The following is a 57,461-nucleotide window of genomic DNA, read 5'->3' on the forward strand; positions in this document are numbered from 1 at the left end:
GGTCGTGGCCGGAGACTTCCACCACGACGCCGGCTACCGCCTGGGCCTGCAGCTGCTGCGCCGCCCCGACCGGCCGACGGCCGTCTTCGCGGGCAACGACCTGCAGGCGCTCGGCCTGTACGAGGCCGCCCGTGAGCTGGGCCTGCGCATCCCGGAGGACCTCAGCGTGGTCGGCTTCGACGATCTGCCGGTGGCCCGCTGGGTCGGCCCGCCGCTGACGACCGTACGGCAGCCGCTGACCGAGATGGCCGAGGCCGCCGCCCGGCTGGTGCTGGAGCTGGGGCGCGAGCAGGAGGACCGGGCGGCGACCCGGGTGGAGCTCGCGACCAGCCTCGTCGTCCGCAGCAGTACGGCGGCGCCCGCGGCCGTGTGACGACCATGGCCGGAAGCTGACGTATTGACGGGTGGGGTGGGCGCCCCCACACTCCTCCGAAGCCAATCGGTTGTTCGACCGAAACTTTCGGAGGCTTCCGCGATGAGAACTCTGAGACTCGGCTTACCCCTCGTATCCCTGCTGACCGGCGTCGCGCTGCTCTTCACCGCACCCGCCGCGCACGCCGCCGACACCCCCTTGCGTGACCTCGCCGCCGCCAAGGGCAGGCTCATCGGCACCGCCGTCACCGGCTCCAGGCTCACCGGCACCTACGGCGACATCGCCGGGGCCCAGTTCAGCTCGCTGACCCCCGGCAACGCCATGAAGTGGGGGACCGTCGAGCCGGTCCGGGGCAGCTTCGACTGGGCCGAGGCCGACCAGATCGTGGCCTTCGCCCAGGCCCACCACCAGCAGGTGCGCGGCCACACCCTGGTCTGGTACAGCCAGAACCCCAGCTGGCTGACGAACGGCAGCTGGACCTCCGCCCAGCTCGGCAGCCTGCTGCAGAACCACACACCCAGCAGAAGGCCGACTTCAAGTCGGTCGTGGCCGCCTGCGCGGCCGTGACCCGCTGTGTGAACGTCACCGTGTGGGGCTTCACCGACGACGACTCCTGGGTGCCGGGCACCTTCCCCGGCTACGGGGCGGCGACCCCGTACGACGAGAACTACCAGCCGAAGCCGGCGTACTACGGCATCGCGGAGGCGCTGGGCGGCACCCGGTCCACCCAAGGGTGCTCGGCGTCCTACGGCGTGAGCAGCCAGTGGAACACCGGCTTCACCGGCCAGGTGACCATCTCCTGCTCCGGGGCCTCGCTGTCCTCGTGGAAGGTGAACTGGACGTACGGCGCCGGCCAGCAGATCACGCAGGCCTGGAACGCGACCTGCACCCAGTCGGGCGCGGCGGTGTCCTGCACCAACGCCTCCTACAACGGCTCGGTCCCGGACGGCGGTTCGGTGACGTTCGGTTTCAACGCGTCCTGGAACGGAAGCAATCCGGTACCCACGGTGGCGTTGGGCTGAGTCGGCGCACGAGTCGGCGGACGAGAAATTCCGAAGAAAACCGAATCACACCGCTTGCGCTAACAGTCCCCTAATAATTCGGACTTACGTTCCTGGCGTGACGCGACACATGGAGCACGACGAGGAGCAAGGCGAAGCAGGCAGACGGGTGGGCCGGCGGTCGGGAGCGCTGAGGATCGTCGGCCTCACCCTCGCGGGCGCCCTGGTGCTGGGCACGGGCGCGGTGGGCTGGGCGTACTGGCATCTCAACCACAACATCAAGAGCGTCGACATCAACAGCGCGCTCGGCGACGACCGGCCGGCCCCGGCGATGACCACCCCGTCCCCGGTCGGCTCGGCCTCCGCCTCCCCGCTGCCGACCGGCTCCCTGAACATCCTGGTCCTCGGCTCGGACTCGCGCAGCGGCAAGGCCAACAAGGAGCTCGGCGGCGGCGACAGCTCCGGCGCCCGTTCGGACACGGCGATGGTCGTGCACATCGACGCGGGCCGTACGAAGGCCACCGTCGTCAGCATCCCCCGCGACACCCTCGTCACCCGCCCGTCCTGCCCGCTCGCCTCCGGCGGCGCGACGGCGGTGGCCTACGGCGCGATGTTCAACACCGCGTACGAGGTGGGCGGGCCGGTGTGCGCGGTGAAGACCGTCGAGTCGATCACGAACGTCCGCATGGACCACTACATCGAGATCGACTTCTCCGGCTTCGCCAAGCTGGTCGACGTGCTCGGCGGGGTCGACGTCACCACCACGCAGGACATCGACGACGACCAGAGCCATCTGCACCTGAAGGCCGGCCCCCACCACCTCGACGGCACGCAGGCCCTCGCGCTCGCCCGCACCCGGCACGGCATAGGAGACGGCAGCGACCTCGGCCGCATAGGGCTGCAACAGATGCTGGTCAAGGACCTGCTGGAGCAGATGGCCGGCACGAACCTGCTCACCGACCCCGACCCCGCCAGGCTGTACCGGGTCGCCGACGCGGTCACCGCGAGCCTCACCACCGACACCGGCCTGGACTCCCTGAGCGAGCTGATGCGGCTCGGCCAGAGCCTGAAGGGCCTCACGGCCGACCATGTGACGACGGTGATGATGCCGGTCGTCACCGCCCCCTCCGACCCCAACCGCGTGATCGCGAAGGAGCCGGCGGCGACCGAGCTGTGGACGTCCCTGCGCTGAGCCGGCACGGCCCTGACGAAGAGCGGAGAAACCCGCCGGAGAAATCCGCCGGAAAAATCTTCGGTGAGCGTGTCGATCCGGGTGTCTCCCGTTCGACGCATGGGTGAGCGGCGGGGGACGGACCCCGCCGCCCGACCGAAGGAGTCACAATGCCCCGCTACCTGTCGCTCGTGCGCATCGACGAGTCCTCCGCCCCTGCCGAGGGCCCCAGCCCCGAGCTGATGCAGCGGATGGGCGAGCTGATCGAGGAGGTCACCAAGGCCGGCGTCATGCTCGACACCGCCGGGCTCACCCCGTCCGCCGAGGGCACCCGGGTGCGCTGGGAGGGCGGCAGGATCTCCGTCACCGACGGGCCGTTCACCGAGACCAAGGAGGCCATCGGCGGCTACGCCCTCATGCAGTGCAAGGACAAGGCCGAGGCCCTGGAGTGGGCCAAGCGGTTCCTGCAGGTCCACGAGGACTTCTGGACCGTGACGTGTGAGGTGCGGGAGATCGCCGAGGGCTGAGTGCCTGGCGCCGTGCCGTACGGCGGTGTTGCATGGTGGGCTGTGGAACCACAGCCCACCGCGGCGCCCACCGCCGCGCACACGATCGAGACCGTCTTCCGTCTGGAGTCACCCCGGGTCATCGCCGGCGTCGCGCGGATCGTCCGGGACGTCGGCATCGCCGAGGAGCTGGCGCAGGACGCGCTGGTCGCCGCCCTGGAGCAATGGCCCCGCGACGGCGTGCCCGGCAACCCCGGCGCCTGGCTCATGGCGACCGCCCGGCACCGCGCCGTCGACCTGATCCGGCGCCGCGAGGCCTACGCCCGCAAGCTGCAGGAGATCGGCAGGGACCTCTCGCGGTCGGCCCCGCCGTCGTACGACGGGCCCGCCGACCCGGACGACATCGACGACGACCTGCTCCGGCTCGTCTTCACCGCCTGCCACCCGGTGTTGTCGCCCGAGGCCCGCACCGCGCTCACCCTGCGCCTGCTCGGCGGCCTGAGCACGGCCGAGATCGCCCGCGCCTACCTCGTCCCGGAGCCGACGATCGCCCAGCGCATCGTCCGCGCCAAACGCACCCTGGCGAAGCAGAACGTCGCCTTCGAGGTGCCCTACGGCCCCGACCGCGAGGCCCGCCTCGGCTCCGTCCTGGACGTCATCTACCTGATCTTCAACGAGGGGTACGCGGCCACCGCCGGCGACGACCTGCTCCGCCCCGGCCTGTGCGAGGACGCGCTGCGCCTGGCCCGCGTCCTGTCCGCGCTGATGCCCAAGGAGCCGGAGGTGCACGGCCTGACCGCGCTGCTGGAGTTCCAGGCGTCCCGCACGGCCGCCCGTACCGGTCCAGGCGGCGAGCCGGTGCTGCTGAAGGACCAGAACCGCCGCCGCTGGAACCGCATGCTCATCGCCCGCGGCATCCGCGCCCTGGACCGGGCCGGCGCCACGGCGACCGGCGCCCCGGGCCCGTACGCCCTCCAGGCGGCCATCGCCGCGTGCCACGCGCACGCCCACCGCTACGAGGAGACCGACTGGCGTGCCATCGCCACCCTGTACGGCCTGCTGGCCGCCTGTGCCCCGTCCCCGGTGGTCGAGCTGAACCGCGCGGTCGCCGTGTCGATGGCCGACGGCCCGGCCGAGGGCCTGAAGCTGGTGGACGCCCTGACCGCCGAACCCGCCCTGCGCGACTACCACCTGCTGCCCAGCGTCCGCGGCGACCTGCTCGCCCGCCTCGGCCGTACCGCGGAGGCCCGCACGGAGCTGGCACGAGCGGCCGGCCTGGCCCGCAACGAACGCGAGCGGCAGCTGTTGCTGACGAGAATCCGTTCTCTCGCTGATCACTGAGGGTTCAGGTGGCGCGGTGTCACGGGGGCCCCGATCAGCATGGCCGGTGCGCCCGCGACCCGCGTGAGGAACACCGTCGCCGCGTTCGGCCCCTGCGGCTTGACCTTCCTGCGCAGTTCCTCCGGCTCGACGGCCGACCCGCGCTTCTTCACGGTCAGCGTGCCGACCTCGCGCTCTCGCAGCAGGGCCTTCAACTTCTTGACGTTGAAGGGGAGTCGGTCGGTGATCTCGTAGGCGGAGGCGTACGGGGTGGGGCGCGCTTCGTCGGCGGTGACGTAGGCGATGGTGGGGTCGATCAGGCCGCCGTCCAGCTGCTGCGCCACCTCGGCGACCAGATGGGCGCGGATCACGGCGCCGTCGGGCTCGTACAGGTAGTGTCCCACCGGCCGGACCTCCGGGTCGGGCAGCCCCTCGCCGAGGAGGGTGCGCGGCCCGGGCAGCAGGGTGGCACGCACCGCTCCCGGCTCGGTGCCGAACCACACCACGGCCTCCTTCACGTCGCCGCCGTCCGAGATCCACTCGGCCTCGGCGTCGGCGGGCACGGCCTCGTGCGGAATGCCGGGCGCCACCTTCAGCGCCGCGCGGGGTGCCGTACGGGCGGCCTCGACAGCCCAGGACAGGGGCGGCGAGTACGCCTCCGGGTCGAAGATGCGGCCACGCCCGCCGCGCCGGGCAGGGTCCACGAACACGGCGTCGTAGCCGCCCGTGTCCACCTCGGTGACGTCCGCCTCGCGCACCTCGATCAGCTCGCCCAGCCCCAGCGCCTCGGTGTTCGCCCGCGCCACGGAGGCGGTCACCGGATCGCGGTCCACGGCCAGGACCCGGATCCCCGCCCGGGCGAACGCGATCGCGTCGCCGCCGATCCCGCAGCACAGGTCGGCCACGGAGGTCACGCCGAGACCCCTGAGCCGCTCCGCGCGGTACGTCGCCACACTCGTCCGGGTCGACTGCTCGACCCCGTTCGGCGTGAAGAACATCCGCCCCGCGTCCGCCGCCCCGAACTTCGCCGCCGCCCGCTGCCGCAGCCGGGCCTGGCCGAGCGCGGCCGACACCAGCTCGGCGGGGTGGTCGCGGCGCAACCGGGTGGCGACGGCGAGTTCGTCGGCCGGGGCGGTGTCGCGGACCTCGTCGAGGAGGGCACGGCCTTCGGGGGTGAGGAGGAGAGCGAGGTCGTTCACCGGGTCATTGTGGGCCAGTCGGTGGATCGTGCGCCTTCCGGCGGCGGTGTCGGCCCGGGCTCCGGGTCCTGCCCTGGGAGGATCCGGCACTATGCGAGTAGTCGTACAAAACGATAAAAATCGGTCTCGTCGTGGGCGTCTCACCCTCGGCTGCGGAGCCGCCGCGCTGGCCTGGTCCACACTTTTGTCCAGCTGCGCAGGCTCCACCGACACGACTCGCCCCGTCCCCGCCCAGGGCGGCCCCGCGCATGTCCTGAGCCCCCAGGACCGCCAGGCCGCCGAACATGCCCGCCGGGCCGCCGAACACGCCCGCCTGGTCGCCGCCGCCAGGCGCTGGGGCCTGGCCCGGGTGCCGCTGACGCCGCCCCCGCCGCCCAGGACCAAACCGGAGATCACCGCCCGGGCCGGTTTCGAGGTCGACCACCAGGAGGACTGGGACCTGCCCCCGGTCTTCACCACGATCCCCACCAAGAAGAAGATCGTCTTCCTCACCATCGACGACGGCTCGGAGAAGGACCCGAAGTTCCTGCGGATGATGCAGGACCTGAAGATCCCCTACACCGCCTTCCTCAGCAACTACCTGGTCAAGGACGACTACGGCTACTTCCGCGCGATGCAGTCCTACGGCCACACCCTCAACAACCACACCCTGCACCACCCCTACCTGCCGGGTTTGTCCTACGAGGACCAGAAGGACGAGATCTGCGGCATGCAGGACATCATGAACAAGCAGTTCGGCAGGCGCCCGACGGTCTTCCGGCCCCCTTACGGCAACTACGACCAGGACACCCTGCGCGCCGCCAAGGCCTGCGGCATCAAGTACGCGCCGATCTGGAACGAGGAGGTCTACGTCGACCACTGGGAGTACCGCGAGGACGACCAGAAGATGCGCCGCGGCGACATCGTCCTCACCCACTTCCGCGGCCGCTCCGACTGGAACGGCACGATGATCGACGACATGCGCCGCTTCCTGAACAAGGTCACGCGCGGGGGATACGCCGTGGCCCGCCTGGAGGACTACCTGTGAGGCCGGGGGCGGGGCACGGGAGAGCGGGCCGCGGGCGGCGTCCGGGCCGGTACTCGGGCGCGCTCCTCGCCTCGGCCCTCCTCCTCACCGGCTGCGCCCAGTCCGTCGACCCCATCGAACGCCTCGGCAAGAAGGCGGCCGAGGGGGTACGCCCGCACGGGGCCGCCCCCGACCAGACCTACCGCCGCTGGGGCCTGACCGAGCCTCTCGCCCGCCCGCCGCAGCCCGCCGCCCGCGCCCTCCCGCTCGGCCCGCAGACCGGTGACCGTGCCCTGCCCCGCGTCCTGGACCACGTCCCCACCCGCGACCGGGTCGTCTTCCTCACCTACGACGACGGCGCCGAGAAGGACCCCCGCTTCGTCGCCATGGTCCGCGAACTCCGGCTGCCGGTCAGCATGTTCCTCACCGACAGCGTCGCCGGCCCCGGCTACGGCCACTTCGCCCGCCTGCACGGGCTCGGCGCCGGCATCGAGAACCACACCCTCGACCACCGCGCGCTCGCCGGACTGCCGTACGCCGGGCAGCGCGCCGAGATCTGCGGCCAGCAGGACAGGCTCAGGGCGCGCCTCGGCCTGCACCCCCGCCTCTTCCGCCCGCCGTACGGCGCGTACGACACCAACACCCTGCGCGCGGCGGCCCGCTGCGGCATCTCCACGGTCGTCCTCTGGCGCGCCGCGATGACCCCGACCGAGCTCGTCTACACCCACGGCGAGCACCACCTCCGCCCCGGCGACATCGTCCTGGTCGGCCCGGACGAGACGGCGGGCCCGAGCCGGCGGGAACGCACGGCGAGGCTGCTGCGGAGGGTGCAGCAGAGGGGGCTGACGGTGGGGAGGCTGGAGGACTATCTGTAGAGCACTTTTCCGGTGCCGGCCGGCACATGTCAGCCCGTCCGGGGATGCCCCCTCCGGGGGAGTTCGAGGACGAGGGCCGAAGGCCCGACAGCGGGGGTCTGGGGGCGGCAGCCCGCCAGGACGGCGGGGCGACACAGGCCCACCGGAAAGCAGCCGGGAGACAGATCTTCGGCCGACGCGCCGCACGGCATTGGCACTCCGCTTGACCGAGTGCTAATCGCGGTCATAGTCTCGGCTCTGGCACTCCCCCCTGGAGAGTGCCAACAAAGCGACGGGCAGGTCCGGCACCCGCGACGACGGATCGACCTGGTCGCCACCTCAGACAGTTAACCCCGTGAGATCTCCGAAGGGGGAGGTCGGATCGTGACGACCGCCAGCTCCAAGGTTGCCATCAAGCCGCTCGAGGACCGCATCGTGGTCCAGCCGCTGGACGCCGAGCAGACCACGGCCTCTGGCCTGGTCATCCCGGACACCGCGAAGGAGAAGCCCCAGGAGGGCGCCGTCCTCGCCGTGGGCCCGGGCCGGTTCGAGAACGGCGAGCGCCTTCCGCTCGACGTCAAGGTCGGCGACGTCGTCCTCTACAGCAAGTACGGCGGCACCGAGGTGAAGTACAACGGCGAGGAGTACCTCGTCCTCTCGGCTCGCGACGTGCTCGCGATCATCGAGAAGTAGTCACCTCGAGCATTCTTTTGCTCCTGAGCTGCGCCCCTGGCCCCCGCGACCGATAAAGAAGCCGGGCGCCCGGGGCGCAGTTGTCTTACCACCCATAGATTCCGAGAGGGCTCCCGCTGTCATGGCGAAGATCCTGAAGTTCGACGAGGACGCCCGTCGCGCCCTCGAGCGCGGCGTCAACAAGCTGGCCGACACGGTGAAGGTGACGATCGGCCCCAGGGGCCGCAACGTCGTCATCGACAAGAAGTTCGGCGCCCCCACCATCACCAACGACGGTGTCACGATCGCCCGCGAGGTCGAGATCGAGGACCCGTACGAGAACCTCGGTGCGCAGCTGGTGAAGGAGGTGGCGACCAAGACCAACGACATCGCGGGTGACGGCACCACCACCGCCACCGTGCTCGCCCAGGCGCTGGTGCGCGAGGGCCTGAAGAACGTCGCCGCCGGCGCCTCCCCGGCCGCCCTGAAGAAGGGCATCGACGCCGCCGTCAAGGCCGTCTCCGACGAGCTGCTCGCCTCGGCCCGCCCGATCGACGAGAAGTCCGACATCGCCGCCGTCGCCGCGCTGTCCGCCCAGGACCAGCAGGTCGGCGAGCTCATCGCCGAGGCGATGGACAAGGTCGGCAAGGACGGTGTCATCACCGTCGAGGAGTCCAACACCTTCGGTCTGGAGCTGGACTTCACCGAGGGCATGGCCTTCGACAAGGGCTACCTGTCGCCGTACTTCGTGACGGACCAGGAGCGCATGGAGGCCGTCCTCGACGACCCGTACATCCTCATCAACCAGGGCAAGATCAGCTCCATCCAGGACCTGCTGCCGCTGCTGGAGAAGGTCATCCAGGCCGGCGCCTCCAAGCCGCTGCTGATCATCGCCGAGGACGTCGAGGGCGAGGCCCTGTCGACCCTGGTCGTCAACAAGATCCGCGGCACCTTCAACGCCGTCGCGGTGAAGGCCCCCGGCTTCGGCGACCGCCGCAAGGCGATGCTGCAGGACATGGCGATCCTCACCGGCGCCACCGTCATCTCCGAGGAGGTCGGCCTCAAGCTCGACCAGGTCGGCATCGACGTGCTCGGCTCCGCCCGCCGCATCACCGTCACCAAGGACGACACCACGATCGTCGAGGGTGCCGGCAAGCAGGAGGACCTCACCGGCCGCGTCGCCCAGATCAAGGCCGAGATCGAGAACACCGACTCCGACTGGGACCGCGAGAAGCTCCAGGAGCGCCTCGCGAAGCTGGCCGGCGGCGTGTGCGTGATCAAGGTCGGCGCCGCCACCGAGGTGGAGCTGAAGGAGAAGAAGCACCGTCTGGAGGACGCCATCTCCGCGACCCGCGCCGCGGTCGAGGAGGGCATCGTCTCCGGTGGTGGCTCCGCCCTGGTGCATGCCTCCAAGGTCCTCGAGGGCAACCTCGACAAGACCGGCGACGAGGCCACCGGTGTCGCGGTCGTCCGCAACGCCGTGGTCGAGCCGCTGCGCTGGATCGGCGAGAACGCCGGCCAGGAGGGCTACGTCATCGTCTCCAAGGTCAAGGACCTGGAGAAGGGGCAGGGCTACAACGCCGCCACCGGCGAGTACGGCGACCTGGTCAAGGCCGGCGTCATCGACCCGGTGAAGGTCACCCGCTCCGCCCTGGAGAACGCCGCCTCCATCGCCTCCCTGCTGCTCACGACCGAGACCCTGGTCGTCGAGAAGAAGGAAGAGGAAGAGCCGGCCGCCGCGGGCCACGGCCACGGCCACGCCCACTGAGCCCGAACGCTCACCACGAAGGCCCGGTTTCCCGCGGGGGAGCCGGGCCTTCGCCCTGTGCGGGACATGCTCCCTCTACTGCTCCAACTCGTCGAGCGCGCCCAGCTGTTGCATCAGGCCCAGCTGGTCGTGCTGCCACCACATCTCGGCGATCTTGCCGTCGTCCGTGAGGCGGAACAGCGTCAACCCGGTCATGGTGACCTGCCTGCCGGTGGGTGGGATGCCGAGGAAGTCGCCGTGGTGCGTGGCGTTCCAGGTCCACCGTGCGCAGGCCCGGTCGCCCTGGGTGAGCACGTCCTCGAGCGTGAACGTGAAGCCGAAGCCCCCGCGCCACATCCGGAATTCGCTGCGGGCGTTGTCCAGCCCGATGGTGTCCTGGGGGTTCACCGGATCGTGGCTGTGGATGTCCTCGTCCAGCAGGTCGTTGAGCGGCGGCAGTTCACCGGAGGTCTGCAGCGCCGCGAAGAACCGCCGCACCGTACCCTCGGCCAGCCGCTCGTCCCGCACGACGTCCAGATCGGTGAACGTCGGGCTCTCGTCGCACAGGGCGACCATCTCCTGGAAGATCCGGTCGGTCTCCGGGAGCTTCGAGTTCCGCATCGCCTCCTCGTACGACGGGAACTCCACCACTTCGACGATGTGCGACGCGTCGGAGCGGTCCTTGCCGACCAGCGCGTGCGTCGCGGTCCGCTTCCCCTTGGTCTGCGCGACCCAGTCGTCCATCAGCCGGTTCATCTCGTCCAGCCGGCTCGTCCTGCACTCGATGAGCTGTACGAAGGTCATGACGCCGCCTCCCGGCCCCCCTGGCCCGGTCTGTGTCACGCTCATTTTCGCACCGGGACGGCAGCGCCACCCGTCCGCTACTGCGGCCCGTACTTGCGCCCCGTCTTCGACGTGATCCCGCCCAGCAGTCCCCGCGGGGTGACCTTCACCAGGCCCATCAGCGCCTTGTAGCGGGGGTCGGGGATCGACAGGGACTTGCCGCGGGCCAGGTCGGACAGGGCCGCCGCGACGAGTTTGTCGGCGTCGAGCCACATCCAGCCGGGGATGTTGTCCGTGCCCATCCCGGCCCGCTGGTGGAACTCGGTGCGCACGAAACCGGGGCACAGGGCCATCAGGCGGACACCGCTGCCGGCCAGGTCCTTCGCCGCGCCCTGCGTGAACTGCACGACCCAGGCCTTGGAGGCGCCGTAGGTGCCCCGCGGGACGAATGCGGCCACGGAGGCGACGTTGACGACACCGCCCCGGCCCCGCTCGCGCATCGCCTCGGTCGCCGCCGAGGTCAGCCGGAGCACCGCCTCGCAGTGCACCTTGAGCATCTTGAGCTCGTCGGCCAGCGCCACGTCCAGATAGCGGCCCTTGTTGCCGAAGCCGGCGTTGTTGACCAGCAGGTCGACCGGGTTCTTCCGGTCGCCGAGGCGGTCGGCCACCGCCTCGATGCCCTTGTCCTCGGCCAGGTCGGCGCTCAGCACCTCCACCTCGATGCCGTGCCGGTCGTGCAGTTCGGTCGCCTGTTCGCGCAGCCTCTTGGCGTCCCGGGCCACCAGGACGAGGTCGTGCCCGTCAGCCGCCAGCCGCCGCGCGAACGCGGCACCGATTCCCGCGGTCGATCCCGTAATCAGAGCCGTTGTCATGACCCAAGGTTAGTGACCCGGAGCGAGCGCGTCCGCTGCCCTCCGACACGGGAGTTGGCCCGCGCGGGGCGGGGCGACGGCCCGTGCGACGAGGCGCACGGGGCTGCGCGGGGCCCTCAAGGGGGCGGATTTGCGCGGCGTACGCCCCCTCCCGCACCGGGCGTCCCGGACCTCCCGTTGGGCCCGTTCGGCCCGGCCAGCTCGCCGCGCTCGTGGGTGACGACCGCTCAGCCCGCCTGCTCCGCCATGTACTTGCGGGCCTTCGCCAGTGTCTCCGGGTGCAGCGCCTCGCCCGCCGCGAGCAGCCGCGGCAGCAGCTCCCGCTCGGTGGTGACCGCGCGGAACTGCAGCGCCGCCGTCACCCCGTGGTCCGGCCGGTGAACGATCTCGATCGGATCGCCCGCCCGTATCTCACCCGGTTCGATCACCCGGAGGTAGGCACCCGTTGCGCCCTTCTGTGTGAACCTCTTGACCCAGCCGCGTTCGCCCAGATGGCCCTGGAAGGTGCGGCACGGGATCCGGCCCGAGGTCACTTCCAGGACCACCCCGGAACCGATCCGCCAGCGCTCGCCGATCAGCGCGCCGGAGACGTCCAGGCCGTCCGTGGTCAGGTTCTCCCCGAAGCAACCGTTGGCCAACGATCGGCCGAGTTCGCGCTCCCAGTCGTCCAGGTCCTCGCGCGCGAAGGCGTACACCGCCTGGTCGTCCCCGCCGTGATGCCGCAGCTCGCACACCGCGTCCCCGGCCAGCCCGCTCCCGCCGATCCCCTTGGGGCCTGGCGCCGCCACCCGCACCGGCCCGTCGGCCGGCTTCTTGTCGATGCCCGTCACGCCCTCCGCCTGGTCCGTGTACGGCACTGGCTGCGGGCGACCCAGATTGACCGAGAGAAGCTTCATGACCGCACGGTACGGGACCGCACCTCAAAGCGTCGAGCGAATATCGCGCACCATCCCCAAGCTGCGCTTATGCTTTAGGGGTGATCGAGGCCCGTCATCTCCGCGTCCTGCGCGCCGTCGCCGCCACCGGTTCCTTCTCGGCGGCGGGGCGCGAACTGGGCTGCACCCAGCCCGCCGTCAGCCAGCAGATGAAGGCCCTGGAGGCCTCGGTCGGCACGCCGCTGCTGGTGCGCAGCGGCCGCGAGATGCGGCTGACCCAGGCCGGCGAAGCCCTGGTCAGGCACGCCTCCGGCATCCTCGCCGGGCTCACCGCGGCCGAGGAGGAGGTCGCCGCCATCGCGGGCCTGCGCGCCGGCCGGGTGCGGCTGGTCTCCTTCCCCAGCGGCAGCTCCACCCTGGTCCCCACCGCCCTGGCCGCCCTGCGCGCCGCCCATCCCGGCACCCGCGTCTCCCTGGAGGAGGCCGAACCCCCGACATCCGTCGAGCTGCTGCGCGAGGGCGACTGCGACCTGGCCCTGGCCTTCCGCTACGAGGGCGCGGCGGTCACGGAGGACTGGGACGACCTCGTAGTACGGCCCCTGCTGATGGACCGGCTGGTGGCGCTGGTGCCCGAGCGGCACCGGCTCGCGCGCGCGGAGAACGTCGCCATCGGCGAGCTGGCCCAGGAGCCCTGGATCGCGGGCTGTCCGCGCTGCCGCGGCCAGCTGGTCGAAGTGTGCGAGGGGGCCGGTTTCACCCCGCGCATCGACTTCGCCACGGACGACTATCCCGCGGTGGCCGGCCTGGTCGGCGCGGGCCTGGGTGTCGCCGTACTGCCCCAGCTGGCGGTGGAGTCGGTACGGCCGAGGGGGGTGCGCACGGTGCGGCTGGAGCCGGTGGTCCGGCGCGAGATCGTCGCCCTCACCCTGCCCGACCTGGCGCAGGTGCCGGCCGTGGCGGCGACGCTGGAACAGCTGGCCCGGGCGGCGGGGCGCGGCTAGCGGATCGAGTCCGGCCGACGGCTGGAGGTTCGGGTCCGTCCGGGTGGTCGGGCGCGGCCGGGAGTACGCGGGGTGCGACGGGCATCCGGCCCGGTGCCGTACGACCGGAGACAGGTCACGCCCCAGGTGCGGGCGGCGCCAGAGTCAAGGGCACGCACGTGGAGAGGCGGCGTGCCCTGGTGGAGGGGATGGGTGCACCCGGTGGTCTGTGGGTGCAAAAACGTTCCTTCAGTGGTTAGGGGCGGTGTCCGCGCCGGCGGCCGAAGCCGTCACCAGGCGGTTGCGCGCGCGCCCCATCAACTCCTCACGCTCGTCCTCGGTCAGGCCGCCCCACACGCCGTACGGCTCACGTACCGCCAGCGCGTGCGCCGCGCACTCCGCGCGGACAGGGCACCTCATACAGACCTCCTTGGCCGAGTTCTCGCGAGCGCTCCGAGCCGCCCCGCGCTCGCCCTCGGGGTGGAAGAAGAGCGAGCTGTCCACGCCCCTGCAGGCAGCCAGCAGCTGCCAGTCCCACAGGTCCGCGTTCGGTCCGGGAAGGCGGGAGAAATCTGCCATTACGTGACCCCTTGTAGCCGTTCTGAGCGGATACGGTGCCAACGACCGTACATCTCCGGTCTAAGGAGATGAAAATATGACTCATTGCGAATCTAGCCTCGGACACCGCGAAACGGGAAGAAAAAGGGCCAAACGGGGCACGGTTGTGATGAAAAGTTGAGGGTCTGTTGGTCGTGTCTGCACCGTGTCGAGGCCCTCACGTAGAGTGCCGAAGACGGCACGTAGCCCCGTAACTCTTTCGAGTGACCGTCGTTGAGAGTGCGGAGGCGGTTGAAAACACAAGAGCTCGGGCAGGCGTCCGAGACGGTCGACCGCACAGGTGACGATTCCGTACCAGCCTGGAGGCTCAAGGTGACGCGCATCAGCTGCGGAGGGCGGTCATGACATCCGTCCTCGTCTGCGACGACTCCCCGCTTGCCCGAGAAGCGCTCCGCCGCGCGGTCGCGACCGTGCCCGGTGTCGAGCGCGTGACGACGGCGGCCAACGGCGAGGAAGTCCTCCGCCGCTGGGGCGCCGACCGCTCCGACCTCATCCTGATGGATGTGCGCATGCCCGGCCTGGGCGGCGTGGAAACCGTGCGCCGTCTGCTGTCCGCCGACCCCGGCGCGCGCATCATCATGCTCACCGTCGCCGAGGACCTGGACGGCGTGGCCCTCGCGGTCGCCGCCGGTGCCCGGGGCTACCTGCACAAGGACGCCTCGCGCGCCGAGCTGCGCGCCACGGTGACGCAGGCCCTCGCCGACCCGACCTGGCGGCTGGCCCCGCGGCGGCTCCGCTCGGCCGAGATGGGCGCCGCGCCCACGCTCACCGCGCGCGAGATCCAGGTCCTGGAGGGCATGAGCCACGGCCGCTCCAACGCCGAGATCGGCCGCGAGCTGTTCCTCTCCGAGGACACCGTCAAGACGCACGCGCGGCGCCTGTTCAAGAAGCTCGGGGCTTCGGACCGGGCCCACGCCGTGGCGCTCGGCTTCCGCTGGGGACTGGTCCGGTAGACAGTGCCCGGCCCTGCGGGGCGGGCGGGGCCGGTCCGGCGCCGGGTGCCACTCCCGGAGCCGGACGCATATCCGCCTCCCCGGGCAGCAGCGCGATGTCCCACCGGCCCCTTCGGGGAGCCCCCGGGCCGACTGCCGACCCGAACGCGACGCACGTACGGCACCGCGCCGGGCTCAGGCGCCGAAGCGCCGCGCCTCGGCACCGCGCGGGGCCGGACGACCGCGCGCCCTCCGGCGGCGCCGTCGGTCCCGAGGCGGCACTGGCACGCGCGCGTACGCGGAACTGCACTGCGGCTCCGTTGCGGCACGGGCACGTCCTGCCCGGCACTGCCACGGGCGGTGTGGACGATCGCCCTGCGGCGCGTGGCGTCCGTGTGCTGTGCGTGGCACGGTCGCCGGTGCGGGGGTGGCTGCCATGGGCGGGGCATGCCCTGTCCAGCGTTGCGGTGCGTGGCGGCCGTGGGCGGACGCGTCCTGCGCAGCATTGCCGCGCGCGGCGGACGACCGCGCGCGGTGTGGACGATCGCCCTGCGGGGCGCGGTGTCCGTGTGCTGTGCGTGGCACGGTCGCCGGCGCGGGGGTGGCTGCCATGGGCGGGGCATGCCCTGTCCAGCGTTGCGCGGCGTGGTCGCCCGCCCTGGGGCGTCTGGCGCCCATGCGCTGTGTAGGGAACGGTCGCCGGTGCGAAGCGTGGCGGCCATGGCCGGGCGCGTCCTGTCCAGCTTGCCGTGTGGGCGACGGTCACCCCATGGACCACGCGCCTCCCAGGCGTGGGGCACGGGTGCGTGCCTCGGCTCCGGTGTCGTATCGACGCGTCCCGGTCATGGTCCCGGTCCGCTCGAAGAGGTGGTCCCGTGACTCTGGGAGGTGGGTGCCGGTGAAAGGCCCGGACGGGGGTTCCCGTTGCCCGTGGAAGCGGCCGTGACGCGCCGTCGAGAGGTGGACCCGGTCACACCCGAGGAGCCGGGCGGCAGGCGGTCGGCCGGGCGCGTGAACGGAGATCCACTCCCGCAACACCCGTGGTCGGCGCCGCCCGGTGAGGCCCGGGACGTACACGGTCGGGCTGTCCGCGCCCCCGGCGTACGGCTCCGCAGGGCGCTTCGGAGGGCGGCGTACGGGTCGGTCCGGCGGACGCGCGCTGCTCGTTTCGTCGCGGATGCCGCATCCTTGAGGTGTGGAGTCTCTCGGGGACGAGTCGGTCGAGCGGAAGGGGAGGGCGCAGGAGATGAGTGCCGGCGCACCTGCTCATAACGCTTCAGTGCACAACCACGAGCACAATGCGACGGACCGGACGGCCACAAGGCACCATGGACCGATGCGCGACGACGAGGCGGGCACGGCCCACGGGGCGATCGGTGCGCTCGTCCATCGCGCCGTCGACGGGGACCAGCAGGCCACGCACGACCTGCTCGCCCATGTCCACCCGCTGGCGCTGCGCTATTGCCGTACCCGGCTGTCCCGGCTGCCCGGCGACGCGCGTCACTTCGTCGAGGACCTCGCACAGGAGGTCTGCGTCGCCGTCCTGCTCGCGCTGCCCCGCTACCGCGACACCGGCCGCCCTTTCGAGGCGTTCGTCTTCGCCATCGCCTCCCACAAGGTCGCCGACCTGCAGCGTGCCGCGATGCGCCACCCGGGTTCGACGGCGGTGCCCTCCGACGAGATGCCGGAACGGCCCGACGACTCCCTCGGCCCCGAGGAGCGCGCCCTGCTCAGCAGCGACGCCGAGTGGGCCAAGAAGCTGCTCGCCAACCTCCCCGAGAACCAGCGCGAACTGCTCCTGCTGCGCATCGCCGTGGGCTTGACCGCAGAGGAGACGGGGCAGATGTTGGGAATGTCACCCGGCGCGGTCCGGGTCGCCCAGCACCGGGCACTGAGCCGCCTGCGCGCGCTCGCCGAGCAGTAACGCCCTTGTGAGAAGCGTCTGCAGCTCCCTTCGGTGAGCAGGCATGCTCCGCTTCCGTACGAACATACGAAGCCTGAAGTCACCCCATACCGTGGAATTTGCTAGCCGTGCTCCCCGTTAGCATGGACATCCGCACCGATCAAGGCCATTTGGGGAAGTGTCATGACTGCCAACGTCGACGGAGTGCCCGGAAAATTCGCGACACTCGGGCTGACCTACGACGACGTGCTGCTGCTGCCGGGCCCGTCGGACATGGCACCCGACGAGATCGACACCGCCTCGTACGTCTCCAAGAACGTGCGGGTCAACATCCCGCTGCTGTCGGCGGCCATGGACAAGGTGACCGAGTCCCGCATGGCCATCGCGATGGCCCGCCAGGGCGGCGTCGGCGTGCTGCACCGCAACCTCTCCATCGAGGACCAGGCCAACCAGGTCGACCTGGTGAAGCGCTCCGAGTCCGGCATGGTCACCGACCCCATCACCATCCACCCGGACGCCACGCTCGCCGAGGCCGACGCGCTGTGCGCCAGGTTCCGCATCAGCGGCGTCCCGGTGACCGACGGCGACAAGAGGCTCCTCGGCATCGTCACCAACCGTGACATGGCCTTCGAGAGCGACCGCGCCCGCCGTGTGCACGAGGTCATGACGCCGATGCCGCTGGTCACCGGCAAGGTCGGCATCTCCGGCCCGGAGGCCATGGAGCTGCTGCGCAAGCACAAGATCGAGAAACTGCCGCTGGTCGACGGCGCGGGCATCCTCAAGGGCCTGATCACCGTCAAGGACTTCGTCAAGGCCGAGCAGTACCCGAACGCCGCCAAGGACGCCGAGGGCCGTCTCCTGGTCGGTGCGGCGGTCGGCGTGGCCGGTGACGCCTTCGAGCGCGCCCAGGCCCTGATCGAGGCGGGCGTCGACTTCATCGTGGTCGACACCGCGCACGGCCACTCCCGGCTGGTCGGCGACATGATCGCCAAGATCAAGTCGAACTCCTCCGGCGTCGACGTCATCGGCGGCAACATCGCCACCCGCGACGGCGCCCAGGCCCTGGTCGACGCGGGCGCCGACGGCATCAAGGTGGGTGTCGGGCCGGGCTCCATCTGCACCACGCGCGTGGTCGCCGGCGTCGGTGTCCCGCAGGTCACCGCGATCTACGAGGCCGCGCTCGTCGCCAAGGAGGCCGGGGTCCCGGTCATCGGCGACGGCGGTCTGCAGTACTCCGGCGACATCGCCAAGGCCCTGGTCGCGGGCGCCGACACGGTCATGCTCGGCTCGCTGCTCGCGGGCTGCGAGGAGTCCCCGGGCGAGCTGCTGTTCATCAACGGCAAGCAGTTCAAGTCGTACCGCGGCATGGGCTCGCTGGGCGCCATGCAGACCCGTGGCGACCGCAGGTCCTTCTCCAAGGACCGCTACTTCCAGGAGGGCGTCGCCTCCGACGAGCAGCTGATCCCCGAGGGCATCGAGGGCCAGGTGCCCTACCGCGGCCCGCTGTCCTCCGTCGTGCACCAGCTGGTCGGCGGTCTGCGCCAGTCGATGTTCTACGTCGGCGGCAGGACCGTGCCGGAGCTGCAGGCGGGCGGCCGGTTCGTGCGGATCACCTCGGCGGGTCTGAAGGAGAGCCACCCGCACGACATCCAGATGACGGTCGAGGCGCCGAACTACAGCAGCAAGAAGTAGCTCTCAGGCAGTACGACCGCGCATCCACGCGCGCGTGAAGACCGAGCAGCGGCGGTCCCGGAGCACCGGGGCCGCCGTTGTCGTCCCCGCGGAGGGCTTCTGTCGTACCCGTCAGCGATACTGGAAGGCGCTGCAACGCATAGGGAAAGGCCTAGAGACGTGACTGAGATCGAGATCGGGCGCGGCAAGCGCGGCCGCCGGGCGTACGCCTTCGACGACATCGCCGTCGTCCCCAGCCGCCGTACGCGGGACCCGAAGGAGGTCTCGATCGCCTGGCAGATCGACGCCTACCGCTTCGAGCTGCCCTTCCTGGCCGCTCCCATGGACTCCGTCGTCTCCCCGGCCACCGCGATCCGCATCGGTGAGCTCGGCGGCCTCGGCGTGCTCAACCTCGAGGGCCTGTGGACGCGGTACGAGGACCCGCAGCCGCTGCTGGACGAGATCGCCGAGCTGCCCGTCGAGCGGGCGACCCGTCGACTGCAGGAGATCTACGCGGCGCCCATCAAGGAGGAGCTGATCGGCGCGCGCATCAAGGAGGTGCGCGACTCCGGCGTGGTCACGGCGGCCGCGCTCTCCCCGCAGCGCACCGCCCAGTTCTCCAAGGCGGTCGTGGACGCGGGCGTGGACATCTTCGTCATCCGCGGTACGACTGTCTCGGCGGAGCACGTGTCGTCCTCGCACGAGCCGCTGAACCTGAAGCAGTTCATCTACGAGCTGGATGTCCCGGTGATCGTCGGCGGCTGCGCCACCTACACCGCGGCCCTGCACCTGATGCGCACCGGCGCGGCCGGCGTCCTGGTCGGCTTCGGCGGCGGCGCCGCCCACACCACGCGCAACGTGCTGGGCATCCAGGTCCCGATGGCCACGGCCGTCGCCGACGTGGCCGCGGCCCGCCGCGACTACATGGACGAGTCCGGCGGCCGGTACGTGCACGTGATCGCGGACGGCGGCGTCGGCTGGTCCGGCGACCTGCCCAAGGCGGTCGCCTGCGGCGCCGACGCGGTGATGATGGGCTCCCCGCTGGCCCGCGCCACGGACGGGCCCGGCAAGGGCCACCACTGGGGCATGGAGGCGGTCAACGAGGAGCTGCCGCGCGGCCAGAAGGTCGACCTGGGCACGGTCGGCACCATCGAGGAGATCCTCACCGGCCCGTCCCACACCCCGGACGGCTCGATGAACTTCTTCGGCGCCCTGCGCCGCGCGATGGCCACGACCGGCTACAGCGAGCTGAAGGAGTTCCAGCGGGTCGAGGTGACCGTCGCCGACAGCCAGCACCGCCGCTGACGCGTACGACGCACAGGGCCCGGCCACCGAGAGGTGGCCGGGCCCTGCCGCTTGCGGGAAGGCGTTACGCGGCGGCCTTCTTGGTGCCGGAGAACGCGGCGAACCCGGCGATGGCGAAGAAGAGGAAGGTCAGCGGGTCGGCTTCTTCCTTCCAGGCCTTCTGCACGATGTCGAAGTGGTCGAAGAAGACCTGGGAGAAGCTGAGGCCGGTCGCCTTGGCGCCGATCATGGCCTCGCCCACCAGCTGGCCGAAGTAGACCGAGGCCAGGGACAGGACGACGGCGGCGATCGGGAGGACGGGGTTGCGGCCGCCGGCCTTGCCCGCGGCGACGCCGACGACGAAGCCGACGCCGACGGCCGCGTAGCCGATCTCGTGCTTGGTGGCGCCGATGATGAGGCCGTAGAGCGCGGCGGCGGCCACGGCGGCGACGACCGCGGCGACCAGGCCCAGGACGAGGTTGTTCCGGGCCGGCGCGGGCGGCACCGGTGCGGCGAAGGCGCCGGGCTGGGGCGCGTGGGCGCCCGGCTGCGGCGGGTACGGCGCACCGGCCGGGGCCTGCTGGGCGTACGGGTTGGCGTCGGCCGGGCCGGACGTGGGCGGCTGCGGCGGTGGTGCTGACTGGCTCATGACAGAAATCCCCCCGAGATGGAGCACGGCTGTAAGAACGGATGCGGAAGGCCCGCGCACGCGCGTGTGCGCTCGCCGTGCACGTGTGTGCGGCGAGTCCGGGGGAGACTAACAGCCGGGGACGACAACACCCCCGGCCGTTTTCCGTTCGTGACCGGGCTCAGAGCCGGTGCGCCGCCCCGGTGGGCGTGGCCCCGCGCGTGTCCAGCAGCAGCTGCGCCTTCACCGACAGCCCCTGCAGGTCGTACGTGCGGTGCTGCTGGAGCAGGATCGTCAGGTCGGCCTCGGCGGCGGTGTCGTAGAGCGAGTCCGCGCGGGGTACCGGGCGCTCCAGGACGTTCCAGGAGGCCACGAGCGGGTCGTGGTAGCTGACGGAGGCGCCCAGCTCCATCAGCCGGATCGCGATCTCCTGGGCCGGGGTGCCCTGCAGATCGGCGAGATCGGGCTTGTAGGTGACGCCGAGCAGCAGCACGCGCGCGCCGCGGGCGGACTTGCCGTGCTCGTTGAGGAGGGTGGCCGCGCGCTGGACGACGTACCGGGGCATCCGGCTGTTGACCTGCTGGGCCAGCTCCACCATCCGCAGGGTGCGGGTGGCGTGCCCGGTCAGGTCCTGCGGGACGCCGTGCCCGCCGACGCCGGGCCCGGGCCGGAACGCCTGGAAGCCGAAGGGCTTGGTCTCGGCGCACCGGATCACGTCCCACAGATCGACGCCCAGCTCATGACAGAGCACTGCCATCTCGTTGACGAGCGCGATGTTGACGTGCCGGAAGTTGGTCTCCAGCAGCTGCACGGTCTCCGCCTCGCGCAGCCCACGCGCGCGTACCACCTTGTCGGTGATCCGGCCGTAGAAGGCGGCGGCCGACTCGGTGCAGGCCGGGGTGAGGCCGCCGATGACCTTGGGGATGTTGGCGGGGGTGTGGTCGCGGCTGCCGGGGTCGACCCGGCTGGGCGAGTAGGCGAGGTGGAAGTCGCGGCCGGCGCGCAGCCCCGAGCCCTCCTCCAGCAGGGGGCGCAGGAACTCCTCGGTCGTGCCGGGGAGCACCGGCGACTCCAGGATGACGGTGGTGTGCGGGCGCAGCCGCTGGGCGAGGGCGCGGGCGGCCGCCTCCACCTGGCCGAGGTCGAGTCCGCCGTCGGCGCCGCGCGGGGTCGGCGCGCAGATCACCGCGGTGCGCACCCGGCCGAGCTGGGCCGGGTCGGTGCCGGGCCGGAAGCCCGCGGAGAGCATCCGGCGCAGCTCGGCGGGGCTGAGTGAGCCCGCCTCGGGGCCGGTGGCATAACCGACGGTGGGGATGCCCGCGGCGACAGCGGCCTGGGCGAGCGGCAAACCGTAGGGGCCGAGTCCGATGACGGCGAGGTCTGCGGGCATGGCTGGGCCGTCCTTCCCAATAGCCGAAGCGGGACAGTTGCGCAATCGCTGTGGACAGCGTGAGCGAGCGCTATGCCAGGCTAGGTACATATATGACCGTTATGTGTGATTGTGTTCGTGTGTCTTCCGAGGGTTGTGCGCGAGTTGTCCACAGGTTGGGAGCCCGTGGTGGCTGAAGTCGGGCAAGCCGGTCAGAATTTGGGCAGGAGGAGGGATGAACCGGGCTTCGCCCACCGGGTGCGGCCCACGCGAGCGAGTCTGCGACAGCGGGAGGCAGCGTGAGGACAGCGACTCTGGGGCCGACGCAGCGCGCCGAGGCACTGGCGGCGATGGCGGAGCGGGAGCTGGACGTGCTGGTGGTCGGCGGCGGAGTCGTCGGCGCGGGCACCGCTCTGGACGCCGTCACACGCGGCCTGTCCACCGCTCTGGTCGAGGCCCGCGACTGGGCCTCCGGCACCTCCAGCCGGTCCAGCAAGCTGATCCACGGCGGTCTGCGCTATCTGGAGATGCTCGACTTCGCGCTCGTCCGCGAGGCCCTGAAGGAGCGTGGACTGCTCCTGGAGCGGCTCGCCCCGCACCTGGTCAAGCCGGTGCCGTTCCTCTACCCCCTGCAGCACAAGGGCTGGGAGCGGCTCTACGCCGGCTCGGGCGTCGCGCTCTACGACGGGATGTCCATGGCCCGCGGCCACGGCCGGGGCCTGCCCCTGCACCGCCATCTGACCCACCGTCAAGCCCTGCGCGTCGCCCCCTGCCTGAAGAGGGACGCCCTGGTCGGCGCCCTGCAGTACTACGACGCCCAGATGGACGACGCCCGCTTCGTGGCCACGCTGGTGCGCACGGCGGCGTCCTACGGCGCGAAGGCGGCCAACCGTGCACGCGTGACCGGGTTCCTGCGCGAGGGCGAGCGGGTGGTCGGTGCGCGGGTGCACGACCTGGAGGGCGGCGGGGAGTACGAGATCCGCGCCAAGCAGATCGTCAACGCGACCGGGGTGTGGACCGACGACACCCAGGCCATGGTGGGGGAGCGGGGACAGTTCCACGTCCGCGCCTCCAAGGGCATCCACCTGGTCGTGCCCAAGGACCGCATCCACTCCAGCACCGGCCTGATCCTGCGCACCGAGAAGTCCGTCCTGTTCGTCATCCCCTGGGGCCGGCACTGGATCGTCGGCACCACCGACACCGACTGGAACCTCGACAAGGCTCATCCGGCCGCGTCCAGCGCCGACATCGACTACCTGCTGGAGCACGTCAACTCGGTGCTCGCGGTGCCGCTCGGCCGCGACGACGTGCAGGGGGTGTACGCCGGTCTGCGCCCGCTCCTCGCCGGCGAGTCCGACGCCACCAGCATGCTGTCCCGCGAGCACACGGTCGCCCATCCGGTGCCGGGACTCGTGGTCGTGGCGGGCGGCAAGTACACCACCTACCGCGTGATGGCCAAGGACGCGGTCGACGCGGCGGTGCACGGCCTGGACACGCGGGTCGCCGACTGCGTGACGGAGGAGACCCCGCTGCTGGGCGCGGAGGGGTACCAGGCGCTGTGGAACGCGCGCGCCCGGATCGCCGCCCGAGCCGGACTGCACGTGGCCCGCGTGGAACACCTGCTGAACCGGTACGGCTCCCTGGCCGAGGAACTGCTGGACCTCATCACCGCCGATCCCGCCCTGGGCCGGCCCCTGCAGGGCGCCGACGACTATCTGCGCGCCGAGGTGGCGTACGCCGCCTCGCACGAGGGCGCCCGGCACCTGGACGACGTCCTCACCCGCCGCACCCGCATCTCCATCGAGACCTTCGACCGGGGCACCCGCAGCGCCCGTGAGGCGGCCGAGCTGATGGCACCGGTCCTCGGCTGGGACAAGGACCAGATGGAGCGCGAGGTGGAGCACTACGAGAAGCGGGTGGAGGCCGAGCGCGAGTCCCAGCTCCAGCCCGACGACCAGACGGCGGACGCGGCGAGGCTGGGAGCGCCGGACATAGTGCCGTTCACATGAGGGAGTGTGGCCGAAGCCGGCCCATGAGCCGGCTGCCCGGCACCGGCCGAACGCCCGTCACCCCTGCCGAAACCAGGCGCATTTCCCCGAAACCGGTGCACCGGATCCCGCCTGGGTCGAAGGGCCCCCTGGGCGTCGGCCACTTGTCGAGTGAGAGACAATGGAGGCTCTGTCAGGGCGGGTTGTATGAGGGGACGCATGTCGGAGGCGGAGCGGGCGGGAACATCTCGTCAGGGGACTCGTCAGGACAAGAGCGAGCGTCGTCTCCTCGCCGGGCGGTACCGGCTGGGAGACGTGCTGGGCCGGGGCGGCATGGGCACGGTCTGGCGCGCCGAGGACGAGACCCTGGGCCGGACGGTAGCGGTCAAGGAGCTGCGGTTCCCGTCGAACATCGACGAGGAGGAGAAGCGGCGCCTGATCACGCGCACCCTGCGCGAGGCCAAGGCGATCGCCCGGATCCGCAACAACAGCGCGGTGACGGTCTACGACGTGGTCGACGAGGACGACCGGCCGTGGATCGTCATGGAGTTGGTGGAGGGCAAGTCCCTCGCCGAGGCCATCCGCGAGGACGGCCTGCTGGAGCCGAAGCGCGCCGCCGAGGTGGGGCTCGCCATCCTCGACGTGCTGCGCTCCGCGCACCGCGAGGGCATCCTGCACCGTGACGTGAAGCCGTCGAACGTGCTCATCGCCGAGGACGGCCGGGTCGTGCTCACCGACTTCGGTATCGCGCAGGTCGAGGGCGACCCGTCCATCACCTCCACCGGCATGCTCGTCGGTGCCCCCTCGTACATCTCGCCCGAGCGCGCCCGCGGCCACAAGCCGGGTCCGGCGGCCGACCTGTGGTCGCTCGGCGGCCTGCTGTACGCGGCGGTCGAGGGCGTGCCGCCGTACGACAAGGGCTCGGCGATCGCCACCCTCACCGCGGTGATGACGGAGTCCCTGGAGGAGCCCAAGAACGCGGGCCCGCTCAGGGACGTCATCTACGGCCTGCTCACCAAGGACCCGGCCAAGCGGCTCGACGACGCGGGCGCCCGGGCCATGCTCAACGCCGTGATCCACGCACCCGAGCCGGAGCCGATGGACGCCACGCGCGTGGTGCCGCTGCCGCCGCAGCCGGGCCTGTCCGAGGGCAAGCGGGGCGAGGAGGCCGGGGAGAAACTGCGCGGCGCGCTGCGTTCGGTCCGCAAGGCGGCCGGGGCGGCCGCGTCCGCGCGGACGAAGAACGGCGGCGACACGACGGCGCCGGGTGCCGGTGAAGCCGCAGGCGCGGGCGATGCCCCCGCGGGAGGGGCACGTCCTGCCGCCCAGGGCGGAACGCGGCCCATGCCTTCCTCCGGTGGAGCGCGGCCGACGCCTTCCTCCGGTGGAGCGCGGCCGACGCCTTCCTCCGGTGGAGCGCGCCCGGCGCCTTCCTCCGGTGGAACGCGGCCCACTCCGTCCTCCGGCGGAGCGCGCCCCGCGCCCTCCGGTGGGGCCGGCGCCGGATCCGCCGGGAGACAGGCGGGTCCTGCGGCCGGCGCCTCCGGTGCCGCCGGTGCGCCGAACTCAAGCGCGAACAAGCCAAGTTCGGGCTGGCCCGTGATGCCGCCGCCGGACCTGGACCTGCCGTCGCGGCCGGTGCCGAGGGCGCCGCTGACCGACGTGGTGCCCAAGCGCACTCTGGTGATCATCGCCGTGCTGGTGGTCCTCGCGGTGCTCGGCACCGTCCTGGCCATCGCCCTGAGCGGCGGCGGCAAGGACGGCAAGAGCAGCGGGGCCAAGGCGGCGGCGAGCGCGAGCGCGTCCACCAAGCAGGACAAGGGCGACAAGAGCGCCGGCAGCGGGGCCCGGGCGGACGGGACGAGCCCGTCGTCGGGCGGCACCGGTGCCACGTCGGGCGCCGCCGTCGACGCGAGCGCGTCCACCGACGACTCCGGCAAGTCCGGTGCCAAGGACGCCGGGAGCGCGCCGGCGGTGACGACCCGCAAGGGCGGCCAGGGGTACTCGATCGGGCTGCCCAAGGGCTGGTCGTACAGCTCGACCGACAGCGGGGGCGACCGGTACACCGGTCCTGACGGGCAGAAGCTGCTCATCGGCTGGACCGGCAGCCCCAAGAGCGACCCGGTGGCGGACTGGAGGAACCAGGAGCAGGGGATGATGCGTTCCCAGTACCAGCGGATCCGCATCGAGAAGGTCGACTACCGCGGCTGGAACACGGCCGACTGGGAGTTCACGTACGTCGACGGCGGCACCGAGTACCGCACCATCGACCGGGGATTCGTGGTCAACGGCCATCTCGGTTACGGACTGATGTACACGGCGAAGGCCGCGAACTGGGACAGCCGGCTTCGCAAGGACACCTGGAAGACGCTCACCACGTCCTTCGAGCCCAAGTCGTAGGCGCTCGGCCCCGGTTTGGGGCGTGAGAATCCGTCATCCACTCAATGCGGGTTGCCTCCGGCACGTATCGTGAATGGTTGCGGACCGTACGCAGCCGGAAGTGTGTGCGAAACGGGTCGTGAGGCGAACGGAAGTGACCGACCGACCGGGCGGCCGGGGGAGGCAACGTGGACGACTACGCGGGTCGGGTGCTCGCCGACCGCTACCGCCTGCCGTTGCCGCCCACCGACGAGTACGAACTCACCGAGACCCGCGCCTTCGACACCTACAGCGGCCAGGAAGTGCTGGTCCGGCAGGTGCCGTTGCCCGAGGTCGTCGAGGCCGAGGTGCTCGACGCGGAGGGACTGCCCGAGGGCTTCACCGCGCGTGAACGCGGGAACCGGCGGGCGCCGGACGCCCGGACCGCGACCCGGCGGCCCACCGACCCGGCGGTGCGGCGCGCCGTCGAGGCCGCGCAGGCCGCGGCCTCGATCCCCGACCATCCGCGCCTCGACCAGGTCTTCGACGTGTTCGCCGAGGGCGGGTCGCTGTGGATCGTCAGCGAGTTGGTGGGCGCGCGCCCGCTGGCCGCGCTGCTCGCCGAGCAGCCGCTGTCGCCGTACCGGGCGGCCGAGGTCGCCGCCGACGTGCTCATGGCGCTCCGGGTGCTGCACGCGCACGGCTGGGTGCACCGCAACATCACCGCCCGCACGGTACTCGTCTGCGACGACGGCCGCGTGATGCTGACCGGCCTCGCCGTCGGCGCCGCGGAGGAGGCGTTGTGCGGGTACGACCCCGTGCCGGCCCAGGAGGGGGTCGAAGACGGCGGAGCGGGCGCGGACAGGACCGGTCAAGGCGCCGGTTACGGGTCCGGCGGCCGTGCCGGTGGTGAGCTCCAGGGCTCGTCCGGGTCCGGCGGTGTGCCGTCCGCGGTGGCGTCCGCGGACGTCGACCCCGAGGCCGCGCGCCGCGCCGCGATCCAGGCAAGGGCGGCCGGAGGGCTGCCGGCGCCGGGGGCGAACGGGGCGTCCGGTGGGACCGGTGCGCCCGGCCCGGCGGGGCAACGGCCCCTGGAGAACGGCGCGGACATCCGTGCCGCCCGCGCCGGCGCCATCGCCGCGTACCGCGCGGGTGCCCGGGCTGCCGCCCGGGTGCAGGGGGCCCGGCAGAACGGGCCCGCCGCCCTCCCCGGGGCCCGGCCGCCGGCCGAGGGCGACGCCGACGGCACGCCCCGGCCGCCGTACCCCGGCGGCCCGGGCACCCCGGCCGGACGGATCGCCGACCCCTACGGAATACAGGGCGCCCCCTGGCACGGTGCCCACCCCCGCCCCGGTGCCGGTGACACCTCCCGAGCCCTGAGCGGCGGCGGCCCGCAGCGCCCCGGGCTCCCCTCGGCGGACCCCCGCCCGTCCCTCCCCGGCCAGGCCCCCGGCCAGGCCCCCGGCCACCCCGAGGGTCTGCCCCTCTACGGCCCCGGAACGGCCCACCAAGGCGCGCTTCTCCCCCCGCACGCCGCCGGACCGGCTCACCGCGGCTCGGACTCGTCGTCGTACGCCGACCCCGCCCACCCCGGCCCATCCCTCCCCCCGCACGTCACCGGCACCGCCGCCGCCCACCCTCACTGGAACGACCCCGGTGCGGTCGGTGCCCGGCGTGGGCCGGGGAGTGCGTTGGCGGCCGAGCGGGCGCGGCAGGTGCGGATGACCGTGGTGGGGCCGGTGACCGAGCGGTGGGCGCCGGAGCAGGCCGGCCCCGTGCACGAGAACTGGCAGCTGGCGGCGCCGATCGGGCCGGCGACCGACCTGTGGGCGCTGGGCGCGTTGTTGTTCCGGGCCGTGCAGGGACACGCGCCGTACCCGGAGGAGTCGACGGCCGAGCTGGTGCAGCTGGTGTGCGCCGAGCCGCCCGCCTTCGCCGAGGAGTGCGGCCCGCTCCGGCCGGTCGTGGAGTCGCTGCTGCGCCAGGACCCCACCGAGCGCCTGGACTTCGAGGAGCTGAACGGCTGGCTGCGCTCGCTGGTGCGGTCCGCGCCCGAGCCGGACGCCGGCACCCATGTCGTACCCGTGCCGCCCGCAGACCCGAGCCGGCTGCCGATCGTCCGACGCCGCGGCGAGCTGGTGCGGCTGCGGCGACGGCGCGCCGGACTGCCCGAGGCCCATCCGCACGGCCGGCACAAGCGCGCCCGGGCCTTGGAGGAGGCCCGTTCGCCGCGCAGCCTCGGCCGCACTCTGCTTCTGCTGGTCCTGCTCCTGCTGGCCGGCGCGATCGCGTACGCGATGCTGTTCATGCCCAAACAGGGCGACAGCGGCGCCGCGGGCAGCCCGGACCGCACGGGCAGCGCCGGTCGGGCCGCTCCCGCGCCCTCGTCCACCCAGCGGCCCCCCTCGAAGCAGGGCGGCAGCCCCTCCGCGTCCGCGCCCGCCACCGAGACCCAGCCCCAGACCGGCGGCGATCCGACCGTCGCCGACGGCTTCGCCCTGCGTAAGGACCCCGAGGGCTTCGAGATCGCCGTGTCCAAGGGCTGGGACCGCACCCCCAAGAACGGCAGCGGCCAGGTGGTGTACGCGCACGGTGACTTCGAGCTGATCGTCGTACCCGGACGGGACAGCGCCTCGGGCTACGGCAGTGACCCGATGACCTACCAGCGCGACAAGGAGAGCGAGCTCCAGCCGTACCGCGCCTCCAGCTGGGCCACGGCCACCGGCCTGAGAACCATCGAGGTGGGCGGGCGGACCATGGCCGAGGGGCAGTTCACCTGGACCGACGGCCAGGGCCGCGACCTGTTCGTGCGCAACATGGCGATCCTGCTGAACGGCCGCTACCACATCATCCAGGTCCGCGGCCCGGAGTCCCAGCGCGACGCGGTGACACAGTTCTACGAGCAGGCCACGGCGACGTACCGCTACACCGGTTGAGCGCCCCGTATACGGTTGACCGATCCCGGCCGATTCGGGCCGCGACAACCGTCACAGTGCTGTCACCTTGGTACCCCGCCGGTTCCCTGATGGTTGACCGGTCCTTAGTCTGACCCTGTCAAGAGCATTGCGGGGCAACGTGAATCAGATGCAGGGCCTGCTCATAGCGGGCCGCTACCGGCTCGCCGATTCCATCGGCAGCGGCGGCATGGGCCGGGTATGGCGCGCCCACGACGAGGTGCTGCACCGGACGGTCGCCGTCAAGGAGTTGACCGCCGCGCTCTACGTCTCCGACGGTGACCGGGCCGTGCTGCTCGCCCGCACCCGGGCCGAGGCCCGCGCCGCGGCGCGTATCAACCACTCCGCCGTCGTCACCGTGCACGACGTCCTGGAACACGACGGCCGCCCGTGGATCGTCATGGAGCTGGTCGAGGGCAACTCGCTGGCCGACGCGGTCAAGGAGCGGGGGCGGATGGAGCCCGGCGAGGCCGCCCGTATCGGGTTGTGGGTGCTGCGGGCGCTGCGTGCCGCGCACTCCGCCGGGGTGCTGCACCGGGACGTCAAGCCCGGCAACGTCCTCCTCGGCGCGGACGGCCGGGTCCTGCTCACCGACTTCGGCATCGCCCAGATCGAGGGCGACTCCACCATCACCCGCACCGGAGAGGTCGTCGGCTCGGTCGACTATCTCGCGCCCGAGCGGGTGCGCGGCCACGACCCGGGCCCGGCCTCGGACCTGTGGGCGCTCGGCGCCACGCTGTACACGGCGGTCGAGGGCCGTTCGCCGTTCCGCCGCACCTCACCGCTGAGCACCATGCAGGCGGTCGTGGAGGAGGAGGCCGACGAGCCGCGCCACTCCGGTGCGCTCGGCCCTGTCATAGCCGCCCTGCTGCGCAAGGAACCGGAGCGCCGGCCGAGCGCGGAGGAGGCGGAGCAGATGCTCGCCGAGGCGGCGGAGGGCCGCCGCCCGCACGCGGCACAGGCATTCATCCCCACCCAGAGCTCGGGCGTGCACACCGGCGGCACGGGCACCCCGTCCCGATCGGGTTACGGCCCCACCGGGACCACCTCGGGTTACGGCCCCGCCGGCCACGCCTCCGGTTACGAGCCCGGCGGGACCGTCCCGGGTTACGCGCCCGCAGGAACCGCCTCCGGCCACGGCCCCGCCGCGCCGGGCGGCCCGGGCCGTTCCATGACCGGGCCGACGGCCGTGGCGCCCACGCCCACGCCCCCGGGCCCGGCCCCCGTACGGCCCCGGCCCCGGCGCCGGCTGCGCACCCTCGTCCTGGTCGTCGCCGTCGCGGCGGTGCTCGGCGGTGGCGCGGCGGTGGCCGTCCAGGAGTGGGGCGGCGGCTCGGCGCAGAACACCGGGTCGAGCGGCGGCGCGGGCCCGGCCACGACCTCGCCCTCGGCCAGCGGCAGCACCACGCCGGGCCCCGACGGCACGGTGCCCGCCAACTGGAAGTCCTACCACGACCCGCTCGGTTTCAGCCTCTCCCTGCCCAAAGGCTGGAAGCGGACGGTGTACGAGCTCAGCGGCGGCCTCAAACAGATCGACTACAGCCCCGACGGCGGCTACCACTTCGTCCGCATCGCCATCAACGGCTCGCCCGACTTCGCCGACGCCCACCAGCACCAGGTGGATCTGGAACAGCAGTTGCAGCGACTGGTCGACTACAAGCGCGTGGCCTTGAAAGCGAACATCTACCGCGACCGCAGCGGTTCGCTGTGGGAGTACACCTGGACCGCGCTGAAGAAGGACCCGCCGCACGTCGCCGGTCCGCGCCACGCGATCGAGGAGACGTACTACTCGCGTTCCGGTACCGAGTACGCCATCTACATGTCCACGCCGGAACAGGACTGGGCGAAGACCAGCAAGCAGTTCAAGTGGGTGCTACAGGGCTGGCAGGAGCCGGCCGCCGGCTGACGGCTGACGGCGGCCGGAGCGGCCGTACGACCGCTGATACGGCCGAAAATGGCTGGTCGGTCGGCCCTGCTTGGCCGATCGGCGCCCCGGAGCGGGCGGGTCCGGTGAGGCATGATGGGGCTCATGGGGACCGAGGGCGCCGACTTCCGGGTGATCGCGGGCCGTTACCGTCTGGAGGCACGCATCGGGCGCGGCGGCATGGGCGTCGTGTGGCGGGCCGTGGACCAGGTGCTGGGCCGGCGTGTCGCGGTCAAGGAACTCCTCCCGGACGACTCCCTCTCCGAGGGCGACGCGCGGCGCCGCCGGGACCGTACGTTCCGTGAGGCACGGGCGGTCGCCCAGCTGCGGCATCCGCACATCATCGTCGTGCACGACGTGGTGGAGCAGGACGAACGTCCCTACCTGGTCATGGAGTTGGTCGACGGCGGCTCGCTCGCCGACCGCATCTCCCGGCAGGGCCCGGCCGACGCCGCCGAGGCCGCGCGGATCGGTATCGCCCTGCTCGGCGCGGTCCGCACCGCGCACGAGGCAGGCGTGCTGCACCGGGACATCAAGCCCGCGAACGTGCTGATCGAGTCCGGCACCGGCCGGGTCGTGCTGACCGACTTCGGTATCGCGCAGGTCGAGGGCGCCACCACGCTCACCGAGACCGGCTCCTTCGTCGGCTCGCCCGAATACACCGCGCCGGAACGGATGTCGGGGCTGCGTACCGGCCCGGAGTCCGACCTGTGGTCGCTGGGCGCGCTGCTGTGCACGCTGCTCAGCGGCGAGTCGCCGTTCCGGCGCGACTCGCTCGGCGGCATCCTGCACGCCGTGGTCGCCGCCGAGATCCGGCCGCCCGCCGAGGCCGAGCCGCTGCTGCCGGTCGTGCGGGGGCTGCTGGAGCGCGACCCCGACCGGCGGCTCGGCGCGGCCGAGGCCGAGCAGATGCTGCGGACGTTCCTGGAGACGGGCCGGACCCCGGAGGCACCGGACCCGTCCTCCGGCCCCACCGCCACCGGCCGCGCGCACCGGATCACCGGCGGCTGGACAGCGAGGCCCGGTACGACGGGGAGTCGTACGGCGAAGTCGGGTGCGCTGGGGGGTCGTACCGCCAAGCCCGGTACGGCGGGGAGTCGTGCGCCGGAGGCCGCCGCGCCGTACTCGCCGACCCAGCCGGACCTTCCGCACAGCGGCCCGCAGCCGCCCGCCGCGGCCGGGTCGGCGGCGGAGCCCCGGGCCCGCTCGTCCGCCACGCGCGGGGTGCTGGTCGCATCCCTGCTGGTCGCCGCGCTGGCCGGGGCAGGCGTGTCGGCGGCACTGCTGCTGCACCGGGACGGGGGCGGGGGCGATGGCAGCCCGGGCGGCACGGCGACCTCCCCGGCGACCGGGACCGGTACGGGCGCGACCTCGTCGCGGACCGCACCCCCGGCACCCACCGCCTCCGGCCCTGCGGCCACCGCGACAGGCCCCTCGGCCACCGACTCGGGCTCGGCGGGCCCGCGCACCGCGCCCTCCGGTTACCGCACGGCCCGGGACCCGGCCGGCTTCTCCCTTGCCGTACCGGAGGACTTCACCCGCAGCCCGCAGGGGGAGCGCGTCTTCTACCTCTCGCCCGGCGACACCTTCCGGCTCGGCGTCAAGGCCGCCGATCCCCAACCGGGGGGCCCGCAGGCCGTGATGGCCCGGTCGGCCGCCAAGGGCCCCTCCACCAACCCCGGTTACCACGACGGCCGCGTCACCCCCACCGAGCACGACGGACACCCGGCGGCGCTCTGGGAGTTCACCTGGAACGGCTTCAGCGCGGCCGAGGGCCCGCGCCACACCTACGACCTGTGCTGGGAGGAGGCCGGGCGGATGTACGACGTGTGGGTGTCGGCGCCGGTCGGCAAGGTGCGGGAGGCCCGGGAGTACTTCGACGTCGCGGTCGACACCTTCCGGGCGGGGTCCTGAACGGCCGCTCGGTCACGGGTCTGTGACCGGTTCGGATTCCCGGTGGCTGTGGGGGCCGGTGGCGCGATATGGATGACGCATGAGCAGTGACGGGGGAGTCGGTCACGGCACCGACGACACGACGAGTTTTGTTCTGCAACCGCCGCAGCCGCATCCGCATCCACGGCCGGACGCCCAGCCGCACCCCATCCCGGCTCAGCAGCTGGATCCCGGCGCCGGGCGGCTGATCGCCGGCCGGTACCGGCTGCTCGGCAAGCTGGGACATGGCGGAATGGGCACCGTGTGGCAGGCCAAGGACGAGACCGTGGACCGGGAGGTCGCCGTCAAGGAGCCGCGCGTATCGGACCACCTTCCCGAACGGGAACGCGCCAACGCCTTCGAGCGCATGCGCCGCGAGGCCCGCGCGGCGGCCCGTCTCGACCACCCGGCGGTGGTGAACGTCCACGACGTCGCGGTCGTCGAGGGCCGGCCCTGGATCGTGATGGAGCTGGTGCGCGGCCGCACCCTCGGCGACGTCCTGCGCGAGGGCACGCTGGACGCGCGCGAGGCCGCCCGGATCGGCCTGGAGGTGCTCGGCGCGCTCCAGGCGGCGCACGCGGCGGGCGTCCTGCACCGGGACGTCAAGCCCGACAACGTCCTGCTCGGCCGGCACGACCGGGTGGTCCTCACAGACTTCGGGATCGCGCAGATCGAGGGCGACACGCGGCTCACGGACACCGGCGGCTTCGTCGGCTCGCCCGAGTACATCGCGCCGGAGCGGGTGCTGGGGCAGCGGCCCGGCCCGGCGAGCGACCTGTGGTCCCTGGGCGTGCTGCTCTACACGGCCACCGAGGGCGTCTCGCCGTTCCGCCGCAGCAACACCCCGGCCACCCTCCAGTCGGTCCTCAACTCCACCCCGGCCCCTCCCGCGTCCGCCTCCGGCCCGCTGGCCGAGGTCATCAACGGGCTGCTCCACAAGGACCCCGCGCACCGGCCCCAGGCGGGCCGGGTACGGGCGCTGCTTCAGGAGGCGGTAAGGCCCCCGGCGCCGCCGGTACCCACCCAGCCCGTCCAGGTGGTCGCCCCCGCCCCGGCCAGGCGCCTCGGCCGCAAGGCGTGGCTCGGCGCGGGCGCGGGGCTGGTCGTGGCGGCGGTGGCGGCGTACCTGGTCCTGGCCGATCCCTTCGCGGGCCCGCTGCCCGACGGCTGGGCCGAGCGCCCGGTGCCGAAGCTCGGCGTCACGCTCGCCGCCCCGGCGAACTACCAGGTGGTCATGCCCGGCAAGGACGACCAGGACCAGAACCGGGTGACGTACGAGGACTGGAGCGGCGGCGTCTGGATCACGCTGGAGCTGGCGAAGAAGTCGCAGGACTCCCTGGGCGAGATCAAGAACACCGCGCGGTCCCAGATGTACGCCGACGACGAGAAGTTCCGCGGCGAGGGCGACTACACCCTCGACATGCCCGGCGGTGCGAAGACCCACCCGGACGACACCGCGACGTACCACGGCAAGGAGGCCGCGAAGAACACCGTCGTCTTCAAGACCAACGACGGCGCGCACCCCAGCCCGCGCGAACTCCAGGTCTTCTACTACCGCACGAGCGGCGGCGACCTGTACAAGCTCACCGTCGGCTACCCGAACAAGGGCGACTTCACGGCCCGCGGCCGGGACGTGGCCAAGGCGGCGATCGCGAACCTGGACATCAAGAAGCTCTGACTCCCGGGCGCCGCGACGCGGACTGGCCGCTTCGCTGTGCCCCGCTTCGACAAGGGCATGGTGCGCACGGTACTCATGTGACATGAGTGGAGACGGCGAACTCCCGCCCGACGCACGTCTGATCGGCGGCCGGTACCGGCTGACCGGGCGCCTCGGAACCGGGCCCACCGGAACCGTCTGGCGGGCCCTGGACGAGCAGCGGCCGGGCCGCCGGGTCGCCGTGAAGGAGCCGCTGCTGCCCGGCGATCCGGCCGACGACGAGGACAGCCGCCGTATCGCCCACCGGCTCTACCGGGAGGCCCGCGCCGCGGCCCGGGTGCGCCATCCCTCCGCCGTCACGGTGTACGACGTCGTCACCGAGGGCCATGTCCCCTGGATCGTCATGGAGTTGGTGGCGGGCGAGTCGCTGCAGGACGCCCTGCGGCGCGGCCCCCTCCCGCCCGCCGAGGCCGCCCGGATCGGGCTCGCCGCCCTCGGGGCCCTTCGTGCCGCGCACGCCGTCGGCATCGTGCACCGGGACGTCAAACCGGCCAACGTCCTGCTGGAGTCAGGCACCGGGCGGGTGGTCGTCACCGACTTCGGGACCGGTGACGGGCATCCCGCGCACGCGCCCGCCGGTTTCGTCGCCCCCGAGCGCGCCGCGGGCCCCGGCGCCGGCCCGGCCTCCGACCTGTGGTCCCTGGGCGCCCTGCTCCGCGCCGCCCTCGCGGACACGGACCCCGGCCCGCTGGGCCCCCTGCTGGAGCGGCTGCACGCCGACGAGCCGGAGGCCCGCCCGGGCGCGGAGGAGGTCACGGCGGCCCTGCGGGACCTCCTCGGGCTCACGCCCGTACCGGACACGGCACCCGAAGTACGTGATGCACGCAAAGTCGCCGAAGCGACCGGAGCCCCCGAAGCCGCACCCGAGTCCCCTTCGCCCCCACCCTCCGGCCGCCCTCGCCGCACCCCGAGGACCGCGCTGGGGCTGCTTCTCGCGAAAAAAGCCGGACTCGGTTGATCCTTCCGTCCGCCACCGCGTCAACGCCCTGATCAGCACATTCGCTGCCAGTGATCACTGGCAGTGTGTGAGCACTCGGTGAATCCCCGTTACCGACGGGTACACAAAGCCTGCGCCGCGGCATACCCTGCGCGTCATGACGGACACGCAGGCCCCGGACAGCACCGGCACCAACCCGCTCGCGCCCGCCCCCGAGGGCGCCCGCACCGCCGCCGACGTGGTCACCCCGGAACTGGTGGCCCAGCTCACCAAGGGCGTCGTCGGCTCCGGCCGCACCGCCAACCACACCCCGTTCACCGGCGAGAAGCTGGCCGACCTGCCCGAGTCCACCCCCGAGGACGTACGCACGGCCTTCGAGGCCGCCCGGGCCGCACAGGCGGTGTGGGCGAAGACCCCCGTACGGCAGCGGGCCGCCGTCCTCCTGCGCTTCCACGACCTGGTGCTCGAGCGGCAGGCCGAGGTGCTCGACCTGATCCAGCTGGAGACCGGCAAGGCCCGGCTGCACGCGCACGAGGAGGTGCAGGCCGTCGCCGTCGCGGCCCGCCACTACGGCCGCAAGGCCCCCGCCTACCTGCGGCCCAAGCGGCACACCGGCGCCGTCCCCACGCTCACGAAGGTCACCGAACTGCGCCACCCGCGCGGCGTCGTCGGCCAGATCGCCCCCTGGAACTACCCCCTGGAGCTGTCCGTCGGCGACGCGCTGCCCGCGTTCGTCGCCGGCAACGCGGTCGTGATGAAGCCGGACACCGAGACCTGCCTCACCGCGCTGTGGGCGCGTGACCTGCTCATCGAGGCCGGGCTGCCCGAGGGCGTCTTCCAGGTCGTGCTCGGCGAGGGCCCGGTCGTCGGCCCGGAGGTCGTCCGGCACGCCGACTACGTCTCCTTCACCGGCTCCACCCGCACCGGCCGCGAGGTCGCCCAGGGCGCCGCCGCCCGCCTCGTCGGCGTGTCCCTCGAACTCGGCGGCAAGAACGCCATGCTGGTGCTGGACGACGCCGACATCGAGAAGGCCGCCGCCGGCGCCGTACGCGCCTGCTTCTCCTCCGCCGGACAGCTCTGCATCTCCATCGAGCGGCTGTACGTCCACGAGTCGGTCGCCGACGCCTTCCTGGAGCGCTTCGCCGCCCGCACGAAGGCGATGAGGCTCGGCAACTCCCTCGCCTACGGCGCCGACATGGGCTCACTGGTCGGCGAGCGCCAGCTGAAGACCGTCGAGCGGCACGTGGAGGAGGCCGTCGCCAAGGGCGCCAAGGTGATCGCGGGCGGCAGGGCCCGCCCCGACATCGGCCCCTACTTCTTCGAGCCGACCATCCTCGACGGCGTCGAGGACTCCATGGCCGTGTGCGAGGAGGAGACCTTCGGCCCGGTCGTCTCGACCTACCGGTTCAAGAGCGACGACGAGGTGATCGAGCACGCCAACGCCACGCCGTACGGCCTGAACTCCTCCGTCTGGACGAAGAGCGCCGCGCGCGGCCGGGACGTCGCCGCCCGCCTGCGCACCGGCACGGTCAACGTCAACGAGGGCTACGCGCCCGCCTACGGCAGCGTGCAGTCCCCGATGGGCGGCATGAAGGACTCCGGCCTCGGCCGCCGCCACGGCTCCGAGGGCATCCTCAAGTACACCGAGGCCCAGACGGTGGCCCAGCAGCGGTTGCTGCCGATGGCTCCCTCGCTGGGCATGACGGACGAGGGGTACGCCCGGTTCATGAGCACGAGTCTCCGGCTCATGAAGGCATTCAGGTTCCGCTAGAAACACCCGTTCTCGACGAGGAGAGCACGTGTCGCAGGAGAAGTCTGTCCAGACCCGGGACGAGGACGGGTACGACTACGACGTCATCGTGGTCGGATCGGGGTTCGGCGGGTCGGTGTCCGCCCTCCGCCTGACGGAGAAGGGATACCGGGTCGGTGTGCTCGAAGCCGGCCGCCGCTTCACCCGGGACTCCCTGCCGAAGAACTCCTGGGACCTCAAGAACTACCTCTGGGCCCCCAAGCTCGGCATGTTCGGCATCCAGCGCATCCACCTGCTGGGCAACGTCATGGTGCTGGCCGGCGCGGGCGTCGGCGGCGGCTCGCTCAACTACGCCAACACCCTCTACGTACCGCCGAAGGCCTTCTTCGACGACCCCCAGTGGCGGCACATCACCGACTGGCAGGAGGAGTTGAAGCCGTACTACGACCAGGCCCAGCGCATGCTCGGCGTACGGCTCAACCCGACCATGACCCCCTCCGACGTGCACCTGAAGGCGGCGGCGCAGCGGATGGGCGTCGGCGACACCTTCCATCTCGCCCCGGTCGGCGTGTTCTTCGGCGACGGCAAGGACGCCGACGGCAAGGCGAAGGCGGGGGCCGGCGAGCAGGTGGACGACCCGTACTTCGGCGGCGCCGGTCCCTCCCGCAACGCCTGCACCGAGTGCGGCGAGTGCATGACCGGCTGCCGGCACGGTGCGAAGAACACCCTGAACGAGAACTACCTCCACCTCGCCGAGAAGGCGGGCGCGGTGGTCCACCCCATGACGACGGTCGTGTCCGTCACGGACGACTCACGGGGCGGGTACGCGGTGGCGACCCTGCCGACGGACCGGAAGAAGAAGGGCGAGGGCCGGCTCTTCACCGCGCGCCGGGTCGTCCTCGCGGCCGGCACCTACGGCACGCAGACCCTCCTGCACCGGATGAAGGCGGGCGGCCGGCTGCCGTATCTCTCCGCCCGGCTCGGCGACCTGACCCGCACCAACTCCGAGGCGCTGGTGGGCGCGCAGACCGACAACCGCCGCTACCGCAGGGCGACCGGCGAGGCCAGGGCCGACTTCACGCGGGGCGTCGCGATCACGTCCTCGATCCACCCCGACGAGAACACCCACATCGAGCCGGTCCGCTACGGCAAGGGCTCCAACTCGATGGGCGGCCTGTCCATCCTCCAGGTCCCCTACGCCGAGGGCTCCTCGCGCGCGCTGGCCTGGCTGGCGAACGCGGCCCGGCATCCGCTGCTGGTCCTGCGCTCGCTCTCCAACCGGCGCTGGTCCGAGCGGACCATCATCGGCCTGGTCATGCAGTCGCTGGACAACTCCCTGACGACGTACCTGAAGCCGGGCGGCGTAGGAAAGGGCCTGCTCACCGCCCGCCAGGGCCACGGTGCCCCCAACCCCAAGCAGATCAAGGCGGCCACGGAGGCCGCCTCCGCGCTCGCCGCCGAGATCAACGGCTTCGCGGGCAGCAACGTCGGCGAGTTGATGGGCACCCCGCTCACCGCGCACTTCCTCGGCGGCTGCCCCATCGGCGACTCCCCGGAGACCGGCGTGATCGACCCCTACCACCGCCTCTACGGCCACCCGGGCATCTCGGTCGTGGACGGCGCCGCGGTCTCGGCGAACCTGGGCGTGAACCCGTCGCTGACGATCACCGCGCAGGCCGAGCGCGCGATGTCCTTCTGGCCGAACCAGGGTGAGGAGGATGCGCGTCCGGCGCAGGGCACCGCGTACGAGCGGCTGAAGCCGGTGGAGCCGCAGGCCCCGGCGGTACCGGCGGAGGCGTTCGGCGCGCTGCGCCTGCCGTTCCTGGGGATGCCGGCGGTACCGCCGAAGAAGTAGTGCGGGCACGCCGAAGGGGCCTGCGCCCCCCTCCTGGCGCAGGCCCCTTCGGTTGTACGACCGCGCCATCGCGGCGGTGTCACCGGTGTGGCGGCGTCGCCTACGCGGCGGTGTTCGAACCGGCGCCCTTGCGGCGGCGGACGGCGAACACCGCTCCGGCGCCGACGACGACGGCCACACCGCCGACGAGACCGATGGTCGGCAGCATGGAGCTGGAACCCGTCTCGGCGAGCGAGCCGGTGACGTCCTGGGTGTTGGTCTTGCTCGGCTTCTGGGTGGGAACCGGGACCTGGCCGCCCTCCTGGGGCTTCGTCCCGCCGGTGTCGGTGCCGGCCTTGACGATCTTGATCAGGTAGCTGGCCTGGTCCGCGCCGATGCAGTTCTCCTCGTCGTCGAAGTACATGCCGCCACCGATGGTGAGGCCCTCACCGACCGGCGCGTTGGCCTTGACGTTCAGCCGGAGCTGGTAGTCGACCGTCTGTCCGGCCTTGATGTCGGCGAGGTCGAGGTAGCCGTTGGAGTGGCCGGCGCCGTCCTCGACGTCGTACCAGGCTCCGTCGTACTTCACCTGGAGCTGGACCTGGCTGGTCTTGAACGCGAACTGGGCGTTGGGGTCGCTCGGGCCGACACCGGCGTAGAAGATGACGTCCTTGAGGTTGCTCGACGTCGGGTTCTTGACGCTGAGCGTGAAGGGGTGCCAGCCGCTGCCCACGGCGATCTCGCCGGGCAGGCCGCCGAGCGAGGCGTGGATCTTCGACTTGTAGGTGGCGTCGTCCTCCTCGCAGATCCCGGACGGCGTGCTCGGCTCGTCGCTGGGCTCGGCGCTCTCGCTGGGGCTGGAGGACGCGGACGCGGAGGCGGATGCCGACTCGGAGGCCGAGGCCGAGGCCGAGGCCGAGGCGGACGCGGACGCGGAGGCGCTCGCCGACTCGGAGGAGGACGGGCTGTCCGACGACGGGGCGGCGGACGAGCTCTGGTCGGCGGCCGGGCTGGTGCTCGGGTCGGCCGCGGGAGTCGTCTCGGTCGCGGCCGGGCTGCTGACGGAGCTGCTGCTCGGGGAGTCGTCGGCGAACGCGGCAGGGGCGGAGACCAGTGCGAGCGGCGCGAGGGCAGCGGTCGCGGCCGCGGTCATCATGGCGCGGCGAAGCTTCATTGAGGACCTCTTGTGGGGCTCGCGTGCTGCCGCGCGGCAGCACGTGGTCGGAGGCCTCCGTGTGTGGGGCACGGTCATGGCCGTTGGTTGCGAAGGTGAGACACGTGACCTGTGAGGAGGGTTGCGCGTCCCCCGACGCGCGGGTGCTGTGAAGTGAGTCACATTCTCCGGGCATGGCGAAGGGCCCCGCGGGACGGAGAGGCCGCGGGGCCCTTCTTCTGGTCAGCACCGACGTCAGGGCAGCGCCGGTGCCTGGGGCGGCGCCGGGGGCTGCGCCGCTGGTTCATGGTCCCGGCCTCGGGTCGTGCTTCGGCGAGCCGAGGCGTACGGAGTGCAGCAATGCCATTGTCCGCGCGGGGACTTGGGGCAGTTCGTGTGCAGTTTTCCGCCGGTCGGCCCCGGGCGTCCCCGGAGCCGACCGTTCTCTTGGGTGACCGGGCTGCTGTCCCCTGCCGTCCGGTCACTTCCTGGAGCGAGGTCCCACGGCGCACGGCACGACCCGTACGCCTCATCGCTCCAGCGAGCCACGCGTGGTTCTGTCGGGCCCGCCCCTGGCTGGCACGGACACCCCGCTCAACGAAGCGCCGCGCGAGCCGGTCACGCGCCGTACGGGTGAGACGACGTTCGCACTCAGATACGACCCCGGCACAGTTCGAGCAGGGTCATGGCGAGGCCGGTGCCCGGCTTGCCGAGCGCCTCGCGGTAGCGGCCGAGGATCTCCATCTCCCGGGAGAGGTGCACCCGGCGTCCGCCGGAGGCGATGCGGGTCTGCTGGACGACGGCGGAGACGGCCATCCGCTCCTGGATGAGACCGATGATCCGGTCGTCGAGCACGTCGATGCGCTCACGGGCGTCGGCGATGGTCTTCTCCGGGGCGGAGGTCTCTTCCGGGGTGGTGGTGGTCATGTAGGGGCTCCTGGTGAGGTGACCGGACGCCCCGGACCGGCAGGACCCGAAAACGACAGACGCCCCGGGCCTTGTCGGCCCGGGGCGCCTGGGAAGTCGCTTGGCGTTGCGCTCAAGCAGCACGACCATGGCAGCCGGCGGGCCGGATGCCATAGGTAAAGAGGAAGGTCGAGTGCACGAGCATGGCGCCAGTATGCCACGCCCCGAACACACCCGGTGTCCAGGGGCGGAGCCTTTGGTGGCGGGAGCTGTCCCACCGGCACCCCGTTAGAATCGGTACTACGAGACCCCCGCCCCACCGCCGGAAGGCAAGGCACCCCGTGTCATCAGCGACCCCCGCTGCCGCCACCCCCGACACCGTCCTGGTCGTCGACTTCGGCGCGCAGTACGCCCAGCTCATCGCCCGTCGCGTCCGCGAGGCCCGGGTCTACAGCGAGATCGTGCCGAGCACCATGCCGGTGAAGGAGATGCTCGCCAAGAACCCCGCGGCGATCATCCTCTCCGGCGGCCCGTCCTCCGTGTACGAGGCGGGTGCCCCCCGCCTCGACCGCGAGATCTTCGAGGCCGGCGTCCCCGTCTTCGGCATGTGCTACGGCTTCCAGCTGATGGCGCAGTCCCTCGGCGGCACCGTCGACAACACCGGCGCCCGCGAGTACGGCCGTACCGACCTGCACGTCTTCAGGACGTCCTCCACCCTCTTCGAGGGCACCCCGGACGAGCAGCACGTGTGGATGTCGCACGGCGACGCCTGCTCCGCCGCCCCCGAGGGCTTCACGGTCACGGCGTCCACGGACGTCGTCCCGGTCGCCGCGTTCGAGAACGACGAGAAGAAGCTCTACGGCGTCCAGTACCACCCCGAGGTCATGCACTCCACGCACGGCCAGCAGGTGCTGGAGCACTTCCTGTACCGCGGCGCGGGCCTCAAGCCGAACTGGACGACCGGCAACGTGATCGAGGAGCAGGTCTCCGCGATCCGCCGGCAGGTCGGCGACAAGCGCGCCATCTGCGGCCTGTCCGGCGGGGTGGACTCCGCCGTCGCCGCCGCGCTCGTCGCGCGCGCCATCGGCGACCAGCTGACCTGCGTGTACGTCGACCACGGCCTGATGCGCAAGGGCGAGACCGAGCAGGTCGAGAAGGACTTCGTGGCCGCGACCGGCGTCAAGCTGGTCGTCGTGGACGCCGAGGAGCGCTTCCTGACCGCGCTCAAGGGCGTCACCGACCCCGAGGAGAAGCGCAAGATCATCGGCCGGGAGTTCATCCGCGTCTTCGAGCAGGCGCAGGCCGACATCATCGCCGACGAGGGCCCGGCCGTGGAGTTCCTGGTCCAGGGCACCCTGTACCCGGACGTGGTCGAGTCCGGCGGCGGCACCGGCACCGCGAACATCAAGTCGCACCACAACGTCGGCGGCCTCCCCGAGGACCTCGAGTTCCAGCTGGTCGAGCCGCTGCGCAAGCTGTTCAAGGACGAGGTCCGCATGGTCGGCCAGGAACTCGGCCTGCCGGACGAGATCGTCCAGCGCCAGCCGTTCCCCGGCCCGGGACTCGGCATCCGCATCGTCGGCGAAGTGACCAAGGAGCGTCTCGACCTCCTCCGCGATGCCGACGCCATCGCCCGCGAGGAGCTGACCGCGGCCGGCCTCGACCGGGACATCTGGCAGTGCCCGGTGGTGCTGCTCGCGGACGTCCGCTCCGTCGGAGTCCAGGGCGACGGCCGCACCTACGGCCACCCGATCGTGCTGCGCCCGGTGTCCTCCGAGGACGCCATGACCGCCGACTGGTCCCGGCTGCCGTACGACGTCCTGGCCCGCATCTCGACCCGGATCACCAACGAGGTCCGGGACGTCAACCGCGTCGTCCTCGACGTCACCTCGAAGCCGCCGGGCACCATCGAGTGGGAGTAGGCCCTACGTGCGCTTGAGCGTGCGCAAGGGCAGACCGGGCTGCCAGACCTGGACGACGAGGTACTTCTCGTCCTCGACGTAGGTCCGCACGACCTCCGTCAGCTCGGTACGGAAGAGGTGGAACGGCTCCGGCGGTTCCACCTCTTTCGCGTAACCGGACTTCCGCTCGCCCTCGACCTCGTACGCCCGCCCCGCGATCCGAACGTCTCCGCCGCCCGTCCCCGTGCCCTCGCCCGGGTTCGCCTGCAGCGCGAAGCGGGGATCGCGCCGCAGGTCGAGGGCCTTCAGCGAGCCCGCCATCATGCCGAGCCACAGCTCGCCGCCGCGGAAGTCGGCCTCCAGAGCGGAGGTGCGCGGCGAGCCGTCCCTGCGCAGGGTGGCGAGGACGTGATGGCGGAAGGCGCCGAAACGCTCCTCGACGAGCCGCGCCGGCCCGGGTTCGGCGGAGGCGAAGGCCGCCCAGTTCGCACATGTCATGCGCGCCAGTCTCACCGGCAAACCCGACATCCTCTGTCCTGTATCCGTCGCGTACGTCATCTTTACAAAACAGCTCTGCCCTTTTGCGCTGACCGGCGGTAACTTCCGGCGCGTACAGCAATCCCAGCGCTGGAGGACCTATGCACGGGCCCACCCCGCCCCTGCCGCTGCCCACCGATCAGCTGCGGTTCGCCATGCCGCCGATGTTCGACTCGGTGGAGGACGAGCGCCGGCACCGCAAGGAGCGGCTCGCCGGTGCGCTGCGGATCTTCGGGCGGTCCGGGCTCGAGGACGGGGTCTCGGGGCACATCACCGCCCGCGACCCGGAGTTCACCGACTGCTTCTGGGTCAACCCCTTCGGGATGCCGTTCAAGCACGTCACCGTCAGCGATCTCGTCCTCGCCAACCAGGACGGGCAGGTCGTCGAGGGCCGCTACCACGTCAACCAGGCCGCCTTCACCGTGCACGCCCAGGTCCACGCCGCCCGCCCGGACGTCGTCGCCGTCGCCCACTGCCACTCCGTCTACGGCCGTGCCCTCGCCGCGCTCGGCGAGCTGATCGACCCCATCACCCAGGAGAGCTGCGCCTTCTACGAGGACGTGGCGCTCTACGACGCCTACTCCGGCGTCACCGTCGACGTCGAGGAAGGCCGCCGGATCGCCGGGGCCCTCGGCTCCCGCAAGGCGCTCGTGCTGCGCAACCACGGACTGCTCACCGTCGGCGACTCGGTGGACGCCGCCGCCTGGTGGTTCCTGTCCATGGAGCGCTCCTGCCAGGTGCAGCTGACGGCGAAGGCGGCCGGCCGCCCGGTCCTCATCGACCACAAGCCGGCCGTCGCCACCCGCGAGCAGCTCGGCGGCGACCTGGTGGCCTGGATCAACTACCAGCCCCTGTGGCAGGACATCAGCCGCAGCGAGCCGGACCTGCTCAGCTGACGCGAATACCCGGCGGGCAGGCCGGGCCCGCTCAGCCGAAGCCTCTCAGCACTGCGGCCTTGGTCATCGCGAACTCCTCGTCCGTGAGCACCCCGTCCCGGTGCAGCTCCCCCAACTCCCGCAGACGGCGCAGCAGTACATCATGGTGGCCGGCCTGCTCCGGTACGGCCGAGCGCTGCCGGTCCCGGCCGCCGCAGGCGCCGCCCGTGCGGGTTGAGGGATGCGGCAGCCGGGCGGTGACGGCCGTCGCGACCAGCGCGGTCAGCAGATCGCGCCGCACGCTGCCCCACAGGTCCAGGGTGTACGGGTCCCGCTCGGGCGGCAGCTTGGAGAACACCGTCTCCGGGGTCACGAACCGCAGGAAGCCGTCCTCGTACCCGGAGTTGGGCAGCCACTCCACCTGCACCAGGTCGCCGAGGGCGATGATCCGCGGGCCGGTCGCGCGCTTGACCCGGTCGGAGGTGTCGGCCCAGTCGATGCGCACCTGTGTGCCGTCGAAGGACACCGTGCCGTCGGAGGACCGCACGGACACCGGCACCGGCGGGCCCGGCAGCAGATAGGCGGTCGTGGGTTCCTTGGGGATCCGGTCGAGGAGCAGGGCGTGCCGGATCTCCTCGGCGACGTACTCCGCGACGCCGCCGCGGTCCGCGTCCACCGTCAGCCGGTAGGGGTCGGCCGGGTCCGGCAGCCGTCCGCCCGTCGCCTGCAACAACGGGTCGGCGCCCTCGCGCAGCCGCATCCGCAGCCGGCCACGCTTGCGCTCGGGCTCCCAGACCACCTCCGAGACCGCCTCCAGCGGCACGGAGATCTCCCCGTACGTCTGCCGGAACAGCGGAACGCAGCGATGCAGTCCGGGGGTGATCCGGATCGTGCTGCCGTCGAAGGCCCAGGTCCCGTCCCGCTGGATGATCTCGGCCATACGGGAATTCTCGCAGCCGGGTCAACATGGCGGCGCCTACTTCACCCGCCGTGACCCGGCCCGAAGGCCCCGGACGGCCTGGCGTAGGGCACAATTCGCTTTCGACGCAGGGCAGTTGCGCGGCGGCGAGGCCTTCCACGGAGGGCCCGTCCGTCGTGCCTGAAGGTCGTGGGGAAGGCGGGCGCCGGTCGTGGCGGTGCAGGAGGCGAGGCAGGGCACGGGTGCCGAGGGGATCCACGAGGGCAGCTGCACCTGCGGGGACTGCCCGCACGGCGCCCGGGAGGGGCACCGGCGGGCCGTCGCCGCGTTCCTGCGCCGACGGGACGAGTTCGCGGCCGGGCAGGGTCTGCCGGCGGCCGTGGCGCACTCGGCCTCGGCGTCCCGCCAGTGGGTCTCCGAGGAACTGACCCAGCGGGCGGAGGCCGTCGCCGAACGCGGCCGCGCCGAGGGCGAGGCCTGGCTCGCCCGCCTGTGGCTGCGCACGGTGTGCGTCGTGTGGGGCGCGGTGGTCGCGCTGCTGCTCGGCGAGGCGCTCACCGCGGTCGGATCGGGCTGGACCGGCGCCCGCACCGCGGCTCTGGCCGCCGCGCTCGTCGTCGCCGGTGTGCTCAGCGCCGCCTCCTGGCTGCACCGGGCGCGCGGCGGGGCGCTGGCCCCGGTGATCGGCGACGACAACCGGATGTCCACCTCCCGTACGGTCGCCACCTGCTGGGTGCTGTTCGTCGGCTACGCCGTCCTGCTGCTGGCCGCCCGCCTGGCAGCCGCCTCCGACCACGCCGAACGCGACGCCCTGATCTCCGGCCTGGACCTCGCGCGCGGCGCGGGCGTGGTGACCGTCCTCGCCGTCGTGTGCGGCATCGCCGTGCTGGTCCGCCGGGTGGTGGGCCTGCGCATCCTGGCGCAGCGGCTGCAGAAGGTGCCGGCGCACCGGCCCCGCGCAGCCGACCTGCTCACCGACGACTCCGGGCGGGGCGCCTTCACCGACATCCAGTACGTCGCCATCAGCGCCGTTGCCCTGCTGTTCGCCGCCGTGCGGCTGGCCCGCCGCCCCGACCAGCTGCCCGACCTGCCCTGGGGGCTGGGCGTGGTGGTACTGATCTCGGCCCTGACCTACCTGGCCGGCAAGTACACCGAGGGCGGCCGCCCGGTCGTCCTCTCCGTGGTCCGCGCCCGTGAACCCGGCGACCTGGACGGGCCGATCCGTACCGGCGACGACATCGAGATCCGTGGCGCGGGTTTCGTGCCGCCCGGCGCCCACAGTGCCGACCGGCTCTCCCGCATGGTGGTCCGCATCGGCAGCGTAGACGTGCACGTCCCGCTGGTCCCCGTCACCGGCGGCTTCAGCAACCCCACCGACAGCGCCCTGACCGTGCCCGTACCGGCCGAGGTCGAGCCCGGCGCGGTGGAGGTGCAGGTGGTCACCGCGGCCGGGGTGGCGACCAACCGCTGTATCGTCCAGGTCACCGAGTGAGCGGCGGGGGAGCGGCCGGCCGGTGAGCGAGAGCGTCCTGGCGGTGATACCGGCCGCCCCGCACCGGCGGCCGCCACGGGACGCCGGGAAGCGCGCCGCAGCCCCGGTCCTCCTGGAACTGGCCTCCGGCTCCTCCACCCCCGAGTGGTTCCGGCACCTGCTCGACGTGTACGACGAGTAGGGCCACGGCCTGCCCACCCTCAACATCACCACCTCCTGCCGGCCCGCATCTGAACAAGATCCGACGGCCTTCTCCGGCCTCTTCCCACGAGGTGCCGAAATCCGGAAAAACATCCGGGTTGGGATTGAACTGCGCCCCCTTGTCGTACGTATGGTCAAGTGAGGGGCGGGACGGCGGGCGAGAGGGCGGTTTACGACGATGACTCACGGCATTCGTACGGACACGCACATGAACCGGCTGAACGGCCCGGGCGGCTGGCGGGACATCGCTGCCCAGTACGCCCTCCTGCCCCTGCGCGTCTTCCTCGGCGTCACCTTCATCTACGCCAGCCTGGACAAGCTCACCAGCAGCTCCTTCCTGAAGTCCGGTGGGGCCGGGTCCATCGGCGACACCATGCGCTCGGCCCGCGACTCCGCCGCCATCCCGGCCCTGGTCGACCTGGCCCTCAAGGCCCCGGTCGGCTTCGGCTACGCCATCGCCCTCGGTGAACTGGCCGTCGGCATCGGCACCCTGCTCGGTCTGCTCGGCCGGCTGGCGGCGCTCGGCGGCGCGCTGATCTCGTTCAGCCTGTGGATGACGGTGAGCTGGTCGACGACCCCCTACTACTACGGCAACGACCTCGCCTACTTCATGGCCTGGATCCCCCTGATCCTGGCCGGTGCCCCCTACCTCTCCGTGGACGCGGCCTGGCGAGCCCGCCGCCGACAGCGACTGGGCGGCTACCGCTGAGCGCTCCGCCGACAGCGCGGTGATGAACCCGCGGCCGGCGGGGGCGCCACCGCTTGGCCGACGGCCGGACCCCACCGATGGCCGGACACCCATCGGCCCGCCGGACGGCGACGGTCAGCCGCTCTCGGCGTCGCCCCGTCTGCGTATGCCCCGGGCCACGGCTGCCGTGGCACCGGCGAGGAACAGGCCGCCCACGATCAGCGGCACGACCGCGAACCACGGTGTCTCCCACAGGCCGCCCGCATCCCCCGCGAAGACCACCCCGGTGGTGGTGAGGAAGAGCCCGGCGACCAGCTTCCCGGGCTGGAACTCATGACGCAGCACGATCGACCTCCACCTGTCCCGCACCGACCCTCAGCGTGAGGTCCAGCGTGCCGGCGTCCTTGGCGCCCTTGGCCGGCGCCAGCGTCACGTTCTTGAGCCTGCGCGGCTGCACGTCCACGTCCTTCCTGCTCTCCCCGGGCAACCGGATGTCGCCGACGCCCACCTCGATGTTCATCCGGACGGTCGCGTCCGCCGGCACGATCACCTTCAGCTGTCCCGCACCCACGTGGGCGTCCGTCGCGACCGTCCGCCCCCTGCCCGGACGCACCCGGCTCAGGTCCAGCGTGCCGCGCCCGGTGCCCAGGTCGTACGCCGGCCGTACCTGCGCCGTCGCGGCGGGCATCCAGGAGGTGTCTCTCCAGTGGGTGGTGATGTCCTTGGGCATGGCCGCCGCTCCGGCGAGCAGCGCTGCTGTGACGATCGCCAGGAAGACCGTCCCGGCTCCCGTGCGGCCCAGGAACGCGCTGATCATGACGCCCAGGCCGAACACCGCCAGCGCACACGCCAGACCGGTCTGCAGACTGGTGCCCAGCGGGTGCGTGTCCCAGGTCAGCCCGGTGCCCAGGCCGCCCGCCACCAGGGCGAGCAGGAACACCCAGCCGCCGATCCAGCGCGGACCGCGCGGTCTCGGGGGCGCGCTGGGCCGCGGCTGTATGGAGCCCTGGTGGCCGGGGTGGGTCCAGGGAGTGGCGATGCCGACGTCGACCACCGAGGTGAGGTCCCGGTCGCGGGCGTCGCCGGGCCCCCACAGATAGCCGGTGCCGCCGACATGGCTGCCGTCCTTGACGATCGGGTCCCGCCACCACGACGGGTAGACGGTGACGACCGGCGGCGCCTGGGCCTCCGGCGGCGCGTCGGCGGCGGCCTGGGCGGCGAGCGGGTCGGGGTCGGTGGCGCCGCGGCGCCGCGACCAGTACCCGGCGCCCGCCAGCAGCAGGGAGAGCACCACGGCGAAGGCCAGCACCCCGCCGTTTCTCAGCATGGTCAGCAAGATGCCGCAGCCGACCAGGGCGAACAGCACGGCGGCCAGCGCCTGGCCGTCGACCCGGCCCGTCAGCAGCTTGCGGACCTCGTTCTCCTCCTTGTCCTCGTACGGCACCAGCAGCCAGGCGAAGCCGTAGAAGATGAGGCCGATGCCGCCGGTCGCGGACAGCACGGCCAGGGTGATCCGGAAGATCACAGGGTCCATGTCGGTGTGCCGGCCCAGGCCCGCGCACACGCCCGCGATCATCTTGTGCCCGCGGTCGCGCCGGAACCGCTCGGGGGCTCCGGCGCCGGGCTGCTGCTCCTGGTCCTGCTGCTGTGCGTCGGCGGGTGTGCCGGCGCCGGCCGCTCCCGTCTTCTGCGTCGCGGCGGGCGCGGCATCCGTCGGCCCGGTGCCCGGTGCCGGGCGCGGGCCGGTGCCGGGTCCCGGACCCGTCGCGGCGTGCTCGTGATCCGTCATGCGTCCATGGTGACGGCCCGGCCGCCGCCGCGGCAGTCGGGACGACCCTGGCCGAACCCTGAAATCGGCCCTGAGACGAGGCGGGGAACCGTTCGAGCCGCACACGACCACCGCTGCCCGGCGCTCCCCGACCCGCCCCCGAGGAAGATCAGGGGCGTCTCGGGGGCCGACCCTGATGCCTGGCCCCGCCGGGCATGTGACCATCGTTGGCATGCCGGAAGCCGCAAGCCTGCCAGCCGACGACCCGCGGCCGCCGCGCAAGCTCTACCGCAGCAGCGACGGACGCTGGCTCGGCGGAGTGGCGCGGGGCCTCGCCGGGCATCTCGGGCTGCCCGTCATCTGGGTCCGGCTCGCCTTCGTCGGCCTGTTCATGGCGAACGGCCTCGGCGCGCTGCTCTACGCGGCGTTCTGGTTCTTCGTCCCGCTCGGCGTCGGCGGCGTCGGCGGTCACAAGCCGCCGTTGGTCGCCACCGAGACCGCGCCGGGCGGCCGCCGCAGACTCGTGGCCCGCAAGCCGGACCGCGGGCAGATCGTCGCGCTGCTCCTCATGGTCATCGTGTCCGTCGTGTTCGTGGGCAGCGTGAACCTGACCAGTGCGGCCAAGGCCTACCTGCTGCCAGCCGTCCTCGTCGCGGCCGGTGTCGCGCTCGTCTGGCGCCAGGCGGACAACGCCCGCCGGGCCCGCTGGGTCGAGGCCGGACGCCGGCGCCGCACCCTCACCCTGCTGCGCGCGGCCGGCGGCGTCCTGCTCGTCACGGCCGGTGTGTCCGCCGTCTTCGTGCTGCAGGGCTCGGCCGCCCATCTCGGCGCGGTCCTCCAGGCGGCCCTCGCCGTCATCGTCGGCATCACGCTCCTCGCCGGCCCGTATCTGGTCCGCATGACCCAGGACCTGTCCGAGGAACGCCTGATGCGCATCCGCGCCCAGGAGCGAGCGGAGGTCGCCGCCCACGTCCATGACTCCGTGCTGCACACCCTCACCCTGATCCAGCGCAACGCCGACAACGCGGGCGAGGTGCGCCGCCTCGCCCGGGCCCAGGAGCGCGACCTGCGCACGTGGCTGTACAAGCCGGAGGGCACCGGCAAGGACGAGGCCGACGAGCCGGACACGGTCGCCGAGGCGGTGCGGCGCAACGCCGCCGAGGTGGAGGACAAGCACGGTGTGCCCATCGAGGTCGTCATAGTCGGTGACTGCCGGCTGGACGAGAGAACCGGCGCGCAGATGCAGGCCGCGCGTGAGGCGATGGTGAACGCCGCCAAGTACGGTGGCGAGGGCGGTGCCGTACAGGTCTATGCCGAAGTCGAGGGGAGGACGGTCTTCGTGTCCGTGCGCGACCGCGGCCCCGGCTTCGACCTCGACTCGATACCCGCCGACCGCATGGGCGTCAGAGAATCGATCATCGGCCGCATGGAGCGCAACGGCGGCACGGCCCGGCTGCGGTCGGTGCCGGGCGGCGGCACGGAGGTCGAGCTGGAGATGGAGAGGGCGGAGAAGACGTCATGAGCGAGGCGAACGGCACGGCGGGCACCCCCGAGGGGGCCGGTTCCGGGGCTGCCGACGGCGGCGCGGGCGGACGGCACGCACGGGTGGTGCTGGTGGACGACCACCGGATGTTCCGCACCGGTGTCCAGGCCGAGATCGGGCAGACCGCCGAGACCGGTGTCGAGGTGGTCGGGGAGGCCGCGGACGTCGACCAGGCGGTCACGGTCATCACCGCGACCCGGCCCGAGGTGGTCCTCCTCGACGTGCACCTGCCGGGCGGCGGTGGCGTCGAAGTGCTGCGCCGGTGCGCGGCGTTGATGGCGGATGCCGAGCGGCCCGTGCGTTTCCTCGCGCTGTCCGTGTCGGACGCTGCGGAGGACGTGATCGGTGTGATCCGGGGCGGCGCCCGCGGCTATGTCACCAAGACCATCACCGGCACCGACCTGGTCGACTCGATCTTCCGTGTCCAGGAGGGCGACGCCGTCTTCTCCCCGCGCCTGGCCGGGTTCGTCCTGGACGCCTTCGCCTCCACCGACGCCCCGCCCGTGGACGAGGACCTGGACCGCCTCACCCAGCGCGAGCGGGAGGTGCTCCGGCTGATCGCCCGTGGCTATGCCTACAAGGAGATCGCCAAGCAGCTGTTCATCTCGGTGAAGACGGTCGAGTCCCATGTCTCGGCGGTCCTGCGCAAGCTCCAGCTGTCCAACCGCCATGAACTGACCCGCTGGGCGGCGGCCCGCCGCCTGGTCTGACCCCTGCGGGCCCGCCCCTAGGCCACCCGGGTCGCCCCGGCGAACGGCATCAGGTCGAGCGGGGCCAGCCGGACCGGTGCCGAGGGGTTCGGGGCGTGGATGATCTGCCCGTTGCCCACGTAGATCCCGACGTGGCTGATCCCGGAGTAGAAGAACACCAGGTCACCGGGCTCGAGTTCGGATCGGGAGACGCGCCGGCCCGCGTTGATCTGGGCGTAGGTGGTGCGGGGCAGGGAGATGCCGGCGGAGCGGTAGGCGGCCTGGACCAGACCCGAGCAGTCGAAGGTGTTCGGGCCTGCCGCGCCCCACACATAGGGGCTGCCGAGCTTGGCGTAGGCGTAGTCGACGGCCGCTGCGGCGCGCGCGTTCGAAGCGGTGGCCGACCCGGTCTGCTCCAGGGCGTCCCGGGTGTCCGAGGCCGAGCGGGAGCCACGTCCCGGCGCGGTGCCGTCACCGGTGACCTCGGTCCGCTGCTGCGGAGGGAGCAGCGCCAGCAGCCGCCGGGCCTCGTCCAGCTTGCCCGTGATGGTCTTCTTCCGGCGTCGCAGCTCGGCCTGCCGGGACCGCAGCGACTTCAGCTCGATGCGTGCCGCGCCCCGCAACTGCTCGATCTCCCGCAGCTGTCCGCGCACCTGGGACACGGCGTCGGCCTGGCGGTCACCGGCCCGCTCCGCGAACGCGGCGTCGTCCAGATACCGGTCGGGGTCACCGGACAGGGCCAGCTGCCAGGCCGGTGCGAAGCCGCCCTCGCGGTACTGCGCCGCCGCGAACGAACCCAGTGCGTTCCGGGCGGTGTTGAGCCTCTGCTGCTTACGGGCGGTCTCGTCCCGCAGCGCGTTCAACTGCCGCTGCTCCGCGTCCGCCTTCTCCTTCGCGCCGTCGTACTTCTCGGTCGCGGCCCCGGCCTCCTGGTACAGCTTGTCCACCTCGGCCTTCACCTGGGTCGGCGTCAGCTGCGGCTCGGCGTGTCCCGTTCCGTCGAACCCCGTCGCGGTGGCGGCGCCCGCCAGGGCGAGCGTGGCGGCCGTCCGGGCCGTATGGCCGCCCATCGAACGTTGCCGGGGCTTGCGGTGCGCTGCCACCTGGACCGTCACGTCCTTCCGTACGACTCGCACGACCGAGAGGTCCGTGCGTCCGGCGGCGGCCCGCACAGGGGAAGCGGGCCACCGCCGGACCCTTCTCGGCGGTGGTGGCCGACGGCCGCCCCTGGCCCGGGCGGCGGTGGGGAGCCGGTCACCTGGGGGAGGACGCTAGGCCCGAGTGTGACGAGTGGGTAACGCAGTGTACGGAACTGGCCTGGACGGACCGGAACGTGACCGCAAGTGACCGCATGGTCGCTCCTGGGGCGTCACCTTCACGCAGCGTGGTGACCGAAGCGCGGAAAGCTGGGGCGGACGGAGGCCTGCGGTGCTATGGGGCGCATATATGCAAGAACGTCAGCGTGCTCGCCGACCGCTGTCGCCGGGGCCGGTGGCAGAAGGCTGCGGGGCCCCCGATTAGGCTCCGACCCCATGGACGTACTCATCCATCTCTTCGTCGGCCTGCACATCATCGGCATCGCCGCGCTGCTCGGCGGTTTCCTCACCCAGATGAAGGCGATGGGCCAGGGCACGGCCCGGTTCGTGCCCGGGATGCTGCACGGCGCGCTGACGATGCTGGTCACGGGCGTGGCCCTGATCGGCCTCAACCAGGCCGACCACCACCACATCAACACCATCAAGATCGGCGTCAAGCTGGCGCTGCTGATCGTGATCCTCGGACTGGTCTACGTCCAGCGTGACGAGGAGAAGATCGACAAGAGCCTGTTCGGCGTGGTCGGCGCGCTGACCATGACGAACATCTTCATCGCCGTCCTGTGGACCTGACGGTCATCCGTCCCCGCCGCCGGCGCGGGCCGCGCGCACCGCACCGGCGGCGACCACCAGCCACAGCGCCACCGCCGTCCACAGCAGCACCCGTCCCAGCCGGTCGAGCCACGGGACGCCGAGTGCCGTGCCGACGGACAGCACCGCCACCGCCGTCATCCCCATCGGGAACACCGTCGCCCACCGCAGCACGTGGTAGCCGGGCCGGGGCCGCACCGCCTCGGCGGCCAGCAGTACCACGTACCAGACCAGATCCAGCACGAGCAGCGCCACCGTCACATTGCGCAGCACATCGCGGTCGTCGTCGTTCCACAGGTACATGCCCGCGTCCCCGGCGATGAGCAGGTCCGCCCCGGCCAGCGCCGAGATCGCGAGCGCACCACCCGCGATCCAGTGGTCGCCCGCCCCCTCCAGCACCTGCCGTATGTCGAAGCGGGCCAGCGCCAGGCCGTAGAGCACCAGGCCCAGCCAGAACAGCACCAGCGCCGTGTGTGCGAGCCACGCCGTGCGCTCGGCCGCGTCGAGCGTGGCGCCCAGTACGGCGAGGCTCTCTGTGGCCACACAGCACAGGAACACCGCGCCCGGCATGCGCGGCCTCCAGCGCCGTACGACCAGGACCAGCAGCACCGGCCACAGCAGCGCGGCGAGCGCGAGCAGCGCCTCGGCCAGGGTCTGCCGGCCCAGCGCCGAGATCCGGTTGCCGAGCACCGCGGTCGCGGCGACCGAGGTCAGCGCGCCCGGGCTCTCCGCCTCGGTCACCCAGCGCTCCCGCTCGCCGACCAGCCGCAGGACGAATTCGGCGGCCAGCGCGATCCAGGAGATGCACGCCATCGCCAGCGCCACCCGGGAGACCGACTCGGCTCCGGTCATGTGCAGCCCCACCGACACCACGCCGGTCGCCATCACGGCGGCCCCGGCCGCGGGGGACCGTTCCGCCCACCACGCGCGCAGACCTGAGATGCCGGGCATGCGCCCGATGCTAGGGAGCCGCGGCGTCCCTGCCCGGTGGGCACGCGCGCGTGGAGAACAAAAACGCCGGTACGCGCGTGGAGGCAGGCCGGACGCGTGCGTGGGGGCAGGCCGGACGTGTGCGTTGGGGTAGGCCGGACGTGTGCGTTGGGGTAGGCCGGACGTGTGCGTTGGGGGGCAGGGGAGGCCGTGCGCGGTCGTGGGGACGGGGGGAGAGACCGTGTGGACGTGGCAGGGGAGGCCAAGCGGTCTGGATGGCAGAAGAGGGCGCGCGTGTCCGGAGGAAGAGAAGGCCGCATGCGGGCGTCGGCGCAGGAAAGCCCGACGCGTGCGTGGGTGTGGGAATCAGCGGCTCGTGTGGGGAGGCCGAGGGCGCTGGTGTGCCGTGGGTGGGCCTGTGCGTGGTCGTGCGGTGTGGGGAGGCCGAGGGCGCTGGTGTGCCGTGGGTGGGCCTGTGCGTGGTCGTGCGGTGTGGGGAGGCCGAGGGCGCTGGTATTCCGTGCGTGGGCCTGTGAGTCAGTGGTCCGTGCGGGCAGGCTCAGGGCGCCGCAGGCCGCGCGTGGGGATGTGATTCGGCGACCCGGGCTCGGAGCCCGCGACCCCGCACGCGCGCGTGCACGGGCAATTCGGCGGCACGCGCGCGTGGAGCGGGAAGGACAGGGGGCGCGCCCGCGCCCCCGGGGTGGTGTCAGCCCGGTCGGACCACGCTGTGGATGATCGACTCACCGCCGTAATAGATCGACTCCTCACGGACGTACGCGCCCGGCTTCGGGGCATGGATCATCATGCCGTTGCCTATGTAGACGCCGACGTGGCTGATGTCGTCGTAGAAGAAGATCAGGTCGCCCGGCCGCGCGTCGGCGAGCGAGACCGTGGTGCCCACATTGACCTGGTCGTAGGTGGTGCGCGGAAGGGTGACGCCGGCGGCCCTCCACGCGGCCTGGGTGAGGCCCGAGCAGTCGTAGGAGTCCGGCCCGGTCGCGCCCCACACATAAGGCTTGCCGATCTGCGCGCGGGCGAAGGCGAGCGCCTTCTCGGCCTTCGTGTCGTACGAGCTGGTCGTCGTGGACCCGGTCGAGCCGGAGCCCGTCGAACCGGAGCCCGTCGAACCGGATCCGGAGCCGGACCCCGTGGGCGATGACGACGAGGAGGACGACGATGAAGACGATGAGGCGGCCTGTTGCTGAGCCGCCTGCTGCTTCGCCAGCTCGGCCGCCTTGCGCGCCGCCTCCTGCTGCTTCTGCCGCTCGATGGCGGCCAGCCGCGCCTTCTCCTGGGCCGTCAGCTGCGAGAGCAGTTCGCGCGCCGAGGCCAGTTTCTTCTGGACGGTGGTCTTGGCGGTCTGCAGGTCGTGCTGTGAGTCGGTCAGCGTCTGCAGGCTCTCCGCGGCCTCCCGCCGCTTCTTCATGGTCGCGGCCTGCTCGCCGATGTAGTCGTCGACCGCGTGCTTCTCCCGCGAGGTCAGCCGGTTCATCAGCTGGGTCTGGTCGAAGTAGTCCTGCGGGTCGTTGGCCAGCAGGAAGGTGGCCGTGTCGGGAGCGGCGGTACCGGTGCGGTACTGGGCCGCGGCGAAGGAGCCCAGCTCCTCGCGGGCCTTGTTGAGACCTGCGGTGCGCCGGGCGACGTCGTCGCGCAGGGCGTCGACGCGGCCCCGCTGTCTGCCGGACCGCTCCTTGGCCGCGTCGTACTTCTCGGTCGCCGACTCCGCCTGGCGGTAGAGGTCGTCGACCTTCTTCTCGACCTCCTCCAGGCTCGGCTTGGCGCGATCGGTATTCGGGGCGGCCTCTGCGGTCTGGGAGAGCACGGCCATGGAGGTGAGGGCGGCGGTGGCGAGGGCGGGGGTGCGAAGGCCCGATCCGATGGATCCGCCGGGGCGCGTCTTGCGGTGCGACGCCAAGGGAGGCGACTCCTTCCAATGGGCCGCCTACCGGGTTAGCTGTCGGGTTCGGGCGGTGGTTCGGAAGGGTTGCCCTACGGCGGCGTCCCGGGTGGGAGCCGGCCGATTCACCCCAAAGGTCGGTGGGTCCCCGGCTCCGGACGCCCTGAGGGGCGCGCCGGACTCGGCGGAGGCCGCGCGGCCCGGCGAGGTTCGCCGGTAGGGGTCGTACGGCCCGCACGCACGCTAGCCAACTCGTGTGACTCCTGTGAAGGTTGGTGCGTGATATGTCCGATACATTTTCGTGACCTGGGGCAGGTTTCGCTCCTGTGTCATCGGGCGGTTCCGTTGTGTGAGCAGGCGGAGGCTCATTTTGCGGTCCAGATCAACTCTCTTCCGGAACCGGCCATGTTCCGGGGACGGCGACCGGTTGTCGGTGGGGCGCCCTAGACTCGGAGAGCGATGAGCAGCCTCTTTGACGACAGCTTCCTGGCGGATCTCCAGGCCCCTCGCGGGCACGAGGAGGAGCCCCCGCCGCCGCCCGACGACGATCACGCTCCGGAGCCGCTTCCGGACGATCTGTTCGGCGGGAAGTTCGACGTGCCGCCGGACCGGGAGGCGTACTACCGCGACGGCGCCCCGCGCCCCGCGATCGACCCGGCGGCGCTGCTGGAGGGGCTGAACGACAACCAGCGCGCCGCGGTGGTGCACGCCGGCTCCCCGCTGCTCATCGTGGCCGGCGCCGGTTCGGGCAAGACCCGTGTGCTCACCCACCGCATCGCCCATCTGCTCGCCGAGCGGCATGTGCACCCGGGCCAGATCCTCGCGATCACCTTCACCAACAAGGCCGCGGGCGAGATGAAGGAGCGCGTCGAGCATCTCGTCGGCCCGCGCGCGAAC

General features: G+C 72.2%; 47 protein-coding genes, 1 pseudogene and 1 riboswitch (2 of these 49 running past the window's edge). Of the genes and pseudogenes, 32 read left to right on the top strand and 16 right to left on the bottom strand.

Translation table 11 applies throughout. The annotated features are described in order from the left end of the window. The 5 genes and pseudogenes from ACWGJ5_RS18245 to ACWGJ5_RS18265 form a co-directional block, all read left to right on the top strand. Positions 1–373: the end of a LacI family DNA-binding transcriptional regulator gene (locus ACWGJ5_RS18245; RefSeq protein ID WP_453310683.1), read on the top strand. 659 nt of this gene lie to the left of the window's left edge; the window shows 373 of its 1,032 coding nt (coding positions 660–1,032); its start codon lies beyond the left edge, outside the window; the stop codon is at positions 371–373. Between the two features lie 102 nt (positions 374–475). Beyond that, positions 476–1,395 (top strand): annotated as a pseudogene (locus ACWGJ5_RS18250) (endo-1,4-beta-xylanase). Between the two features lie 109 nt (positions 1,396–1,504). After that, positions 1,505–2,566 carry an LCP family protein gene (locus ACWGJ5_RS18255; RefSeq protein ID WP_453310825.1) on the top strand — a complete coding sequence of 354 codons (1,062 nt, stop codon included), beginning with the start codon at positions 1,505–1,507 and terminating at the stop codon, positions 2,564–2,566. A 149-nt stretch (positions 2,567–2,715) separates the two neighbouring features. Next, complete coding sequence (locus ACWGJ5_RS18260) at positions 2,716–3,072, top strand: YciI family protein (RefSeq protein WP_453310684.1); 357 nt, start codon at positions 2,716–2,718, stop codon at positions 3,070–3,072. A 42-nt stretch (positions 3,073–3,114) separates the two neighbouring features. Then, on the top strand, positions 3,115–4,392 hold the full coding sequence (locus tag ACWGJ5_RS18265) for an RNA polymerase sigma factor (RefSeq protein WP_453310685.1): 1,278 nt from the start codon (positions 3,115–3,117) through the stop codon (positions 4,390–4,392). On the opposite strand, the gene ACWGJ5_RS18270 is transcribed toward ACWGJ5_RS18265, so the two are convergent. Continuing rightward, positions 4,386–5,570 (bottom strand): class I SAM-dependent methyltransferase, encoded by a 1,185-nt coding sequence (locus ACWGJ5_RS18270; RefSeq protein WP_453310686.1) that lies wholly within the window; start codon positions 5,568–5,570, stop codon positions 4,386–4,388. The two genes, ACWGJ5_RS18265 and ACWGJ5_RS18270, sit on opposite strands and share 7 nt — an antisense overlap. Positions 5,571–5,661: 91 nt before the next feature. Here ACWGJ5_RS18270 and ACWGJ5_RS18275 point away from each other — a divergent pair, with 91 nt between their 5' ends. The 4 genes from ACWGJ5_RS18275 to groL all read left to right on the top strand — a co-directional run bounded on the left by ACWGJ5_RS18275 (position 5,662) and on the right by groL (position 9,870). Further along, entirely contained in the window at positions 5,662–6,597 is a 936-nt protein-coding gene (locus ACWGJ5_RS18275; protein WP_453310687.1) for a polysaccharide deacetylase family protein, read from the top strand. Beyond that, positions 6,594–7,451 (top strand): polysaccharide deacetylase family protein, encoded by an 858-nt coding sequence (locus ACWGJ5_RS18280; protein WP_453310688.1) that lies wholly within the window; start codon positions 6,594–6,596, stop codon positions 7,449–7,451. Before ACWGJ5_RS18275 ends, ACWGJ5_RS18280 begins: the two co-directional genes overlap by 4 nt. A gap of 363 nt (positions 7,452–7,814) precedes the next feature. After that, on the top strand, positions 7,815–8,123 hold the full coding sequence (groES, locus tag ACWGJ5_RS18285) for a co-chaperone GroES (RefSeq protein WP_039652762.1): 309 nt from the start codon (positions 7,815–7,817) through the stop codon (positions 8,121–8,123). Positions 8,124–8,244: 121 nt separating this feature from the next. Further along, on the top strand, positions 8,245–9,870 hold the full coding sequence (gene groL, locus ACWGJ5_RS18290) for a chaperonin GroEL (protein WP_453310689.1): 1,626 nt from the start codon (positions 8,245–8,247) through the stop codon (positions 9,868–9,870). 75 nt (positions 9,871–9,945) lie between these two features. Here the strand turns inward: groL and ACWGJ5_RS18295 are convergent, their stop codons facing one another. The 3 genes from ACWGJ5_RS18295 to ACWGJ5_RS18305 all read right to left on the bottom strand — a co-directional run bounded on the left by ACWGJ5_RS18295 (position 9,946) and on the right by ACWGJ5_RS18305 (position 12,400). Continuing rightward, positions 9,946–10,653 (bottom strand): ester cyclase, encoded by a 708-nt coding sequence (locus ACWGJ5_RS18295; protein ID WP_453310690.1) that lies wholly within the window; start codon positions 10,651–10,653, stop codon positions 9,946–9,948. 77 nt (positions 10,654–10,730) lie between these two features. Continuing rightward, positions 10,731–11,504, bottom strand: coding sequence for an SDR family NAD(P)-dependent oxidoreductase (locus ACWGJ5_RS18300; protein ID WP_453310691.1), 774 nt, complete (start codon positions 11,502–11,504; stop codon positions 10,731–10,733). A gap of 227 nt (positions 11,505–11,731) precedes the next feature. After that, positions 11,732–12,400 carry an MOSC domain-containing protein gene (locus ACWGJ5_RS18305; protein WP_453310692.1) on the bottom strand — a complete coding sequence of 223 codons (669 nt, stop codon included), beginning with the start codon at positions 12,398–12,400 and terminating at the stop codon, positions 11,732–11,734. Positions 12,401–12,480: 80 nt separating this feature from the next. On the opposite strand from ACWGJ5_RS18305, the gene ACWGJ5_RS18310 reads away from it, so the two are divergent. Next, complete coding sequence (locus ACWGJ5_RS18310; RefSeq protein ID WP_453310693.1) at positions 12,481–13,380, top strand: LysR family transcriptional regulator; 900 nt, start codon at positions 12,481–12,483, stop codon at positions 13,378–13,380. A 228-nt stretch (positions 13,381–13,608) separates the two neighbouring features. Here the strand turns inward: ACWGJ5_RS18310 and ACWGJ5_RS18315 are convergent, their stop codons facing one another. Then, positions 13,609–13,938: a WhiB family transcriptional regulator gene (locus tag ACWGJ5_RS18315; protein ID WP_351210476.1), complete on the bottom strand. Its 330-nt coding sequence runs from the start codon at positions 13,936–13,938 to the stop codon at positions 13,609–13,611. Between the two features lie 380 nt (positions 13,939–14,318). On the opposite strand from ACWGJ5_RS18315, the gene ACWGJ5_RS18320 reads away from it, so the two are divergent. The 4 genes from ACWGJ5_RS18320 (at position 14,319) to ACWGJ5_RS18335 (ending at position 19,788) form a co-directional block, all read left to right on the top strand. Then, positions 14,319–14,930, top strand: a complete 612-nt coding sequence (locus ACWGJ5_RS18320; RefSeq protein WP_003948568.1) for a response regulator transcription factor — start codon at positions 14,319–14,321, stop codon at positions 14,928–14,930. Positions 14,931–16,245: 1,315 nt separating this feature from the next. Continuing rightward, positions 16,246–16,833: a sigma-70 family RNA polymerase sigma factor gene (locus ACWGJ5_RS18325; RefSeq protein ID WP_228621181.1), complete on the top strand. Its 588-nt coding sequence runs from the start codon at positions 16,246–16,248 to the stop codon at positions 16,831–16,833. 162 nt (positions 16,834–16,995) lie between these two features. Then, positions 16,996–18,504, top strand: coding sequence for an IMP dehydrogenase (gene guaB / locus ACWGJ5_RS18330; RefSeq protein WP_453310694.1), 1,509 nt, complete (start codon positions 16,996–16,998; stop codon positions 18,502–18,504). Between the two features lie 159 nt (positions 18,505–18,663). Continuing rightward, positions 18,664–19,788, top strand: coding sequence for a GuaB3 family IMP dehydrogenase-related protein (locus ACWGJ5_RS18335; protein WP_228621179.1), 1,125 nt, complete (start codon positions 18,664–18,666; stop codon positions 19,786–19,788). A gap of 64 nt (positions 19,789–19,852) precedes the next feature. Here the strand turns inward: ACWGJ5_RS18335 and ACWGJ5_RS18340 are convergent, their stop codons facing one another. Together ACWGJ5_RS18340 and ACWGJ5_RS18345 are read right to left on the bottom strand one after the other, a co-directional pair. After that, positions 19,853–20,416: a hypothetical protein gene (locus ACWGJ5_RS18340; RefSeq protein ID WP_453310695.1), complete on the bottom strand. Its 564-nt coding sequence runs from the start codon at positions 20,414–20,416 to the stop codon at positions 19,853–19,855. Between the two features lie 160 nt (positions 20,417–20,576). Further along, entirely contained in the window at positions 20,577–21,785 is a 1,209-nt protein-coding gene (locus ACWGJ5_RS18345; protein WP_453310696.1) for a nucleotide sugar dehydrogenase, read from the bottom strand. Positions 21,786–22,063: 278 nt separating this feature from the next. Here ACWGJ5_RS18345 and ACWGJ5_RS18350 point away from each other — a divergent pair, with 278 nt between their 5' ends. The 9 genes from ACWGJ5_RS18350 (at position 22,064) to ACWGJ5_RS18390 (ending at position 39,179) form a co-directional block, all read left to right on the top strand. Beyond that, positions 22,064–23,773 (top strand): glycerol-3-phosphate dehydrogenase/oxidase, encoded by a 1,710-nt coding sequence (locus ACWGJ5_RS18350; protein ID WP_453310697.1) that lies wholly within the window; start codon positions 22,064–22,066, stop codon positions 23,771–23,773. Between the two features lie 198 nt (positions 23,774–23,971). Beyond that, positions 23,972–26,152 carry a serine/threonine-protein kinase gene (locus tag ACWGJ5_RS18355; RefSeq protein WP_453310698.1) on the top strand — a complete coding sequence of 727 codons (2,181 nt, stop codon included), beginning with the start codon at positions 23,972–23,974 and terminating at the stop codon, positions 26,150–26,152. 167 nt (positions 26,153–26,319) lie between these two features. Continuing rightward, positions 26,320–29,046 (top strand): protein kinase, encoded by a 2,727-nt coding sequence (locus ACWGJ5_RS18360; RefSeq protein WP_453310699.1) that lies wholly within the window; start codon positions 26,320–26,322, stop codon positions 29,044–29,046. A 148-nt stretch (positions 29,047–29,194) separates the two neighbouring features. After that, on the top strand, positions 29,195–30,970 hold the full coding sequence (locus tag ACWGJ5_RS18365; protein WP_453310700.1) for a serine/threonine-protein kinase: 1,776 nt from the start codon (positions 29,195–29,197) through the stop codon (positions 30,968–30,970). Positions 30,971–31,093: 123 nt separating this feature from the next. After that, a complete protein-coding gene (locus ACWGJ5_RS18370; RefSeq protein WP_453310701.1) occupies positions 31,094–32,902 on the top strand; it encodes a protein kinase domain-containing protein in 1,809 nt (602 codons plus the stop codon). A gap of 79 nt (positions 32,903–32,981) precedes the next feature. Next, entirely contained in the window at positions 32,982–34,598 is a 1,617-nt protein-coding gene (locus tag ACWGJ5_RS18375; RefSeq protein WP_453310702.1) for a serine/threonine-protein kinase, read from the top strand. Positions 34,599–34,680: 82 nt separating this feature from the next. Further along, positions 34,681–35,595: a serine/threonine-protein kinase gene (locus ACWGJ5_RS18380; protein ID WP_453310703.1), complete on the top strand. Its 915-nt coding sequence runs from the start codon at positions 34,681–34,683 to the stop codon at positions 35,593–35,595. Between the two features lie 136 nt (positions 35,596–35,731). Next, on the top strand, positions 35,732–37,345 hold the full coding sequence (locus ACWGJ5_RS18385) for a succinic semialdehyde dehydrogenase (RefSeq protein ID WP_453310704.1): 1,614 nt from the start codon (positions 35,732–35,734) through the stop codon (positions 37,343–37,345). 28 nt (positions 37,346–37,373) lie between these two features. Beyond that, entirely contained in the window at positions 37,374–39,179 is a 1,806-nt protein-coding gene (locus tag ACWGJ5_RS18390) for a GMC family oxidoreductase N-terminal domain-containing protein (RefSeq protein WP_453310705.1), read from the top strand. 100 nt (positions 39,180–39,279) lie between these two features. On the opposite strand, the gene ACWGJ5_RS18395 is transcribed toward ACWGJ5_RS18390, so the two are convergent. Further along, positions 39,280–40,332, bottom strand: a complete 1,053-nt coding sequence (locus ACWGJ5_RS18395) for an LAETG motif-containing sortase-dependent surface protein (RefSeq protein ID WP_453310706.1) — start codon at positions 40,330–40,332, stop codon at positions 39,280–39,282. 630 nt (positions 40,333–40,962) lie between these two features. Further along, entirely contained in the window at positions 40,963–41,238 is a 276-nt protein-coding gene (locus ACWGJ5_RS18400) for a chorismate mutase (RefSeq protein ID WP_453310707.1), read from the bottom strand. 320 nt (positions 41,239–41,558) lie between these two features. Here ACWGJ5_RS18400 and guaA point away from each other — a divergent pair, with 320 nt between their 5' ends. Further along, a complete protein-coding gene (gene guaA / locus ACWGJ5_RS18405; RefSeq protein ID WP_453310708.1) occupies positions 41,559–43,139 on the top strand; it encodes a glutamine-hydrolyzing GMP synthase in 1,581 nt (526 codons plus the stop codon). 3 nt (positions 43,140–43,142) lie between these two features. Here guaA and ACWGJ5_RS18410 read toward each other — a convergent pair whose 3' ends face one another. Then, positions 43,143–43,616 carry a pyridoxamine 5'-phosphate oxidase family protein gene (locus tag ACWGJ5_RS18410; protein ID WP_453310709.1) on the bottom strand — a complete coding sequence of 158 codons (474 nt, stop codon included), beginning with the start codon at positions 43,614–43,616 and terminating at the stop codon, positions 43,143–43,145. A gap of 140 nt (positions 43,617–43,756) precedes the next feature. Here ACWGJ5_RS18410 and ACWGJ5_RS18415 point away from each other — a divergent pair, with 140 nt between their 5' ends. After that, positions 43,757–44,551, top strand: a complete 795-nt coding sequence (locus ACWGJ5_RS18415; RefSeq protein WP_453310710.1) for a class II aldolase/adducin family protein — start codon at positions 43,757–43,759, stop codon at positions 44,549–44,551. A gap of 31 nt (positions 44,552–44,582) precedes the next feature. On the opposite strand, the gene ACWGJ5_RS18420 is transcribed toward ACWGJ5_RS18415, so the two are convergent. Beyond that, positions 44,583–45,470, bottom strand: a complete 888-nt coding sequence (locus tag ACWGJ5_RS18420) for a DUF4429 domain-containing protein (protein ID WP_453310711.1) — start codon at positions 45,468–45,470, stop codon at positions 44,583–44,585. Between the two features lie 190 nt (positions 45,471–45,660). Between ACWGJ5_RS18420 and ACWGJ5_RS18425 the strand changes: the two genes are divergently transcribed. The 3 genes from ACWGJ5_RS18425 to ACWGJ5_RS18435 all read left to right on the top strand — a co-directional run bounded on the left by ACWGJ5_RS18425 (position 45,661) and on the right by ACWGJ5_RS18435 (position 47,851). Then, positions 45,661–46,941 carry a hypothetical protein gene (locus tag ACWGJ5_RS18425; protein WP_453310712.1) on the top strand — a complete coding sequence of 427 codons (1,281 nt, stop codon included), beginning with the start codon at positions 45,661–45,663 and terminating at the stop codon, positions 46,939–46,941. A gap of 22 nt (positions 46,942–46,963) precedes the next feature. Next, on the top strand, positions 46,964–47,122 hold the full coding sequence (locus tag ACWGJ5_RS18430; RefSeq protein WP_453310713.1) for a hypothetical protein: 159 nt from the start codon (positions 46,964–46,966) through the stop codon (positions 47,120–47,122). A 198-nt stretch (positions 47,123–47,320) separates the two neighbouring features. Beyond that, positions 47,321–47,851, top strand: coding sequence for a DoxX family membrane protein (locus tag ACWGJ5_RS18435; RefSeq protein WP_453310714.1), 531 nt, complete (start codon positions 47,321–47,323; stop codon positions 47,849–47,851). Positions 47,852–47,965: 114 nt separating this feature from the next. Here ACWGJ5_RS18435 and ACWGJ5_RS18440 read toward each other — a convergent pair whose 3' ends face one another. Continuing rightward, positions 47,966–48,175 carry a hypothetical protein gene (locus tag ACWGJ5_RS18440; RefSeq protein ID WP_453310715.1) on the bottom strand — a complete coding sequence of 70 codons (210 nt, stop codon included), beginning with the start codon at positions 48,173–48,175 and terminating at the stop codon, positions 47,966–47,968. Continuing rightward, complete coding sequence (locus ACWGJ5_RS18445) at positions 48,162–49,619, bottom strand: PspC domain-containing protein (RefSeq protein ID WP_453310716.1); 1,458 nt, start codon at positions 49,617–49,619, stop codon at positions 48,162–48,164. Before ACWGJ5_RS18445 ends, ACWGJ5_RS18440 begins: the two co-directional genes overlap by 14 nt. Positions 49,620–49,830: 211 nt before the next feature. On the opposite strand from ACWGJ5_RS18445, the gene ACWGJ5_RS18450 reads away from it, so the two are divergent. Continuing rightward, positions 49,831–51,120, top strand: a complete 1,290-nt coding sequence (locus ACWGJ5_RS18450; protein ID WP_453310717.1) for an ATP-binding protein — start codon at positions 49,831–49,833, stop codon at positions 51,118–51,120. Further along, positions 51,117–51,851, top strand: a complete 735-nt coding sequence (locus tag ACWGJ5_RS18455; protein WP_453310718.1) for a LuxR C-terminal-related transcriptional regulator — start codon at positions 51,117–51,119, stop codon at positions 51,849–51,851. Before ACWGJ5_RS18450 ends, ACWGJ5_RS18455 begins: the two co-directional genes overlap by 4 nt. 17 nt (positions 51,852–51,868) lie before the next feature. Here the strand turns inward: ACWGJ5_RS18455 and ACWGJ5_RS18460 are convergent, their stop codons facing one another. After that, positions 51,869–52,933: an NlpC/P60 family protein gene (locus ACWGJ5_RS18460; RefSeq protein WP_453310826.1), complete on the bottom strand. Its 1,065-nt coding sequence runs from the start codon at positions 52,931–52,933 to the stop codon at positions 51,869–51,871. Between the two features lie 429 nt (positions 52,934–53,362). Here ACWGJ5_RS18460 and ACWGJ5_RS18465 point away from each other — a divergent pair, with 429 nt between their 5' ends. Then, a complete protein-coding gene (locus ACWGJ5_RS18465) occupies positions 53,363–53,716 on the top strand; it encodes a hypothetical protein (RefSeq protein WP_453310719.1) in 354 nt (117 codons plus the stop codon). Positions 53,717–53,719: 3 nt separating this feature from the next. Here the strand turns inward: ACWGJ5_RS18465 and ACWGJ5_RS18470 are convergent, their stop codons facing one another. Further along, positions 53,720–54,685: a tellurite resistance/C4-dicarboxylate transporter family protein gene (locus ACWGJ5_RS18470; protein ID WP_453310720.1), complete on the bottom strand. Its 966-nt coding sequence runs from the start codon at positions 54,683–54,685 to the stop codon at positions 53,720–53,722. 688 nt (positions 54,686–55,373) lie between these two features. After that, positions 55,374–56,582 carry an NlpC/P60 family protein gene (locus tag ACWGJ5_RS18475; protein WP_453310721.1) on the bottom strand — a complete coding sequence of 403 codons (1,209 nt, stop codon included), beginning with the start codon at positions 56,580–56,582 and terminating at the stop codon, positions 55,374–55,376. A 7-nt stretch (positions 56,583–56,589) separates the two neighbouring features. Beyond that, positions 56,590–56,761, bottom strand: a riboswitch (cyclic di-AMP (ydaO/yuaA leader). A gap of 262 nt (positions 56,762–57,023) precedes the next feature. Between ACWGJ5_RS18475 and pcrA the strand changes: the two genes are divergently transcribed. Continuing rightward, positions 57,024–57,461, top strand: partial view of a DNA helicase PcrA gene (gene pcrA, locus ACWGJ5_RS18480; RefSeq protein WP_453310722.1) — the beginning only. 2,079 nt of this gene lie beyond the right edge of the window; 438 of the gene's 2,517 nt are visible here — the first part of the coding sequence; its start codon is at positions 57,024–57,026; its stop codon lies off the right edge, out of view.

This window comes from Streptomyces sp. NPDC054783, assembly GCF_053611725.1.

Coding starts and splice junctions, on each gene's coding strand:
- ACWGJ5_RS18255 (WP_453310825.1), top strand. CDS start 1,505: ATGGAGCACGACGAGGAGCAAGGCGAAGCAGGCAGACGGGTGGGCCGG.
- ACWGJ5_RS18260 (WP_453310684.1), top strand. CDS start 2,716: ATGCCCCGCTACCTGTCGCTCGTGCGCATCGACGAGTCCTCCGCCCCT.
- ACWGJ5_RS18275 (WP_453310687.1), top strand. CDS start 5,662: ATGCGAGTAGTCGTACAAAACGATAAAAATCGGTCTCGTCGTGGGCGT.
- groL (WP_453310689.1), top strand. CDS start 8,245: ATGGCGAAGATCCTGAAGTTCGACGAGGACGCCCGTCGCGCCCTCGAG.
- ACWGJ5_RS18295 (WP_453310690.1), bottom strand. CDS start 10,653: ATGACCTTCGTACAGCTCATCGAGTGCAGGACGAGCCGGCTGGACGAG.
- ACWGJ5_RS18300 (WP_453310691.1), bottom strand. CDS start 11,504: ATGACAACGGCTCTGATTACGGGATCGACCGCGGGAATCGGTGCCGCG.
- ACWGJ5_RS18305 (WP_453310692.1), bottom strand. CDS start 12,400: ATGAAGCTTCTCTCGGTCAATCTGGGTCGCCCGCAGCCAGTGCCGTAC.
- ACWGJ5_RS18315 (WP_351210476.1), bottom strand. CDS start 13,938: ATGGCAGATTTCTCCCGCCTTCCCGGACCGAACGCGGACCTGTGGGAC.
- ACWGJ5_RS18320 (WP_003948568.1), top strand. CDS start 14,319: ATGACATCCGTCCTCGTCTGCGACGACTCCCCGCTTGCCCGAGAAGCG.
- ACWGJ5_RS18325 (WP_228621181.1), top strand. CDS start 16,246: ATGCGCGACGACGAGGCGGGCACGGCCCACGGGGCGATCGGTGCGCTC.
- guaB (WP_453310694.1), top strand. CDS start 16,996: ATGACTGCCAACGTCGACGGAGTGCCCGGAAAATTCGCGACACTCGGG.
- ACWGJ5_RS18340 (WP_453310695.1), bottom strand. CDS start 20,416: ATGAGCCAGTCAGCACCACCGCCGCAGCCGCCCACGTCCGGCCCGGCC.
- ACWGJ5_RS18345 (WP_453310696.1), bottom strand. CDS start 21,785: ATGCCCGCAGACCTCGCCGTCATCGGACTCGGCCCCTACGGTTTGCCG.
- ACWGJ5_RS18355 (WP_453310698.1), top strand. CDS start 23,972: ATGTCGGAGGCGGAGCGGGCGGGAACATCTCGTCAGGGGACTCGTCAG.
- ACWGJ5_RS18365 (WP_453310700.1), top strand. CDS start 29,195: ATGCAGGGCCTGCTCATAGCGGGCCGCTACCGGCTCGCCGATTCCATC.
- ACWGJ5_RS18370 (WP_453310701.1), top strand. CDS start 31,094: ATGGGGACCGAGGGCGCCGACTTCCGGGTGATCGCGGGCCGTTACCGT.
- ACWGJ5_RS18375 (WP_453310702.1), top strand. CDS start 32,982: ATGAGCAGTGACGGGGGAGTCGGTCACGGCACCGACGACACGACGAGT.
- ACWGJ5_RS18380 (WP_453310703.1), top strand. CDS start 34,681: ATGAGTGGAGACGGCGAACTCCCGCCCGACGCACGTCTGATCGGCGGC.
- ACWGJ5_RS18385 (WP_453310704.1), top strand. CDS start 35,732: ATGACGGACACGCAGGCCCCGGACAGCACCGGCACCAACCCGCTCGCG.
- ACWGJ5_RS18395 (WP_453310706.1), bottom strand. CDS start 40,332: ATGAAGCTTCGCCGCGCCATGATGACCGCGGCCGCGACCGCTGCCCTC.
- ACWGJ5_RS18400 (WP_453310707.1), bottom strand. CDS start 41,238: ATGACCACCACCACCCCGGAAGAGACCTCCGCCCCGGAGAAGACCATC.
- ACWGJ5_RS18410 (WP_453310709.1), bottom strand. CDS start 43,616: ATGACATGTGCGAACTGGGCGGCCTTCGCCTCCGCCGAACCCGGGCCG.
- ACWGJ5_RS18415 (WP_453310710.1), top strand. CDS start 43,757: ATGCACGGGCCCACCCCGCCCCTGCCGCTGCCCACCGATCAGCTGCGG.
- ACWGJ5_RS18420 (WP_453310711.1), bottom strand. CDS start 45,470: ATGGCCGAGATCATCCAGCGGGACGGGACCTGGGCCTTCGACGGCAGC.
- ACWGJ5_RS18435 (WP_453310714.1), top strand. CDS start 47,321: ATGACTCACGGCATTCGTACGGACACGCACATGAACCGGCTGAACGGC.
- ACWGJ5_RS18445 (WP_453310716.1), bottom strand. CDS start 49,619: ATGACGGATCACGAGCACGCCGCGACGGGTCCGGGACCCGGCACCGGC.
- ACWGJ5_RS18450 (WP_453310717.1), top strand. CDS start 49,831: ATGCCGGAAGCCGCAAGCCTGCCAGCCGACGACCCGCGGCCGCCGCGC.
- ACWGJ5_RS18455 (WP_453310718.1), top strand. CDS start 51,117: ATGAGCGAGGCGAACGGCACGGCGGGCACCCCCGAGGGGGCCGGTTCC.
- ACWGJ5_RS18465 (WP_453310719.1), top strand. CDS start 53,363: ATGGACGTACTCATCCATCTCTTCGTCGGCCTGCACATCATCGGCATC.
- ACWGJ5_RS18470 (WP_453310720.1), bottom strand. CDS start 54,685: ATGCCCGGCATCTCAGGTCTGCGCGCGTGGTGGGCGGAACGGTCCCCC.